Source organism: Microcella pacifica (assembly GCF_009371975.2).
Classification (GTDB): Bacteria; Actinomycetota; Actinomycetes; order Actinomycetales; family Microbacteriaceae; genus Microcella; species Microcella pacifica.
On sequence record NZ_VIKT02000021.1, the window covers coordinates 1 to 41,452 of the forward strand.

General features: G+C 69.8%; 32 protein-coding genes, 1 tRNA gene and 1 other RNA gene. 26 read left to right on the plus strand and 8 right to left on the minus strand.

The features are described 5' to 3' along the window. Positions 1 to 117 (plus strand): integrase core domain-containing protein (locus FK219_RS11110; protein WP_152582548.1); only part of this gene is annotated, 117 nt, incomplete at its 5' end. On the opposite strand, the gene FK219_RS11115 is transcribed toward FK219_RS11110, so the two are convergent. Next, complete coding sequence (locus FK219_RS11115; protein WP_152583996.1) at positions 114 to 1,130, minus strand: LacI family DNA-binding transcriptional regulator; 1,017 nt, start codon at positions 1,128 to 1,130, stop codon at positions 114 to 116. The genes FK219_RS11110 and FK219_RS11115 overlap by 4 nt on opposite strands. A 381-nt stretch (positions 1,131 to 1,511) precedes the next feature. Between FK219_RS11115 and FK219_RS11120 the strand changes: the two genes are divergently transcribed. The 4 genes from FK219_RS11120 (at position 1,512) to FK219_RS11135 (ending at position 6,886) form a co-directional block, all read left to right on the plus strand. Beyond that, positions 1,512 to 2,864 carry an ABC transporter substrate-binding protein gene (locus FK219_RS11120; protein WP_152583997.1) on the plus strand — a complete coding sequence of 451 codons (1,353 nt, stop codon included), beginning with the start codon at positions 1,512 to 1,514 and terminating at the stop codon, positions 2,862 to 2,864. 122 nt (positions 2,865 to 2,986) lie between these two features. After that, on the plus strand, positions 2,987 to 3,970 hold the full coding sequence (locus tag FK219_RS11125) for a carbohydrate ABC transporter permease (protein ID WP_152583998.1): 984 nt from the start codon (positions 2,987 to 2,989) through the stop codon (positions 3,968 to 3,970). After that, positions 3,967 to 4,944, plus strand: coding sequence for a carbohydrate ABC transporter permease (locus FK219_RS11130; protein WP_152583999.1), 978 nt, complete (start codon positions 3,967 to 3,969; stop codon positions 4,942 to 4,944). The genes FK219_RS11125 and FK219_RS11130 overlap by 4 nt, the downstream gene beginning before the upstream one ends. Before the next feature lie 55 nt (positions 4,945 to 4,999). Beyond that, the gene (locus tag FK219_RS11135; protein ID WP_210416818.1) at positions 5,000 to 6,886 is read left to right on the plus strand and encodes an ABC transporter ATP-binding protein; all 1,887 of its coding nucleotides are present in this window, start codon (positions 5,000 to 5,002) and stop codon (positions 6,884 to 6,886) included. Here the strand turns inward: FK219_RS11135 and FK219_RS11140 are convergent. After that, on the minus strand, positions 6,853 to 7,557 hold the full coding sequence (locus FK219_RS11140) for a DUF305 domain-containing protein (RefSeq protein ID WP_152584001.1): 705 nt from the start codon (positions 7,555 to 7,557) through the stop codon (positions 6,853 to 6,855). The two genes, FK219_RS11135 and FK219_RS11140, sit on opposite strands and share 34 nt — an antisense overlap. Beyond that, positions 7,557 to 8,213, minus strand: coding sequence for a DUF3105 domain-containing protein (locus FK219_RS14180; RefSeq protein WP_152584002.1), 657 nt, complete (start codon positions 8,211 to 8,213; stop codon positions 7,557 to 7,559). The genes FK219_RS11140 and FK219_RS14180 overlap by 1 nt, the downstream gene beginning before the upstream one ends. Before the next feature lie 122 nt (positions 8,214 to 8,335). Between FK219_RS14180 and FK219_RS11150 the strand changes: the two genes are divergently transcribed. The 16 genes from FK219_RS11150 to FK219_RS11225 all read left to right on the plus strand — a co-directional run bounded on the left by FK219_RS11150 (position 8,336) and on the right by FK219_RS11225 (position 29,488). Further along, positions 8,336 to 9,721 (plus strand): cystathionine beta-synthase, encoded by a 1,386-nt coding sequence (locus tag FK219_RS11150; RefSeq protein WP_152584003.1) that lies wholly within the window; start codon positions 8,336 to 8,338, stop codon positions 9,719 to 9,721. A 49-nt stretch (positions 9,722 to 9,770) separates the two neighbouring features. Next, positions 9,771 to 10,931 (plus strand): cystathionine gamma-synthase, encoded by a 1,161-nt coding sequence (locus FK219_RS11155; RefSeq protein WP_152584004.1) that lies wholly within the window; start codon positions 9,771 to 9,773, stop codon positions 10,929 to 10,931. Positions 10,932 to 11,035: 104 nt separating this feature from the next. Further along, a complete protein-coding gene (locus tag FK219_RS11160; protein WP_152584005.1) occupies positions 11,036 to 12,070 on the plus strand; it encodes a LacI family DNA-binding transcriptional regulator in 1,035 nt (344 codons plus the stop codon). A 418-nt stretch (positions 12,071 to 12,488) separates the two neighbouring features. Then, entirely contained in the window at positions 12,489 to 13,211 is a 723-nt protein-coding gene (locus FK219_RS11165; RefSeq protein WP_152584006.1) for an L-ribulose-5-phosphate 4-epimerase, read from the plus strand. Beyond that, on the plus strand, positions 13,208 to 14,791 hold the full coding sequence (locus FK219_RS11170) for a xylulokinase (protein ID WP_152584007.1): 1,584 nt from the start codon (positions 13,208 to 13,210) through the stop codon (positions 14,789 to 14,791). The genes FK219_RS11165 and FK219_RS11170 overlap by 4 nt, the downstream gene beginning before the upstream one ends. A gap of 18 nt (positions 14,792 to 14,809) precedes the next feature. After that, positions 14,810 to 16,330 (plus strand): L-arabinose isomerase, encoded by a 1,521-nt coding sequence (araA, locus tag FK219_RS11175; RefSeq protein ID WP_407941916.1) that lies wholly within the window; start codon positions 14,810 to 14,812, stop codon positions 16,328 to 16,330. Positions 16,331 to 16,430: 100 nt separating this feature from the next. After that, positions 16,431 to 17,570, plus strand: a complete 1,140-nt coding sequence (chvE, locus tag FK219_RS11180; RefSeq protein ID WP_168212672.1) for a multiple monosaccharide ABC transporter substrate-binding protein — start codon at positions 16,431 to 16,433, stop codon at positions 17,568 to 17,570. 142 nt (positions 17,571 to 17,712) lie between these two features. Continuing rightward, the gene (gene mmsA / locus FK219_RS11185; protein WP_152584010.1) at positions 17,713 to 19,242 is read left to right on the plus strand and encodes a multiple monosaccharide ABC transporter ATP-binding protein; all 1,530 of its coding nucleotides are present in this window, start codon (positions 17,713 to 17,715) and stop codon (positions 19,240 to 19,242) included. 47 nt (positions 19,243 to 19,289) lie between these two features. Further along, on the plus strand, positions 19,290 to 20,489 hold the full coding sequence (gene mmsB, locus FK219_RS11190; RefSeq protein ID WP_407941917.1) for a multiple monosaccharide ABC transporter permease: 1,200 nt from the start codon (positions 19,290 to 19,292) through the stop codon (positions 20,487 to 20,489). Between the two features lie 118 nt (positions 20,490 to 20,607). Continuing rightward, the gene (locus FK219_RS11195; RefSeq protein WP_152584012.1) at positions 20,608 to 22,044 is read left to right on the plus strand and encodes a GH1 family beta-glucosidase; all 1,437 of its coding nucleotides are present in this window, start codon (positions 20,608 to 20,610) and stop codon (positions 22,042 to 22,044) included. Then, positions 22,041 to 23,270, plus strand: a complete 1,230-nt coding sequence (locus FK219_RS11200) for a multidrug effflux MFS transporter (RefSeq protein ID WP_152584013.1) — start codon at positions 22,041 to 22,043, stop codon at positions 23,268 to 23,270. Before FK219_RS11195 ends, FK219_RS11200 begins: the two co-directional genes overlap by 4 nt. A 64-nt stretch (positions 23,271 to 23,334) precedes the next feature. Further along, positions 23,335 to 23,994 carry a phosphatase PAP2 family protein gene (locus tag FK219_RS11205; RefSeq protein WP_152584014.1) on the plus strand — a complete coding sequence of 220 codons (660 nt, stop codon included), beginning with the start codon at positions 23,335 to 23,337 and terminating at the stop codon, positions 23,992 to 23,994. Between the two features lie 52 nt (positions 23,995 to 24,046). Continuing rightward, positions 24,047 to 25,321, plus strand: coding sequence for a saccharopine dehydrogenase family protein (locus FK219_RS11210; protein WP_152584015.1), 1,275 nt, complete (start codon positions 24,047 to 24,049; stop codon positions 25,319 to 25,321). Positions 25,322 to 25,330: 9 nt separating this feature from the next. Further along, on the plus strand, positions 25,331 to 26,584 hold the full coding sequence (locus FK219_RS11215) for an FAD-binding protein (protein ID WP_152584016.1): 1,254 nt from the start codon (positions 25,331 to 25,333) through the stop codon (positions 26,582 to 26,584). After that, entirely contained in the window at positions 26,584 to 27,687 is a 1,104-nt protein-coding gene (locus FK219_RS11220) for a glycerate kinase (protein ID WP_152584017.1), read from the plus strand. Before FK219_RS11215 ends, FK219_RS11220 begins: the two co-directional genes overlap by 1 nt. A 28-nt stretch (positions 27,688 to 27,715) precedes the next feature. Next, positions 27,716 to 29,488 (plus strand): helicase HerA-like domain-containing protein, encoded by a 1,773-nt coding sequence (locus FK219_RS11225; RefSeq protein ID WP_152584018.1) that lies wholly within the window; start codon positions 27,716 to 27,718, stop codon positions 29,486 to 29,488. A gap of 24 nt (positions 29,489 to 29,512) precedes the next feature. On the opposite strand, the gene FK219_RS11230 is transcribed toward FK219_RS11225, so the two are convergent. From FK219_RS11230 to FK219_RS11245, 4 genes are all read right to left on the minus strand, one after another. Continuing rightward, complete coding sequence (locus FK219_RS11230) at positions 29,513 to 33,199, minus strand: SCO7613 C-terminal domain-containing membrane protein (protein WP_152584019.1); 3,687 nt, start codon at positions 33,197 to 33,199, stop codon at positions 29,513 to 29,515. After that, entirely contained in the window at positions 33,196 to 33,420 is a 225-nt protein-coding gene (locus FK219_RS11235; RefSeq protein WP_152584020.1) for a helix-turn-helix domain-containing protein, read from the minus strand. The genes FK219_RS11230 and FK219_RS11235 overlap by 4 nt, the downstream gene beginning before the upstream one ends. After that, complete coding sequence (locus FK219_RS11240; RefSeq protein WP_152584021.1) at positions 33,420 to 33,896, minus strand: DUF2975 domain-containing protein; 477 nt, start codon at positions 33,894 to 33,896, stop codon at positions 33,420 to 33,422. Before FK219_RS11240 ends, FK219_RS11235 begins: the two co-directional genes overlap by 1 nt. A 185-nt stretch (positions 33,897 to 34,081) precedes the next feature. Beyond that, positions 34,082 to 34,169: transfer RNA gene (locus tag FK219_RS11245), tRNA-Ser, on the minus strand. 54 nt (positions 34,170 to 34,223) lie between these two features. Between FK219_RS11245 and ffs the strand changes: the two genes are divergently transcribed. From ffs to FK219_RS11260, 3 genes are all read left to right on the plus strand, one after another. Continuing rightward, positions 34,224 to 34,320: signal recognition particle sRNA small type (gene ffs / locus FK219_RS11250), an RNA gene on the plus strand. 69 nt (positions 34,321 to 34,389) lie between these two features. Continuing rightward, positions 34,390 to 36,576, plus strand: coding sequence for a phosphate acetyltransferase (gene pta / locus FK219_RS11255; protein ID WP_152584022.1), 2,187 nt, complete (start codon positions 34,390 to 34,392; stop codon positions 36,574 to 36,576). Then, positions 36,573 to 37,700, plus strand: a complete 1,128-nt coding sequence (locus FK219_RS11260; RefSeq protein WP_152584023.1) for an acetate kinase — start codon at positions 36,573 to 36,575, stop codon at positions 37,698 to 37,700. Before pta ends, FK219_RS11260 begins: the two co-directional genes overlap by 4 nt. 106 nt (positions 37,701 to 37,806) lie before the next feature. Here FK219_RS11260 and FK219_RS11265 read toward each other — a convergent pair whose 3' ends face one another. Next, positions 37,807 to 38,448, minus strand: coding sequence for an SDR family oxidoreductase (locus FK219_RS11265; protein WP_152584024.1), 642 nt, complete (start codon positions 38,446 to 38,448; stop codon positions 37,807 to 37,809). Between the two features lie 79 nt (positions 38,449 to 38,527). Here FK219_RS11265 and FK219_RS11270 point away from each other — a divergent pair, with 79 nt between their 5' ends. Together FK219_RS11270 and recR are read left to right on the plus strand one after the other, a co-directional pair. After that, positions 38,528 to 40,717, plus strand: a complete 2,190-nt coding sequence (locus FK219_RS11270) for a DNA polymerase III subunit gamma and tau (RefSeq protein WP_328821686.1) — start codon at positions 38,528 to 38,530, stop codon at positions 40,715 to 40,717. 11 nt (positions 40,718 to 40,728) lie between these two features. Beyond that, entirely contained in the window at positions 40,729 to 41,328 is a 600-nt protein-coding gene (gene recR / locus FK219_RS11275; protein WP_152584025.1) for a recombination mediator RecR, read from the plus strand. The last annotated feature ends 124 nt before the right edge of the window (positions 41,329 to 41,452 follow it).

A 41,452-nucleotide genomic window follows, 5' to 3' on the forward strand; every position in this document is an offset into this window, starting at 1 on the left:
CGCGCAGCTGACTACCCGAGGTGGCTGCATCACTACAATCACCACCGACCCCACACCGGCATCGGCGGATCAACCCCAGCCTCCCGCGTTCACAACCTCACGGGGAAATACAGCTAGGCCGGGCGGGCGGGGCCCGTGCTCGATCGCACCGTGAGGCCCGTGGGCAGCAGCAGGTGCTCGTCGGGAGCGGGGGCGTCATGCTGGTCGATCTGCTCGAGCAGCAGCTCGACGGCCCGACCGCCCTGCGCGCCGGGGCGCTGAGCGAGTGTCGTGATGCCGAGCGTCTCCGCGAGGGGATGGTCGTCGATGCCGATGATCGAGAGGTCGTGCGGCACTCCGATGCCGAGCTGGCGCGCAGCCATCATGATGCCGACTGCGATCTCGTCGCACCCGGCGAAGATGGCGGTCGGCCGCGTGCGCGGGTCGCCGAGCACCGCGAGCCCCGCGGCGTAGCCGCCGGAGATGGAGAACTCGGCTTCGCGGAAGTCGTCTCCCTCGCCGAGGCCCGCCTCCGCCATGGCGCGCTGGAAGCCCGTATAGCGCTGGCTGTGCACGCGGAAGTCCATCTGCTCGTCCTGGTCGCCGCCGACGTGGATGATGCGCTCGTGGCCGAGGCTGATGAGGTGCTCCGTGGCGAGGCGCGAGGTCTCCACATCGTCGATGGACAGAGACGGGATGCCCGCCACGCGTCCCCCGATGGCCACGAGCGGCTTGCCGAGCGCCTGCAGCATCTCCACCTCGTGCGGGCTCAGGGCGATCGTGACGGCGATCACGGCGTCGACGCGCTTGCGCACGAGGAAGTAGTCAAACACTCGGCGCCGGAGGTCGCGATCGGTGCTGAGGCGGTAGAGGGTGAGGTCGTAGCCTGCCCGGATGAGCGCGGACTCGATGCCCTCGAGCACCTCCGCGAAGTACCACCGGTTGATGTACGGGATGACGACCCCGACGTTGCGGGTGCGGCCGGTGACGAGGCTCGCCGCCGTGCTCGAGACGACGTAGCCCAACTCGGACGCGGCCGCCTCGACCTTCCGGCGCGTATCGGTCGAGACGTAGCCGCGACCGCTGAGCGCGCGGGACGCGGTGGACTTGGAGACGCCCGCGATGCGGGCAACATCAGCCAGGATGCTCATGCCTCGTCGTCCTCCGTTGGACCGGTGCGGTGATGACCGCGAAGAAGGGGCGGCCTGCTCGGATCGCCCGCTGAGGGGTCAGTGTAGCCCGAATCCCGGATTTTATGGAACCGGTGCCAGGAATCGACGCGTCCGAGTCCGGTTGCGGCCGGTTCTCTCACCTGGGAGCAGGCATACAGTCGCGCAACAGATCGGTAACGAGCAGGAATCCCGCGCTTGCAGTGCGCGCGAACGTGACGTACCGTAGCGTCTGGAACCGGTTCCCGATGGAGTGCCTTCCGCGCCCCGATACGGGTATCGAGTTTCGCTCTTGCACCACCAACACCACACCCGGCGCCTCGGGTCTCGATGCGCCGACCGACCTCAATGAGGAGGAAACACATGAGTTCCACTCTCCGGCGCAGGGTTCTTGCGCCAGCCGCAGCAGTCGGCGCCCTCAGCCTCGTTCTCGCAGGCTGCGCCGCCGACACCGACGAGCCCGGAGCGGGCGGCGATCTCGACTGCTCCGCATACGAGGCCTATGGCACCTTCGAGGGCGAGAGCGTCGAGGTCTACGCGACGATCGTCGAAGTCGAAGCCGATGACCTCGTGACCAGCTGGTCCGACTTCGAGGACTGCACGGGCATCACGATCGACTACGTGGGCACGCAGGAGGCGGAGACGCAGATCAACGTGCGCGCCGCCGCCGGTGACGCTCCCGACCTCATGATCATCCCGCAGCCCGGTCTTCTGCAGCGCCTGATCGCCGACGGCTACGTCGAGCCCGCCGCCTCGAGCGTCGAGGACAACGTCGACGAGTTCTGGAGCGAGTCGTGGAAGGGCTACGGCACCGTCGATGGCACCTTCTACGCCGCACCGCTGCTCGCCAGCGTCAAGGGCTACATCTGGTACTCGCCGGCCGACTTCGAGGAGAACGGCTACGAGATTCCCACCACGTGGGACGAGATGATCGCTCTCACCGACCAGATGACCGAGCGCAACGAGGGCGCCTACCGCCCCTGGTGCGTCGGCTTCGGCTCGGGTGACGCGACCGGCTGGCCCGGCACCGACTGGGTCGAGGACTCCGTGCTGCGCTTCGCTGGCCCGGAGGCGTACGACGCATGGGTCGCGGGTGAGCTCGAGTTCAGCTCCCCCGAGATCACGGACGCCATCGAGCGGGTCGGCGAGATCCTCCTCGACCCCGAGTACGTCAACGGCGGCTACGGCGGCGTCGAGTCCATCGTGTCGACCACCTTCAACGACGGTGGCCTCCCGATCCTCGACGGCAACTGCTCCATGCACCACCAGGCCTCCTTCTACGAGGCTCAGTGGGGCGAGGGCGTGACGGTGGCTCCGGATGGCGACATCTGGGCGTTCATCACCCCGCCCGCGAGCGCCGATGACGGCCCCGCCGTCACCGGTGGTGGCGAGTTCGTCGCCGCGTTCAACGACCGCGAGGCGACAAGCGCTGTGCAGACCTACCTCGCGAGCGACACGTGGGCCAACAACCGCGTCGCGCTCGGTGGCGTCATCTCGGCGAACCAGGGCCTCGACCCGTCGCTCGCCAGCTCGCAGCTCGGCGTGCAGTCGATCGAGATCCTGCAGAACCCCGACACGGTGTTCCGCTTCGACGCCTCTGACCTCATGCCCGCCGAGGTCGGTACCAGCTCCTTCTGGACCGGCATGGTGGACTGGGTGAGCGGAACGGTCACGACTGATGAGCTCACGGAGTTCATCGACAGCACCTTCCCCTGAGCAGTTCTCTCTAGCGACTGAACTGCCGGAATGACAGCGGGCCCCCCCAACACTCCTGTTCGGCGGGCCCGACTGTCGGGTAGCGTGTCTCGAGTCAGATAAACCAATGGAGGTTTCATCGCATGGCGGATTTCCTGTCCGACTTCGCTGAGAAGTTCGGACTCATGTTCCTCGGCCTCGCCGCGTTCGCCGCTGTGGTCGGCATCCTTCTCTTCTTGGCAGATCGGGCCCCCAAGCGGGGTCGCGACGTTCTGCAGCTCCTCATCTTCCTTCTCCCGGCGGGCATCCTGCTCACCGTGGGCCTCATCTACCCCGCGGTCAACACGACAGTGCTGTCGTTCTTCAACCGCAACTCGCAGGAGTTCGTCGGCTTCGACAACTTCGTGTGGATGTTCACCCAGCCTCAGATTCAGATCACTCTGCTCAACACGCTCGTCTGGGTGGCGCTCGTACCGACGCTCTCGACGATCTTCGGTCTCGCGTACGCGGTCTTCATCGACAAGTCGAAGGGTGAGAAGGTTCTGAAGTCGCTCGTCTTCATGCCCATGGCGATCTCCTTCGTCGGCGCCGGCATCATCTGGCGCTTCATGTACGAGTACCGGGCGGAAGGCTTCAGCGAGCAGATCGGTGTGCTCAACCAGATCATCGTCTGGGTCGGCGGCGAGCCGCAGCAGTTCCTGCAGAACTCGCCCTGGAACACCTTCTTCCTCATCATCGTCATGGTCTGGATCCAGACCGGTTTCGCCATGGTGCTGCTCTCGGCGGCGATCAAGGGAGTTCCCGTCGAGATCGTCGAAGCGTCCCGGCTCGACGGGGCCAACCCGTGGCAGACGTTCTGGAACGTCACCGTGCCCGGCATTCGCAGCACGCTGGTGGTCGTTGTCACCACCATCTCCATCGCCACTCTGAAGGTCTTCGACATCGTGCGAGCCATGACCGGCGGCAACTTCGACACCTCGGTCGTCGCGAACGAGATGTACACGCAGGCGTTCAACCGCGGTGAGTTCGGGCAGGGCTCGGCTCTCGCCCTCGTGCTCTTCGTGATGGTTCTGCCCATCGTCGTCTACAACGTGCGCATCATGCGCAAGCAGAAGGAGATCCGATGAGCACGAGTAGCGGAACCAACACGGGCACGAGCACGGACAAGGTGCAGAAGGCCGAGACCAAGCTCGACCAGCCGCTCGGGCAGAGGAACAAGGCGACGGGTGGAGGAAAGGCCAAGCGGGTCAAGCAGCGCCTCACGTCCCGGTGGGCGACCTTCGCGGCCATCGTCATCGCGGTCATCTGGACGATCCCGACCTTCGGCCTCCTCGTCTCCTCGATCCGCACGCCGGACGAGATTCGCACGACCGGCTGGTGGAACATCTTCGTGAGCCCGAGCTTCACGCTCGAGAACTACGCCGAAGTGCTCACCGTCTCCGGTGCCTCCTCGGCGAACCTCGGGCAGTACTTCGTGAACTCGCTCGTCATCGCGATTCCCGCGGCGCTCTTCCCCATCGCCCTGGCGACGATGGCGGCATACGCCTTCGCGTGGATCAAGTTCAAGGGCTCCGGTGCGCTGTTCGTACTCGTGTTCGCGCTGCAGATCGTTCCGTTGCAGATGGCCCTCGTGCCGCTGCTGCAGATCTTCAGCGGTGTGCTCGGCATCAGCGGAACCTTCCCCGCGGTGTGGATCGCGCACACGATCTTCGGGCTCCCGCTGTGCATCTTCCTGCTGCACAACTTCATCTCGGAGATCCCGGGCGAAGTGGTCGAGGCGGCGCGCGTCGACGGTGCGAACCACACGCAGATCTTCTTCCGCATCATCATTCCGCTGTCGCTCCCGGCGCTCGCGTCGATCGGCATCTTCCAGTTCCTGTGGGTCTGGAACGATCTGCTCGTCGCGCTCGTGTTCTCGGGCGGCACGGCCGACGTCGCGCCACTGACGCAACGATTGGCGGAGCTCGTCGGCAACTTCGGGCGCAACACCGAGCGACTGCCCGCCGCGGCGTTCATCTCGCTCATCATTCCGCTCATCGTGTTCTTCAGCCTGCAGCGCTACTTCGTGCGCGGCCTGCTGGCGGGCTCGACGAAGGGGTAGCGGCACTCTCCACACGGGAATCCCCGGTGGCTGCGCCTAGGCTCGATGCATGAGCATGGGAGGCGGCCACCGGGGATCACGTGTCTCGGGCGGGGACGCCGAGGCTCAGCGGGCCGAGAACGCTGCTGCCCCGCGCATCCCGAATCTGCTCCCGCGCATCGCGCAGCTGTTCCGGCCTCATCGCGCCCGCCTCGCGCTCACGATCGCTCTCGTCCTCGTGTCGGCCGGTCTCAGCGTGCTGCCGCCGCTCCTCACGCAGCAGGCCTTCGACCGAGGGCTCTTCCCGCCCGAGGGCGGCCCGAACATCCCCGTGCTGATTCAGCTCGTGAGCCTCATGCTGCTGCTCTGGATGCTCAGCGCGGGTCTCGGCATCGCCCAGACCTTCCTCACCGCCACCGTGGGCAACGCCGTCATGGCGCAGTTGCGCGTGCGGCTCTTCGCGCACCTGCAGAGCATGGAGCTCGGCTTCTTCACCCGCACCAAGACCGGCGCCATCCAGTCGCGCCTGCAGAACGACGTCGGGGGCGTCGCGGGCGTGCTCAACAACACCGTCTCGAGCGTCATCGGCAACACGGTCACCGTCATCGCGGCCTTCATCGCCATGCTCATCCTCAGCTGGCAGCTCACGGTCGTCGCGGTGATCCTGCTGCCCCTCCTCGTGATCGCGCAGCGGCGCGTCGGCCAGGTGCGCGCGCGCATCGCCGGCAAGACCCAGGAGTCGCTGAGCGACATGTCGGCGATCACGCAGGAGTCGCTGAGCGTCTCGGGCATTCTGCTGGCGAAGAGCTTCTTCGGCCACGAGGGCGAGGTCGAGCGGTACCGCAGCGAGAACGAGGTGCAGCGCCGCCTGCAGGTGCAGCTGCAGATGAGCGGCCAGTGGTTCTTCGCCATCGTCAACGTCTTCCTCTCCGTCATCCCTGCCGTGATCTACCTCGTCGCGGCCTTTCTCATCGAGGCGGATGTCGCCGTCACGGCGGGCACGATCGTCGCGTTCACGACGGTGCAGGCACGCCTGACCTTCCCCCTGCTCGGCCTCATGCGCGTCACTCTCGACCTGCAGACCTCGGCCGCGCTGTTCGCGCGCATCTTCGAGTACCTCGACCTGAGGCCGACCATCACGGAGGCGCCCGACGCGCGCGATGTCGAGCCCTCGCGTGTGGGCTCGGTCGCCTTCCGCGACGTCGTCTTCCGCTATCCGGATGCCGGCGACGACACGTCGCCGACGCTCGACGGGGTCTCGTTCTCGATCGAGCCGGGGCAGTTCGTGGCCTTCGTCGGGCCGTCCGGTGCGGGCAAGACGACGATCTCCTACCTCGTGCCCCGCCTGCACGAGGCGTCGAGCGGCGTCGTCGAGTTCGCGGGCGTGGACGTGCGCGAGCTGCGCCAGGAGTCGCTCATCGGGTCGGTCGGAATTGTGAGTCAGGAGACTTACCTCTTTCACGCGTCGATCGCCGAGAACCTCCGGTATGCGAAGCCCGACGCGAGCGACGAGGAGCTCGAGGCAGCCTGCCGTGCCGCGAACATCCACGAGACCATCGACACGTTCCCCGACGGGTACGCGACGGTCGTCGGTGAGCGCGGGTACCGCCTCTCGGGGGGCGAGAAGCAGCGCGTCGCGATCGCGCGCGTGCTGCTCAAAGACCCCCCGGTGCTCATCCTCGACGAGGCGACGAGCGCGCTCGACTCGGTCTCGGAGCGCGTCGTGCAGCGGGCGCTCGACTCGGCGACGCGCGGGCGCACGACGATCGCGATCGCGCACCGGCTCTCGACCATCAGCGCGGCCGACGTCATCCACGTCGTCGACGGTGGCCGCATCGTCGAGAGCGGCGCGCACGCCGAGCTCGTCGCGCTCGGCGGGGTGTACGCGCGGCTCGTCGAGCAGCAGTCGGCCGACTACGACCGCACGGGTCAGCTGCGCGCGGCGAGCAGCTCTGACATGTAGTCGAGCTCTTTCGACTGCTGTTGGACCATGCCCTGGGCGAGCGTTCTCACCTGTGGATCGTTGCTACGCGCGAGCACAGATTCGGCCATTTCGACGCCGCCCTGGTGATGAGCCATCATGAGGCGGAGGTACAACCTTTCGGCCTCGACGCCGCTGAGGCTCGACAGCAGCTGCAGATCATCCGGAGTGGCCATGCCGGGCATTGCACCGCCGAGGGCGTCTGAACTTGAGCCATCTGTCATGTCCATCCCGGTGTGGTCGCCACCCTGCTCGTCGCTGTTGAGTGCGGGCATCGACATCCACTCCATCGCAGGACGGCTCGACGTTTGTGGGAGACCCCACATCGTCAACCACGCAAACATCTGACCCTGCTGTTGAGTCTGACCGGTCGCGATGTCGAGCGCGAGCAGACGGATCTCGGGGTCGTCAGTGCGCTCGCGAATGATGAGGGACATCTCAATAGCCTGGCCGTGGTGCACCTGCATGTCGCGCGCGAAACCCGCCTCGGCGCTCGACTCTTCAGGCGTTTGGGTCGCGGCTGGCGCCGTGGCCCGCCCGACCAGCACGCCGACAACGATTGCGACAAGCACGAGCAGCGTGCCGATGACCAGCAGACGCGTTCGGCTAAGTGGCGGAGACGCCTCTGCTGCGTCGGTTGCTCTACCGACCATTACGACACCTTCCCGGGCCCGTCCAGCGCTTGGCTGCAGAGCGCCCCAGGCTCAGGGGCCGACTCAGCGAGTCGATACTTGATGATGAAGTCAGCAAGCCTCGGGTCGTCGACGCCGTCGAGCGCGACCTGCACCCCCCAAGCGCTCGCGACGACGGGCGCCTCGAGGCCGGGGAACGGCGAGAGGATGATGTACGTGCTGGGCATCGCGCCGCGCAGCGCGTCGAGGTCGCCGCCCGAGACCCGCTCCGGGTCGTAGGTTACCCACACGGCGCTGTGCTCAAGCGAGTGAACGGCGTTCTCGTTTTGCTGAGGTTCCTCGTAAATGCCGCAGTTGAGCCAGGTCGGGTTGTGGGGACCGCCCGCAGGGGGAGTCTGCTCGTACTCGACCGCAGACTCCACATGGACCGCCTCGAGAGCCTCGATCTCCTGCACGCCCTCGACCTCGATCGTCGAGGGATCGACGGGAGGCGTCGCCGAGGTGATGACGACGGCGATGATGAGACTGAGCACGCCCGCGCCGGCGGCGATCGAGCCGAGGACGGTGACGCGGTTGCGCACCTTCTCCGCCCGCTGCTTCTTCTTGAGGGCCGCCACCTTCTCGGCACGGCGCTTCTCGCGCTGCTGCTTGATCGTGAGGTTCTCGTCGTCGGACACGGTTTCGCTCCCGGAGGCTTCGTGAGGGACTGTGGCGAGACGCGCACAGAGTCTTCATTCTCGCAGACGAATCGTATGCGTCCACTGAGAGGGCCCACCGGCGCTGATAGCGTGAACGCACCATGAAGTACGCGCAGACCGTGACCGATCTCATCGGCGATACGCCCCTCGTCAAGCTGAACCGCGTGACGGAGGGCATCAGCGCGACCGTGCTCGCCAAGGTCGAGTACCTCAACCCGGGGGGCTCGTCGAAGGACCGCATCGCGACGCGCATCATCGACGCGGCTGAGCGCGAGGGTCACCTGAAGCCGGGTGGCACGATCGTGGAGCCGACGAGCGGCAACACGGGCGTCGGCCTCGCGCTCGTCGCCCAGCAGCGCGGCTACCGGTGCGTCTTCGTGCTGCCCGACAAGGTCGGCGAAGACAAGCGCAACGTGCTCACGGCCTACGGTGCCGAGATCGTCGTGACGCCGACGGCCGTCGCACCCGACGACCCCGAGTCGTACTACTCGGTGAGTGATCGGCTCGCCGCCGAGATTCCGGGCGCCTTCAAGCCCAACCAGTATGCGAACCCCAACGGGCCGCTCTCGCACTACGAGACGACGGGCCCCGAGGTCTGGCGCGACACCGAGGGCCGCGTGACCCACTTCGTCGCGGGCGTCGGCACGGGCGGCACGATCACGGGTGCGGGCCGGTATTTGCGCGAGATCAGCGACGAGACGCCGCGGGGCCGTGTGCAGATCGTGGGCGCCGACCCGGTCGGCAGCGTCTACTCGGGCGGTGACGGCCGCCCGTACCTCGTCGAGGGCGTCGGCGAGGACTTCTGGCCGGGCGCCTACGACCCGAGCGTCGTCGACCGCGTCGTGGCCGTGAGCGACCAACAGTCGTTCGACATGACGCTGCGCCTCGCGCGCGAGGAAGGCCTGCTCGTCGGCGGCTCGTGCGGCATGGCCGTCGTCGCCGCCCTCGAGGTCGCGCGCGAGCTCGGCCCCGACGACGTCGTCGTCGTCCTCCTGCCCGACGGAGGCCGCGGCTACCTTGGCAAGATTTTCAACGAGGGCTGGATGCGCCGCCACGGCTTCGCGGCGGCCACGGGCTCCCCGACCGTCGCCGATCTGCTCGGCGAGCAGCGTCGCCCGCTCGCGCACGTGCGCCGCGAGCACACCGTCGGTGAGGCGATCGCCGCGCTCGAGTCGTCGGCGGGCGCGCTGCCCGTCGTCGCGGCGGAGCCGCCGCTCGTGCTCGGCGAGGTTCTCGGCTCGGTCTCCGCCTCCGGTCTGCTGCGGTCGCTCGCCGCGGGCGAGGTGACGGCGACCGATCCGGTGGCGGCGGCGATGTCCCCCGGTCTGCCGTTCGTCGGCGCGCACGAATCCCTCGACGCCGCCGCCGAGCGCTTCGCCGCGCGGGGCGCCGGCGGGCGCGTGCCCGACACCCTCCTCGTGCTCGAGGGCGGCAATCCCGTGGGCCTGCTGTCGCGCCACGATCTGCTCGCCGCCCTCGCAGGCTGAGCCGCGAGCATCCCGTTCATCCTCACTGCGCCACACCGTCTGGAGAACCATGACCGACCACACCGACCACGGCTTCGCCACGCGCGCCATCCACGCGGGGCAAGACTTCGACCCGACGACGGGCGCGATCATCCCGCCCGTCTACTTCACCTCGACCTTCGTGCAGGAGGGCATCGGCCGACTGCGCGGCGGCTACGAGTACGCGCGCGGCGGCAACCCCACGCGGGATGCCCTGCAGGAGCAGCTCGCCGCGCTCGAAGGCGCGACCCACGCCGTCAGCTTCGCCTCGGGCCTCGCGGCGGAGGACGCTCTGCTGCGCGCCGTGCTGCGCCCCGGTGATCACGTGCTCATGGGCAACGACGTGTACGGCGGCACGCACCGCCTCGTGCGGCGCATCTTCGGCGACTGGGGCATCGGCCTCACGACGATGGCGCTGTCGGATCCGCATGCCGTGCGCACGGCGCTCGCCGAGCTGAGCCCACGGGTGCTGTGGCTCGAGACCCCGAGCAACCCCATGATGACGGTCACCGATATCGCGCAGCTCGCCGAGCTCGGGCACGCCGCGGGAGCCCTCGTCGTCGTCGACAACACGTTCGCGACGCCGTACCTGCAGCAGCCGCTCGCGCTCGGCGCCGACGTCGTCGTGCACTCGACGACGAAGTACCTCGGCGGTCACTCCGACGTGCTCGGCGGCGCGATCGTGACCTCCGACGACGAGCTCGCGTCGACGGTGCAGTTTCAGCAGTTCGCGGCCGGCGCCGTCTCCGGCCCCATGGACGCGTGGCTGACCTCGCGCGGCATCAAGACCCTCGCCGTGCGCATGGAGCGGCACAGCGCGAACGCGCAGGCCATCGCCGAGGCGATCGAGGGTCACGCGGCGGTCGCGCGCGTGCACTACCCGGGCCTGCCCACGCACCCCGACCACGCCCTCGCCGCGCGACAGATGCGCCTCTTCGGCGGGATGCTCTCGCTCGAGCTCGTCGGTGGAGGAGCGGCCGCGCGCGCCTTCGCCGAGGGCACGCGCCTGTTCCAGCTGGCGGAGTCGCTCGGCGGCGTCGAGTCGCTCATGAACTACCCGAGCGAGATGACGCACGCCTCGGTGCGCGGCACCGAGCTCGAGGTGCCCGACTCGATCGTGCGCCTCTCGGTGGGCATCGAGGAGGCCGACGACCTCGTGGCCGACGTGCTGCAGGCCCTCGCGCGGGTCTAGCCGAGCATCCGGCACCTCGTCCCTGTCGGGTCGGCACGCGCCGAGCGGCATAATGGGGGCGGAACCCGTGTGACCGTACACATTCCCCGCCCGAACGGACGCTGATGACCACCGATACCGACCGGCCTGCGGAGCCGGAGCGCGTGCGCGCTCCGAACATCCGCGACGTGGCGCGGGTCGCCGGCGTCTCGTACCAGACCGTCTCGCGCGTGCTCAACGACAGCCCCAGCATTCGGCCCGAGACCCTGCAGCGGGTGCGCGACGCGATCGCCGAGCTCGGGTACCGGCCCAATCAGGCTGCCCGCGCGCTCGTCACGAGCCGCTCGCGCACGATCGGCGTGCTCGGCGCGCAGACAGTGCACTACGGGCCGGCGACGAGCCTCCACGCCATCGAGACGTCGGCGCGCGAAGCCGGCTACCGGCTGTCGATCACCAACATCTCGTCAAGCGACTACACGTCGATCAAGTCGGGGCTCGACTACCTGATGAGCCAGTCGGTGGAGGCGCTCATCGTCATCGCCCCGCAGGTGCGCGTGTTCGAGGCGATCAACGATCTGCAAGTCGGCGTGCCGTACGTCACCCTCGAGGCGACCGGCCTCGGCACCTCGCACTCTCTCTGGGTCGACCAGGTCACCGGTGCTCGGCGCGCGACCAAGCACCTCATCGACCTCGGGCACACCGAGATCATGCACATCTCCGGGCCGCAGGACTGGATCGAGGCAGAGGCGCGCATGCAGGGCTTTCTGCGCGAGCTCTCCGACGCCGACCTGCGCACGCGCGCGCCGATTCTGGGCGACTGGACGGCGTCGTTCGGCTACTACGCGGGGCTCGAACTGCTGAGGTTTCGCGACTTCTCCGCGGTCTTCGCGGGCAATGACCAGATGGCGCTCGGTCTCATCCATGCCTGCCGCGAACTGGGGCTCGATGTGCCGGGCGACATCTCGGTCGTCGGTTTCGACGACATCCCGGAGGCGTCGCACTTCTCACCGCCGCTGACGACCGTGCGCCAGAACTTCGCCGAGATCGGGCGGCGGGCGATCGAGCTGCTGCTCGGCGAGCTGCGCGGCGAGACTGGCCTGAGCCACGAGCCCGTGCAGCCCGAGCTCGTCATCCGAGAGTCCACGGCGCCGCACCGGTAACCCGCACCCGCACCCCCCACCCCCGCACCCCACCCCCCACCCACGATGTGGGCCAGATCTGGCGCGAAAGGGCGTTTGCCGAGGTGCGAGCACCCACTTTGCGGCAAATCTGGGGCGTGCGGGGCGTGCGGGGTGTGCGGGGGGTGTGCGGGGGTGCGGGGGTGCGGAGGGTGCATGGCGTGCGGGGGTGCGGGGGTGCGGAGGGTGCATGGCGTGCGGGGCGTGCGCCCCTCGTTATGAACTTGTGACCGTTTCGCAGAGGATCGACTTGACAAATGTGACCGTTTCGCCGTTAGAGTGCAGGGGCAACATGTGAACGGTCACACGCTGATCGTCACCGAGCGGGTTCTCCCCGCACCCTGTCACCCTGTTCCACCCCGGCGTCGGGCCCCCGTCGCCGCAGCGACGATGGAGTCCCATGAGTACCGACGCCCTGAGCCCCGAGGTGCAGGTCGCGATCGCGCGCGTGCGCGATGAGGTCGCTGCCCTCCACACCGAGCTCGTGCGGTACGGCCTCGTCGTCTGGACCGGGGGCAACGTGAGCGGGCGCGTTCCCGGCGCCGATCTCTTCGTCATCAAGCCGAGCGGCGTCTCCTACGACGACCTCGACCCCGCGAACATGATCCTGTGCACCCTCGACGGCGAGGTCGTGCCCGACACCCCCGGCAGCGAGCGCAGCCCCTCGAGCGACACCGCCGCTCACGCCTACGTCTACCGCTCCATGCCCGAGGTCGGCGGCGTGGTGCACACCCACTCGACCTACGCGACCGCGTGGGCCGCGCGCGGGGAGGCCATCCCCTGCGTCATCACGGCCATGGCCGACGAGTTCGGCGGTGAGATTCCGATCGGCCCGTTCGCCATCATCGGCGACGACTCGATCGGTCGCGGCATCGTCGAGACCCTGCAGGGGCACCGCTCGCGCGGCGTGCTCATGCAGAACCACGGTCCGTTCACGATTGGCAAGGACGCTCGCGACGCCGTCAAGGCGGCCGTCATGCTCGAGGATGTCGCTCGCACGGTGCACATCGCTCGCCAGCTCGGCGACCCTCTGCCGATCGAGTCCGCCGCGATCGACGGGCTCTTCGATCGCTACCAGAACGTCTACGGGCAGACCGGTGAGCCGAGAGGCACGAGCCGATGACCGCCGCCTCCGCGATCGCCGAGGGGCGCGCCGTGCTCGGCATCGAGCTCGGCTCGACCCGCATCAAGGCCTGCCTCGTCGGCGACGACCCGAATGCCGTGATCGCGACCGGATCGCACGAGTGGGAGAACCAGCTCGTCGACGGCGTGTGGACCTACTCGCTCGAGTCCGTCGAGTCCGGCCTGCAGAGCGCCTACGCCGCGCTCGTCGCCGATGCGCAGTCGCGTCACGGGGTCGCCCCGACCGCGTTCGCCGCCCTCGGCGTCTCGGCGATGATGCACGGCTACCTCGCCTTCGACGACGCCGGCGAGCTGCTCGTGCCCTTCCGCACCTGGCGCAACACGAGCACGGGCGCCGCGGCCGCCGAGCTCACCGACCTCTTCGGCGTGAACATTCCGCAGCGCTGGTCGATCGCCCACCTGCACCAGGCGGTGCTGGACGGCGAGGCGCACGTCGGGCGCGTCCACCACCTCACGACGCTGGCCGGCTACGTGCACGAGCGCCTCACGGGTGAGAGGGTTCTGGGCGTCGGCGACGCCTCGGGAATGTTCCCGCTCGATGCCGAGGGCTCCGGCTACGACCCCGAGCTCGTGGCGCGCTACGACGCTGCCGTCGCCGGGTCCGCTCTCACCGGTTCGATCATCGGGATGCTCCCCGCCGTGCTGCCCGCGGGCCACGAGGCCGGCCGCCTCACCGCGCAGGGGGCAGCCCTGCTCGACCCGTCCGGTGCCCTGCAGCCGGGCGCCGTGCTGTGCCCGCCCGAGGGAGATGCCGGTACCGGCATGGTCGCGACGAACGCGGTCGCACCGCGCACGGGCAACGTGAGCGCCGGCACGAGCATCTTCGCGATGGTCGTCCTCGACCGACCCCTCGCCCGTGTGCACCCCGAGCTCGACATCGTGGCGACGCCCGCCGGTGCGCCGGTCGCGATGGTGCACTGCAACAACGGCGCGAGCGAGCTCGCCGCATGGGTCGGCACCTACCGCCGCTTCGCCGAGATCGCCGGGGCCCCGATCGGCGCCGACGAGGCCTACAGCCTCCTGTTCGCGGAGGCGCTCGACGGCGAGACCGACGCCGGCGGCATCCTCGCCTACAACCAGGTCGCGGGCGAGCCGGTCGCGCACCTGAGCGAGGGCCGCCCGCTCATCGTGCGCACCCCCGACAGCCGTGTGACGCTCGCGAACGTCATGCGCGCGCACCTCTACGGCGTCTTCGCGACGCTGAGCCTCGGCATGCGCGTGCTGCGCGACGAGGGCGTCGAGATCGACCGCATGTACGCCCACGGCGGCATGTTCCGCACGGCCGGCGTTGCCCAGCGCTTCCTCGCCGCCGCGCTCGACGCACCCGTCGGCGTCGCCGAGAGCGCCTCCGAGGGCGGGGCCTGGGGCGTCGCCGTGCTCGCCGCCTTCACCGCGCGCGGCGGTGGCGACCTCGCCGCGTTCCTCGACGACGAGGTCTTCGCCGCAGCCGACTCCCAGCCCGTCGCCGCCGACCAGGCCGACGTCGCGGGCTTCGCCGCCTACCTGACGCACTACGAGGCCGGCCTCGACGTTCACCGCCGCGCCATCGAGGTGCTCTGACCCATGACAAGGACAACCGTGACTCGCAGCATCGTTCCCGACCTCAGCACGTACGAGGTCTGGTTCCTCACCGGCAGCCAGAACCTGTACGGCGACGAGACCCTGCGCCAGGTCGCCGAGCAGTCCCAGGCGGTCGTCGCCGGTCTGCAGTCGGCCACGAGCATCCCGGTGACCGTCGTCTGGAAGCCGACCCTCGTGGACTCCGCGAGCATCAAGAGCGTCATGCTCGAGGCGAACGCGGCCGACAACGTCATCGGCGTCATCGCCTGGATGCACACCTTCAGCCCGGCCAAGATGTGGATCGCCGGGCTCGACGCCCTGCGCAAGCCCCTCCTGCACCTGCACACTCAGGCCGACGCCGCGCTGCCCTACGCGACGATCGACATGGACTTCATGAACCTGAACCAGGCGGCGCACGGCGACCGCGAGTTCGGCTACATCCAGTCGCGTCTCGGTGTCGCGCGCACGACCGTCGTCGGCCACGTGTCGAACCCGGCCGTCACCGATCGCATCGGTGTGTGGGCGCGCGCGGCGGCAGGCTGGCACGCCACGCACGAGCTCAAGCTCGCTCGCTTCGGCGACAACATGCGCTTCGTCGCCGTGACGGAGGGCGACAAGACCGAGGCTGAGCTGCGCTTCGGCGTGCAGGTCAACACGTGGGGCGTGACCGAGCTCGCCGATGCAGTGCACGCCGGGAGCGACGCCGACATCGACGCGCTCGTCGCCGAGTACCTCGACCTCTACGATGTGGCTCCCGACCTGCGCCCGGGCGGCGACCGGCACGACTCGTTGCGCTACGGCGCGGCGATCGAGGTCGGCCTGCGCGGGTTCCTCGAAGACGGAGGCTTCAGCGCCTTCACCACCTCCTTCGAGGACCTCGCCGACCTGCGCCAGCTGCCCGGCCTCGCCGTGCAGCGGCTCATGGCCGACGGCTACGGGTTCGGCGCTGAGGGCGACTGGAAGACGGCCGTGCTCGTGCGGGCCGCCGCCGTGATGGGGGCGGGCCTCCCCGGCGGTGCGAGCCTCATGGAGGACTACACCTACGACCTCACTCCCGGCAATGAGCTCATCCTCGGCGCCCACATGCTCGAGGTGAGCCCCTCGCTCACCACCGAGCGCGCGCGACTCGAGGTGCACCCGCTCGGCATCGGAGGCAAGGAGGACCCGGTTCGCCTCGTCTTCACGGCCGACGCCGGGCCCGCGGTCGTCGTGGCGCTCAGCGACATGCGCGATCGGTTCCGGCTCGTCGCGAACGTCGTCGAGAACGTCGCGCTCCCGCAGCCGATGCCCCACCTGCCCGTCGGGCATGCCGTCTGGAAGCCGGCGCCCGACTTCGCCACCTCGGCAGCCTCCTGGCTGACGGCGGGGGCTGCCCACCACACGGTCATGACCACCCAGGTCGGCGTCGAGGTCTTCCGGGACTTCGCGCAGATGGCCGGCGTCGAGCTGCTCGTCATCGACGAGAGCACCACGCTCGAGGGGTTCCAGCGCGACGTGCGCTGGAACGCCGCTTACTACCGACTCGCGCAGGGACTCTGAGCCCCGTGCCCGTCACCCCCGAACATCCCGGGATCCGTTCCGGGAGACGATCCGGCCCTCGTCGCTGAGGCGCAGGATCACAGCACCACCACATCCCCTTATGAAAGGACACACAGTGAAGAAGAAAGCTCTTCTCTCCTTCGTGGCTGCAGGCGCCATGGTCGTCGGCCTCGCGGCATGCTCGGCTGACGCCGGCGACGGCGGAACCGGCGGCGACGGCGAAGGCGGCCTCATCGGCGTCGCGATGCCCACGCGCTCCTCGGAGCGCTGGATCGCGGACGGCGCGGCCGTTCAGGCCGAGCTCGAGGCGGCCGGCTACGAGGTCGACCTCCAGTTCGCGGAGGACGACATCCCCACCCAGGTCTCGCAGATCGAGAACATGATCACGCGTGGCGCCGAGGCGCTCATCATCGCGTCGATCGACGGCACCACGCTCACCTCGGTTCTGCAGTCGGCCGCTGACAATGACATCCCCGTCATCGCCTACGACCGACTCATCCGCGACTCGGAGAACGTCAACTACTACGCGACCTTCGACAACTTCCTCGTCGGTCAGCAGCAGGCGCGGACGGTGCTCAACGGTCTCGGTCTCACCGACCTCGAGGGCAACCCCCTCGACGACGCCCCCGAGGGTCCGTTCAACATCGAGCTGTTCGCCGGCTCGCTCGACGACAACAACGCGTTCTTCTTCTGGAACGGCGCGATGGATGTTCTGCAGCCCCTGATCGATGACGGCACGCTCGTCGTGCAGTCGGGTCAGACCGACATCGAGCAGGCCGCCACGCTGCGCTGGGACGGCGAAGTCGCCCAGAGCCGCATGGAGGACCTCCTGACGGCGAACTACTCCGACGGCACGCAGGTCGACGCGGTCCTGTCGCCCTACGACGGTCTGAGCCGTGGCATCATCTCGGCCCTCACCGACGCCGGCTACACCGTGGGCGTCGACTTCCCGATCATCTCGGGTCAGGACGCCGAGATCGACTCCGTGCGCGCGATCCTCTCGGGTGAGCAGTACGCGACGATCTTCAAGGACACGCGCGAGCTCGCGAAGGTGGCTGCCGGCATGGCGCAGGCCCTTCTCGAGGGCGGCGAGCCCGAGATCAACGACACGGAGACCTACGACAACGGCGTGTTCATCGTGCCGTCGTTCCTGCTCGGCCCGGTGCCGGTCGTTGCTGACAACGTCGAGTCGGCTCTGGTCGACACCGGCTACTGGACTGCTGAGGAAGTCGGCCTCTAAGGTCTGACCCCTCCGCGGCACCGCACCACCGCACGGCGCACCCTGGCCGTGTGCACCATTGGTCGGTGGTGGGGAGCTGAACTAGGCTCCCCATCACCGGCCTCCCCCTACAACGACGTAAGCGAAGGAGAGGGCACTTCCCGTGACCCAGAACATCCTGGAGATGCGCTCCATCACCAAGACATTCCCGGGCGTGAAGGCGCTCTCTGACGTGACCCTCGAGGTCGCGCCCGGTGAGGTCCATGCGATCTGCGGCGAGAACGGCGCCGGCAAGTCGACCCTCATGAAGGTGCTCTCGGGCGTCTATCCGCACGGCACTTACGACGGCGAGATCGTCTTCGAAGGCCGCTCCATGAAGTTCGCCGACATCCGCGGCAGCGAGGACGAGGGCATCGTCATCATCCATCAGGAGCTCGCGCTGAGCCGCTACCTCTCGATCGCCGAGAACATCTTCCTCGGCAACGAGATCAAGAACCGCTTCGGTCTCATCGACTGGAACAAGACGACCGCCGAGGCGAAGAAGCTTCTCGCCCGCGTCGGCCTCAACGACGACCCGGCCCAGAAGATCATGAACATCGGCGTCGGCAAGCAGCAGCTCGTTGAGATCGCCAAGGCCCTCTCGAAGAGAGTCAAGATCCTCATCCTCGACGAGCCGACGGCGGCACTCAACGATGCGGACAGCGACCACCTGCTCGACCTCATCCTGCACCTCAAGGGGCAGGGCATCACGTCGATCATCATCAGCCACAAGCTCAACGAGATCAAGAAGATCGCCGACTCGGTGACCGTTATCCGCGACGGCAAGACGATCGAGACGATCCGACGCGACGATGTGTCGGAAGACCGCATCATCAAGGGCATGGTCGGCCGCGACCTCGAGCACCGCTACCCGGATCACACGCCCCACATCGGCGAGGAGATCTTGCGCGTCGAGGACTGGACCGCCCACCACCCGCAGGACTCGAGCCGCGTCATCGTCGACAAGGTGAGCATCACGGCGCGCGCCGGCGAGATCGTCGGGATCGCGGGTCTCATGGGTGCGGGTCGCACGGAGTTCGCGATGAGCCTCTTCGGTCACAGCTACGGCAGCCGCATCAGCGGCAAGGTCTTCAAGCGCGGTCAGGAGATCAAGACCCGCACCGTCTCGGAGGCGATCAAGAACGGAATCGCCTACGCGACGGAGGACCGAAAGACCTTCGGGCTCAACCTCATCGAGGACATCAAGCGCAACATCTCGATGGCCTCGCTCGACAAGCTCGTCTCCCTCGGGCTCGTCAACGACAACGAGGAATACAAGGTCGCCAACGAGTACAAGGACTCGATGAACATCAAGGCCCCGAGTGTGCTCAACGCTACGGGCCAGCTGTCGGGCGGCAACCAGCAGAAGGTCGTTCTCTCCAAGTGGATCTATTCCGACCCCGATGTGCTCATCCTCGACGAGCCGACGCGCGGCATCGACGTCGGGGCGAAGTATGAGATCTACACGATCATCAACCGACTCGCCGCCGAAGGGAAGGCGATCGTCGTCATCTCTTCCGAGCTGCCCGAGCTCCTGGGCATCTGCGACCGCATCTACGCACTGTCCGAAGGTCGAATCACGGGTGAGATGCCCGTGGCCGACGCCACCCCCGAAGCCCTCCTCAAGCTCATGACCCTGGAGAAGCAGCGATAATGACTGACACGACCACGCAGAAGCCCAGCGCCCCTCAGGGCAGAGGCATCGGCAAGCTGAGCAGCAACGCGAAGCACATCGTCGCCGACCTCGGCAAGAATGGCATCTTCCTCGCGCTCATCGCAGTGATCGTGCTGTTCTCGATCACGACGGACGGCATCCTGTTGCGCCCGCAGAACATCTCGAACCTCATCGTGCAGAACGGGTACATCCTGATCTTGGCGATCGGCATGGTTCTCGTGATCGTCGCCGGCCACATCGACCTCTCGGTGGGATCGATCGCCGCCTTCATCGGTGCTATATCCGGAGTCTTCGTAAGCGCCGACTTCCTCGGTCTGCCGTGGTGGCTCGCCGTGATCCTGTCGCTCGTCGTGGGTGCGATCGTGGGCGCGTGGCAGGGCTTCTGGATCGCGTTCGTCGGCATACCCGCGTTCATCGTGACGCTCGCCGGCATGCTCATCTTCCGCGGCCTCGCGCTCATCACGCTCGGCAACTCGAACATCGGATCTTTCCCCGAGGAGTACCGGGCTCTCGGCAACGGGTTCGTAAACTTCCCCGTCCAGATCGGTGGTCAGACCGTCGACCCGCTGACGCTCACGGTCGGTCTCATCGCCGTCATCGCTCTCATCGTGCAGCAGTTCCGTACCCGCAGCGGTCGCGTCAAGTACGGGCAGGATGTCGAGCCGATGCCGTGGTTCATCGGCAAGATCGCGCTCTCCGCGGTCGGCATCGGGGCCTTCGCCTACGCGCTCAGCGTGTTCAAGGGCATCCCGGTCACCCTCATCATCCTCGCCCTCCTCGTGCTCGCCTACGGCGTCGTCGCGAACCGCACGACGTTCGGCCGTCACATCTACGCGATCGGCGGCAACCGTCGCGCGGCCGAGCTCTCGGGCATCAAGACGCGCTCGGTCGACTTCTGGCTGTTCGTGAACATGGGCCTGCTCGCGGCACTCGCCGGCCTCGTCTTCACGGCGCGCCTCAACCTCGCCGGGCCGAAGGCGGGTGACGGCTTCGAGCTCGAAGCCATCTCGGCGGCGTTCATCGGCGGCGCGGCCGTGCAGGGCGGCATCGGCACGGTCGGCGGCGCGATCATCGGTGGCTTCATCATCGGCGTGCTCAACAACGGCATGTCAATCATGGGCATCGGCATCGAGTGGCAGCAGGCCGTCAAGGGCCTCGTGCTGCTGCTCGCCGTTGCCTTCGACGTGTACAACAAGCGCCGCGCGGGCACCGCCGCCGCCCGCTGAGCACCTCGCATCACGCGCGGCCTCACGTCGGCCCCCGCCCCCGTCAGGGGTCGGGGGCCGACGTCATCCCCTCGGATGCTCCGCCGAGGCGCGCTGCCCCCGCCGGTAGGCTTGCACCATGACTGACGGTTCTCCTGACTACCGCGACTCCGGCCTCGAGTTCCCCTCCGACTTCGTCTTCGGCTCGGCCACGGCGAGCTATCAGATCGAGGGCGCGGCGCACGAGGACGGCCGCGGGCCGTCGATCTGGGACACCTTCAGCCACACGCCCGGCAAGATCGTCCACGGCGATACCGGCGACTCTGCCTGCGACCACTATCACCGCCTCGAGAGCGACCTCGACCTCATGGCAGGCCTGGGCCTCGAGTCGTACCGCTTCTCGATCGCGTGGCCGCGCATCCAGGCTGAGGGCACGGGCGTGCCGAACGAGAAGGGGCTCGCGTTCTACGGCCGCCTCGTCGACGGGTTGCTCGAGCGGGGCATCCGCCCCATCGCGACCCTCTACCACTGGGATCTCCCGCAGGCGCTCGAGGATCGGGGCGGCTGGACGAACCGCGACACGGCCCACCGCTTCGCCGACTACGCCCACCACGTGGGCGAGGCACTCGGCGACCGCGTCTCGATGTGGACCACCCTCAACGAGCCGTGGTGCAGCGCCTACCTTGGCTACGGCTCGGGTGCGCACGCCCCCGGCCGCATGAACGGCGCCGACGCCCTGACCGCCGTGCACTACCTCAACCTCGCACATGGCCTGGGCCTCGTCGCGCTGCGCGATGTCGCGCGCAACGACCCGCAGTACTCGGCGACGCTCAACCTCCACGTCATCCGCGGCGAGGAGGAGCCCCGCTCGGCGGAGGCGAAGACCGAGGCCATCCGCCGCATCGACGCCCTCGCGAACCGCGCCTTCACCGGGCCCATGCTGCGCGGCGAGTACCCCGCCGATCTCATCGAGGACACCGCGGGCGTGACCGACTGGGGCTTCGTCAAGCCGGGTGACACCGCGCTCATCCAGCAGCCCATCGATGTGCTCGGCGTCAACTACTATTCGACCGTCACCGTGCGCATGTGGGACGGCTCCTCGCCGCGCGTGAACGCGGACGGGCACAAAGACATGGGCGGGTCGCCGTGGCCCGGCAGTGAGCATGTCGAGTTCCTGCCGCAGGAGGGCCCGTACACCGACATGGGCTGGAACATCGCGCCCGACGGCCTCGAGGACCTCCTCGTCGACCTCCACGAGCAGTTCCCGGGGCTGCCGCTCATGGTGACCGAGAACGGCGCTGCCTTCCCCGACGAGGTCGTCGACGGCCGCGTGCGGGACGTCGAGCGCGTCGACTACCTGCGCCGCCACTTCACGGCCGCCCACCGCGCGATGCAGCGCGGCGTCGACCTGCGCGGCTACCAGGTCTGGTCGCTGCTCGACAACTTCGAGTGGGGCTACGGCTACACGAAGCGATTCGGCATCGTGCATGTGAACTACGAGACGCAGGAGCGCACCCTCAAGGACAGCGCGCACTGGTACCGCGAGCTCATCAGCTCGCGGCGCATCCCGCAGTGACGACGGTCGTCCACCCGGGCGACTCGCTCAGCGGTCGCCAGCGGGCCGTCTACGTGCTCATCCTCGGAGCGTTGACCGCGCTCGGGCCCTTCACGATCGACCTGTACCTGCCGGCGTTCCCGCAGATCGAGGGCGACCTGGACGTGTCGACGGCCGCGGTGCAGCTCACCCTCACCGCCACGACGCTGGGCTTCGCGCTCGGTCAGTTGCTCGTGGGCCCGTGGAGCGACAAGGTGGGGCGCCGCCTGCCGCTCGTCCTGGCGACCTCGGTGCACGTGCTCGCGAGCATCGGGGTCGCCTTCTCGCCCGACATCTCGTGGCTGCTCGCGTTCCGCGTGCTGCAGGGCTTCGGGGCCGCCGCGGGCGGCGTCGTCGCGATGGCGACCGTGCGCGACCTCTTCGGGGGCTACCCGCTCGTGCGGATGCTCTCGCGCCTGGCGCTCGTCACGGGCATCGCGCCCATCGCCGCGCCGGTGATCGGGTCGCAAATGCTGCTCATCATGCCGTGGCGCGGCATGTTCGGGGTGCTCGCCGCCTACGGTGTCATCATCATGGTGCTCGCGGCGCTCTTCATCGTCGAGACCCTCCCGCCCGCGCGGCGCGTCGAGAAGGGCCACTCCACTCTCGGGGAGCGCTACCGCTCACTCTTCACCGACCGCATCTTCGTGGGCGTCGCCATCATCGGCGGCATGACCTTCGCCGGTCTGTTCGCCTACCTCTCGGCGTCGTCGTTCCTGTTCCAAGACGTCTACGGGCTCGACCCACAGGCCTACGGCCTTCTCTTCGCCGCCAACTCCATCGGCGTCGTCATCGGGGTGCAAGTGAGCTCGCGCCTCGCGAAGTACTTCGGGCCGGCGTGGATTCTCGCCGGATCGACCGCGGTGCTGCTGGGCAGCGCCATCGCGATCGTCGTGCTCGAGCTCGCGGGGGCGGGACTGCTCGGCACGGTCATCCCGCTCTGGCTGTTCATCACCGCGTGCGGCTTCGGATTCCCGTGCGTGCAGGTGCTCGCGCTCACCAACCACGGCAAGGAGGCGGGCACGGCGGCCTCGGTGCTCGGTGCGATGAACTTCGGGCTCGCGGGGCTCATCTCGCCCATCGTCGGGCTCTTCGGCATCGCTGACGCCGTGCCGATGGGCACCGTCATGGCGATCACCGCGGCCGTCGCCATCGCGAGCCTGTGGTTCATCGTGCGGCCGCGCACGGTGCCCGCGCTCAGCCGCTGACGAACCACTGAGTCGCTGACGAGTCTCTGAGCTGAGGTCAGCGGGTCTCGGTAACCTGCCCCCTATGTCTCTCGAGAATCGGCGCACGATAACCGGCCGCTGGCCGCTCATCAGTGGCGGCGTCGCGGTCGGCATCGCGGGGCTCCTGGGCGTGCTCGTCGCCCTGCGCGAGAGCCCCATCGAGGTCGATGAGGAGTGGATGAGCGAGCTGCTCGAGGAGCGCGGCCCCTGGTGGGACGTGCCCGCTCTCTTCATGGACTGGCTCGGCGGCGGCCTCGTCGCCGTCGTCGTCGTCCCTCTCGTCATCGCGGGTGCGCTCGTGCTGGTGCGCAGGCCGCTCGGCGCCGCCGTGTTTCTGCTCGCGTCGGTGCTCAGCGCGGGGCTCGTGCAGGTGCTCAAGGCGGCGTTCGGCCGGGCGAGGCCCGAGCTCATGCTCGTGGTGAGCGACGAAGGATCTTTCCCGTCCGGCCACGTCGCGAACGCGGCGACGATCGCGATCGCGCTCGGCCTCATCCTCGCGCTCGATCGCGGTCGGCGATGGGTCTGGATGCTCGGGGCCCTGTACATCGTCGCGATGGCGCTCAGCCGCACCTACCTGGGGGTGCACTGGCTCACCGACACCATCGGCGGCGCGCTCCTCGGCGCGGGCGTCGCCGTCATCGTGTGGGTGCCGTTCGCCCGCGCTCTCGCGCGGGAGCCGCGACCACGCCGCGTGCGCTCGTGATGAGCAGGGCATCCCTCTAGCACTGAATTGTCCACATGGATAACATGAGGCCATGAGAATCCTCCTTGTCGGCGCCGGTGGCGTCGGAGACGCCATCGCGAAGATCGCCGCCCGCCGCTCGTTCTTCGAGACCATGATCGTGAGCGACTACGACGTGACCCGCGCCGAGCGCACGATCGCCTGGATCGAAGCGAAGCACGGCCCCCAGGGTGACCGCTTCGTCGCCGCGCAGATCGACGCATCCGACCCGGCCGTCGTCGAGAAGGTCGCGCGCGAGCACGGCGCGACCCACGTCATGAACGCTGTCGAGCCGAAGTTCGTCATGCCGATCTTCGAGGGCGCGAAGGCCGCGGGCGCGGATTACATGGACATGGCGATGAGCCTGTCGCAGCCGCACGCCGACGAGCCCTATGCGAAGACGGGCGTGAAGCTCGGTGACGAGCAGTTCGCCGTCACCGACGAGTGGGAGGGCGCCGGCCGCCTCGCCCTCGTCGGCATGGGCGTCGAGCCCGGACTGAGCGACGTGTTCGCCCGCTACGCCGTCGACCACCTGTTCAGCGAGGTCGACGAGCTCGGCACGCGCGACGGCGCCAACCTCGTGGTGCGCGACGACGAGGGCAACGAAATCTTCGCCCCCTCGTTCTCGATCTGGACCACGATCGAGGAATGCCTCAACCCGCCGGTCATCTGGGAGAAGGGCACCGGCTGGTTCACGACGCCGCCGTTCAGCGAGCCCGAGGTCTTCGAGTTCCCCGAGGGCATCGGCCCGGTCGAGTGCGTCAACGTCGAGCACGAAGAGGTGCTGCTCATGCCGCGCTGGCTCGACGCGAAGCGCGTGACCTTCAAGTACGGGCTCGGTGACGAGTTCATCGGCATTCTCAAGACCCTCAACCAGCTGGGGCTCGACAAGACCGCGCCGATTCGCGTGCGTTCGGCCGATGGGCCCGTCATGGTGTCGCCGCGCGACGTCGTCGCGGCCGGTCTGCCCGACCCGGCCACGCTCGGCCCCCGCATGACCGGCAAGACCTGCGCCGGCATGTGGGTCACGGGCACGGGCAAGGACGGCCAGCCGCGCGAGGTGTACCTCTACCACGTGAGCGACAACGAGTGGACGATGGCCGAGTACGAGGCTCAGTGCGTCGTGTGGCAGACCGCTCTCAACCCCGTCATCGCGCTCGAGCTGCTCGCGACCGGGGCGTGGAACGGCGCCGGCGTGCTCGGCCCTGAAGCCTTCGACGCCCAGCCCTTCCTCGACCTCATGGCCGCGCCCGAGAGCGAGGGCGGCTACGGCCAGCCCTGGGGTCTCGAGGAGCGCGAGCCCGCGTAGGGTCGTGGAGTGACCTCCTCCACTCCCGCCGGCCGCAACTGGGCGGGCAACGTCGAGTTGCGCGCGCCGCGCTTCGCCGAGCCGACGACTGTCGAAGAGCTCGCCGAGCTCGTGCAGTCGGCGTCGCGCGTGCGCGCCGTCGGTTCGCGCCACACGTTCTCGGCGCTCGCCGACAGCGACGACCTCATGGTCTCCGTCGAGGCGTTGCCCGGGTCGGTGACCGTGCACGCGGAGCGGGGCACGGCATCCGTTCCCGCCGGCATGCGGTATGCCGAGGCCGCGCGCGAACTCGACGCGGCGGGATGGGCACTCGGGGCTATGGCATCGCTGCCGCACATCACCGTCGCCGGCGCCATCGCGACGGGCACGCACGGCTCGGGCGACGCCGCGGGCTCGCTCTCCGATGCCGTCGTGGCCCTCGACATCCTCCGCGCCGACGGCGACCTCGTCACCGTTCGACGCGGCGACCCCGACTTCGCGGGAGCCGTCGTCGCGCTCGGGTCCCTCGGCATCGTGACGCGCGTCGAGTTCGCGGTCGAGCCGAGCTATTGCATGACCCAGGTCGTCGACCGCGGGCTGCCGTGGGACACCGCGCTCGACGATCTCGACGCGGTCATGGGCTCTGCCGACAGCGTGAGCCTGTTCACCCGGTGGGCGGATGCCGAGCGCATCGATCAGGTGTGGCGCAAGACGCGGGGGGAGAGCGTCCCGGCCGCCCTGCCGGGAGCGCACCGGGCCGGCGAGGCCGGGCATCCCCTCCCCGGCGGTCCCGCCGAGAACTGCACCGACCAGACCGGGGTGCCAGGCCCGTGGTTCGAGCGCCTGCCGCACTTCCGTGCCGAGTTCACGCCCTCGCACGGGGAAGAGCTGCAGTCGGAGTTCTTCGTACCTCGCGATCGCGCCGCCGACGCGCTCCACGCCGTGCGCGCCCTCGGGTCGCGGCTGCAGGCGCTGCTGTACGTGAGCGAGATCCGCAGTATTCGCGCCGACGAGCTGTGGCTCTCAGGGGCCTACGGGCGCGACACCATCGGCATCCACTTCACGTGGCGTCGTGACGAGCCCGCTGTGCGCGCACTCGTGCTCACGATCGAGGCCGCGCTCGCGCCGTTCGACGCGCGGACGCACTGGGGCAAGGTGTTCACCGCCGACCCGGAGCTGCTTGGGCGTGCGTACCCGCGCTGGGCTGACTTCACGGCCTTGCGCGAGCGGTGGGACCCGCGCGGAGTCTTCCATAACGCCCAGCTCGCTGCCTGGGGCATGTAGTGCGGGTCATCGTCGCCCCCGACTCCTTCAAGGGCTCCGCCTCCGCGGCCGCTGTCGCCGCGGCGCTCGCAGAGGGCTGGCGGGAGGCCCGCCCCGACGACGAGGTCGTGCTCGCACCCATGGCCGACGGCGGCGAGGGCACGCTCGATGCCGTCGCCGCGGCCACCGCTGGCTCCACCCGCATGCCGGTCGCGGTCACGGGCCCGCACGGCCACCCGGTGTCGGCCGAGTGGCTCCTGCTCGAGCAGCCCGATGGCACGCGCACCGGCCTCGTCGAGCTGGCCCTGTGCTCGGGCCTCGAACTGCTCGATGAGCTCGAGCCGCAGACCGCCCACACGCTCGGCTTCGGTCAGGCGATCCGCGCTACGCTCGACCATGGAGTCGACCGCCTGCTGCTGGCGCTCGGCGGCAGCTCGTCGAGCGACGGCGGCGCGGGGGCCCTCACGGCACTCGGTGTGCGCCTGCTCGATGAGCGCGGTGCGGCCGTGCCGCTCGGCAACGCGGGGCTCGCGCGCATCGCGGCAGTGGACTGGGCATCCCTCGCCCCTCTCCCCGCCGGCGGCGCCGTGCTGCTGAGCGATGTCGACAACCCCCTCCTCGGCGACCGTGGAGCGATCGCGGTCTTCGGCCCGCAGAAGGGCGTGACGGCCGGCCGCGCCGGCGCGGCCGAATCTGCTCTCGCGCGCTTAGCCGACGCCCTGGTCGAGAACCCCGGCGGGGCGCTTCCCGAGACGCCGGGAGCGGGCGCTGCAGGCGGCACCGGCTTCGGGATGCTCGCCTGGGGCGCCACGATGAGCTCCGGTGCGCGGGCCATCGCCGAGACGATCGGCCTTCCCGCGTCGATCGTGGGCGCCGACCTCGTCATCACGGGCGAGGGCCGCTTCGACGGCCAGTCGGCGGGCGGCAAGGCTCCCGTCGAGGTGGCGAGGCTCGCGCGATCGAGCGGGGTGCGGTGCGCGCTCGTCGCCGGTCTCGTTGACGCGCCGCCGGTCGGTTTCGACGGCGTCGTCTCGCTCTCCGAGCTCGCCGGGTCGGTCGCCGCCTCGCTCGCCGACCCCCTGCACTGGGCCCGCGAGGCGGGCAGGCGTCTCGCGCTCGAGTGACGGGCCGCAGCCGGTTTAGGCTGATCCCATGACGGATGCGCACGATGCGGTCGCGGCCGCGAAGAAGGCTCTCGCCGAGGCCGAAGCGGCCCTCGCTGCGGCGACTGCCCAGGCGGAGGAGTCCGCCTCGGCATCGGCTGAGGAGGCCCCTGTGCCCTCACCGACACTCGGCCCGCTCGACGAGAGCGAGGTCGACGCGGTCCGCGCTGGCTACGTCACGGAGGGAGCGGTGCTCGAGATGGGGGCGCTCGTGAACGGCGACGCGCGCGCGGACGTTCCCGTGCGCATCCCGATCGCCATGACGAACCGGCACGGTCTCGTCGCCGGCGCGACGGGCACTGGCAAGACGAAGACGCTGCAGGTGCTCGCCGAGCAGCTGAGCGCCGCCGGGGTGCCGGTCTTCGCGGCCGACATCAAGGGCGACCTGAGCGGCATCGCGGCCCCCGGCGAGCCGAGCGAGAAGCTCCTCGCGCGCACCGAGGGCATCGGGCAGCGCTGGCAGCCCACCGGCCACCCCACCGAGTTCTACTGCCTCGGCGGCATCGGCCACGGCGTGCCGATTCGTGCGACCGTCTCGAGCTTCGGGCATCTCATGCTGGCCAAGGTGCTCGGCCTCAACGAGACGCAGGAGTCGAGCCTCGCCCTCGTCTTCCACTTCGCCGACCAGGAGGGGCTGCCGCTCGTCGACCTCGCCGACCTGCGCGCCGTCATCCAACACCTCACGAGTGACGAGGGCAAGGCCGAGCTCGCCGAGCTGGGCGGGCTCAACAAGGCGACCGCCGGCGTGATCCTGCGCGAGCTCATCACCTTCGCCGCCGATGGCGCCGACGTGTTCTTCGGCGAGCCCGAGTTCGACACCGCGCACTTCCTGCGCACGACGGCCGAGGGGCAGGGCATCGTCAGCCTGCTCGAGGTGCCGGGCGTGCACGACAAGCCCGCGCTGTTCTCGACGTTCCTCATGTGGCTGCTCGCCGACCTGTTCAATGACCTCCCCGAGGTCGGCGACCTGGAGAAGCCGAAGCTCGTGTTCTTCTTCGACGAAGCGCACCTGCTGTTCAAGGATGCGTCGAAGGACTTCCTCGCGGCCATCACCCAGACCGTCCGGCTCATCCGTTCGAAGGGCGTCGGCATCTTCTTCGTCACGCAGACGCCGAAGGATGTGCCGAGCGATGTGCTCGCGCAGCTCGGCTCGCGAGTGCAGCACCAGCTGCGCGCTCACACGCCCGACGCGGCCAAGGCCCTCAAGGCCACGATCTCGACCTATCCGACCTCCGGGTACGACCTCGGTGAGGTGCTCACGACCTTGGGAATCGGTGAGGCCATCGTGACCGTCATGAATGAGAAGGGCGCCCCGTCACCCGTGGCGTGGACTCGCCTGCGGGCACCGCAGGGATCCATGGATCCTGCGCCGGAGGCCCTCATCGAGTCGACGATCGCCGCATCGCCCCTACTTGCGCAGTACGGCACGGCGGTCGACAACGAGTCGGCGCGCGAGCTGCTCGCCGCGCGCATGAATGCGGCCGCCGAGGCGGAGGCCGCTCGCGAGGCGGAGCGGCAGCGGCTCGAGCAGCAAGCCGAGGCGGCGACAGTCAAGGATCGTGCGCAGGAGGAGTACGAGCGCGCCCTGCGAGACCTGCAGAAGAAGGACCGCACGACGACGCGCACGACCACGCGGCGCTCGTCCTCCCGGCGCAGCGGCGGTAGCGCGGGCGGGATCGGCGACATCCTCGGCTCGCGTGCGGGTCAGACGATCGTGCGCGAGGTCGTGCGCGGCATCTTCGGCACTCTCGGACGCCGCTGAGTCGGGGCGCGCTCGCCGATATCCTCACGCCAGATCGCGCAGCCGCGCGAGCGGCGCGCCCCCTCCGCTACCGCGTCGCTCCGAGCCGACGGCGATGACGAGCAGCACGAGGCCGACAACGGCGAGGGTGATCCACCACGGCATCGCCTCGATGCCGCGCCCGATCTGCACCGAGAAGGCGAGCACGTTCTCGAGCGGCAGCACGAGTATGCCGAGCACGAACGGCGCCGCGAGCCGCCACCGCACCCCCACGAGGATCATCATGAGCGCGATCGCCATGACGAGCACTGCGCGCCAGGTCTGCGGGTCGGTCGCCGTCGCCAGAATCGACGCGAGCACGAGCACGACGAGCCCCGGCGCGAGGAGCGGCCAGGAGCCCGTGCGCCCCCTCGGCCAGTGACGCAGGGGAGCGGGGTCGTGCGCCGTCGCACTCCGCAGCGCGATCACCCCGGCCGCGAGCAGCATGATGCCGAGGGGCAACGAGAACGCCTCGACCCGGAGGAACTCTCGCGGGCTCCACGCGACGATCGAGGTCGCGAGAGCGAGCGCGAAGAGCACCCCGGCATGCGGCAGCACCGTCGCACCGCGAGTGCTGCGGTCGACGGCGACGACCATCAGCACGAGGAGCGCCATCATGAGCGACCAGAGAACCACGACGGTCAGGTCGAACCACGGAGATGAGACGTCGTACTCGACGGCCGTTCCCATCGCCGCGGTCGCGACCGTGAGGGCCGGCACGAGCGACCAGCGGCGCATGGCGGCGTCGCGACTCTGCGTGATCACGAGCCCCGCGATGCCCATCGTGACCGAACCGGCAAGCGCCACGATCGCGACGACGGCGATGAGCGGCAGGGCGGTCTCGACCACGTCTACGCGCAGCCCGAGCCGTGCCGCCTGAAGACCTCCGGCGGATCCGGCGACGATCGCGGCGATGAGCGTGGGGGCGGAGAGCACGCGCAGACGGCCGCTCCCGAGCGCACTGGCGCGGATGCCCGCCCCGAGCCCGGTGAGCGCGACGGCGGCGGCGAGGAGCCCGAGGGCCCGCGCGGGCTGCGCCTCCGCGGAGGCGCCGAGGGCGACGAGCAGGGGCACGATCGCGGCGAGCAGCGCGCCCGCGAGCAGGGCAGGCTGCGGGGCGCCGCGCGCGGTGAGCACGACGGCGACCACCGCGGCCACGAGCGCGGGGGGCAGCACGTGCGCTTCGAGCGACGTGACTCCGAGCGCGAGCCAGAGCGACCACAGCGATGCCGTCGCGGCCGCGCCGAACATCCACCAGTAGGCGGGGAGGCGACGCACCGAGGCCGCACCAGCGGCACCCATCGCGACGATGGCCAGCACGATCGCGGCGGTGGGTGCGCCGGCCGCCTCTCGCGCGAAGCACAGCAGCACGGCGATCGCCGCCGTGAGCAGTGTCGTCGCCTCGATGGCCAGGCCGACGGCTCGACCGTGGGCGTCGGGCAGACCTCGGTGCCGCAGCGCCGCCGTGATGCGGGGCAGCAGCGGCAGGGTGACGGCGACGACGAGGGCGATCGCCGGCAGGACGACCGGTGAGCCGCTCAAGACCAGGAGCGCCGCACCGGCATTGACGAGCACGACAGCGATCGACGGCACGATGAGGGCGGCGGCGAGAACCCTGATCACGATGCCGAGGCCGGGTCGGCGGGTGATGAGCAGACTCACCGCGAGCACGAGCATCGTCGCCGTGGAGAGGGCGACCCATCCGTTGCGCTCCACGACCACGAGCCCCACCGCGATCGCGAAGGGAACGGAGGCGACGACGAGCACTGTGATCCAGCGCGCGGCATCGACGCGGCGGAGGAAGGTCGCGGCGATGGCGCCGAGCAGTCCGACGGTCGCGGTGAGACTGAGTCGCGCGGGCCCCTCGACCGACGCGAGCGACAGAGCGGAGGAGACGAGCACGAGCGCGTAGCTGTAGCCGACGGCAAGATGCGCTGAGCGCGCGACCAGGGGAACCGTGCGCGTGAGGGTGGCGAGGCTGATGAGTGCGGCGACGCCGAGGGCGACGGCCAGGGCGGTCGACTGCCACGACAGCGACACGGCCAGGAGCACCGCGAGGTGCGCGGCGATCACGATGGGAAGTCGCTGCGCGATCGGCGCGCGTCGCACTCGTTCGGGGCCCGTGAGCACGACGGCGCTGAGCGTGGCGAGCACGAGGGCCCAGGCCGCGCGAGCACCCGGGTCGACGATCGTGAGCCCGAGCGCGCCGAGGCCGGCGAGGGCGAGCGCCCACCAGGCGAGGGCACGCAGCACTCCCACGGCGCGTGGCGCCCGACTCGCCCGGCGGCTCAGAATCCCCGAGTGGGTGGCGAGACCCGCGCTCAGCATGACGAGCGCCGCGACGGCCGCGACACTCGCTTGCGCACCGACCGCATCGTCACTCATCCGATCCGCGGCGAGGAGCGTGGAGAGCGCCCCGCTCGCGGCGAGCAGCGCCGCGGGGGCGATCGCGAGCGAGACGACGCTCGTCGCGCCCGTCAGCGCCGCGGGGCGACGCACGCGGCCCCGCGCCGAGAGCGTCACGGTCAGCGACAGCAGGCCGATGACGGTCGCCAGGGGTACGAGCGCGACGCGCGCGGGCTCGCCGCCGACCGCGCTGAGGTCGAGAGCGAAGGATGCTGTGGCGAACCCGAGGGGCACGCTCGCCCCGGCAGCGAAGCTCCACAGGCGACGGAGGGTGTGCGGGGCGCTACGGCCGGTAACCGCGCCGGCGCCCAGGACGGCTGCGGCGGCGGCGAGCCACGCCGATGGCGGGTCGACGATCGCGACGAACGCGGCCGCGGCGAGCGCGACGAACCCGACCGCCTGCAGGCCCACGAGCACGACGCGCTCGACGAGCAGCACCGTCGAGCGTCGACGCTCGAGAACCGCGCCGGCCTCCAGCAGCGCGAGGGCTGCGGCACTCGTGCCGAGCGGCCCCCACAGGGTGGCGAGCGTGCCGCCGATCGCCGCGCTCGCGAGCAGGGGAACGAGGGTGAGCGACGTGCTGCCGGCGAGCATCCAGACCCTCATGCGCGTGCGCACGCCGAGGGCGAGGGCGAGGGATCCGCCGACGAGCGCGACGAGCGTGAGCACCGCCTCGGTGTCGGCACGGGCGGCCACGACCGGCAGCAGAACGGAGGCCGCGAGGCCTGCGAAGACGAGGGCGAGAGCCGCCACGGATTCGGCCGACACGCGCAGTGCGCGCCGCATGAGGAGCGGCGCGCCGCCCCAGAACAGCAGGCTCGCGACGACGAGCACGCTGCCGCGGGCCACCGGATCGGTGAGGTCGGGGTTCAGCAGGGTGAAGATCACGGCGGCGAGCCCGACGAGTGCGGCGCCGGCGATCGCGAGCACCGACTGCACCGTCGTGCTCGCGCGCGCTGGCTGCTGCCGTGAGACCGCGGGTGTGGGGGATGCGCCCACCCTGTCGACGGCGGCGGTCACCCGCGCGGGCGGGCTCGCGACCGGCGTCGGGCGGCGCGGCACGCGCCCGACCGAGGCCTGCAGGGCGGTGAGGGCATCCGCCGCGGCCGACGCGTGCCGCCAGACCTCGACGCCGTCGTCGCCTCGCAGATCTGCGCCGCAGGTCGAGCAGACTCCCGCGGTCAGTCGACGCGTGCACACGGGGCACAGCGCCGTATCGCGCAGCCGAGAGACCGTGCTCGATGTCCAGTGGACGGTGCGGGCCCGCTGCGCGGTCACGTCGCTCACGAGGGGTCCTCCTCGCCGTCCGGCGTCCAGACGAGGATGTCCCCCGGCTGGCACTCGAGCACGCGGCAGATCGCGTCGAGGGTCGAGAATCGGACGGCCTTCGCCCGGCCGTTCTTGAGCACTGCGACGTTCGCGGGGGTGATGTCGATCGCGGCGGCGAAGTCGCCGACCGACATCTTCTTCTTCGCCAGCTGAACGTCGAGGTTGATGATGATCGGCATCAGACCACCTCGGCCAGGTCGCTCTCGAGCTGCGAGGCCTGCCTCAGGAGACCGCGCAGCACGACGACGAGGAGCGCGAGCATGCTGCCGACGATGATGCCGAGCACGCCGAGCAGGGCGATCGAGGGTGAGCCGGCCTGCGCGTTCGAGATGGTGATGAGCGAACCGAGCACGATAATCGTCGCGAGGATGATCGAACCCAGGATCACGTCCACGTAGCGGAACGCGCGCGGGTTGAAGATGATGCCCTCGCGCACGAGTGAGAGCATGCGCCACACGCACACGAGCGTCACCTGCAGGCACAGCACGAAGACGGCGGCGGCGATGACGCCGGGCCACTGCAGGTAGGCGAGCGGGGGCAGCATCGCGGCCATGTTCGCGGCGATGGTCGGCACGACCACGGTCTGGCAGATCAGCAGGAGCGCGAGCAGCACGGCGATGAGCGCCTTGAGAGAAACGATCGTGAGACGGTGCATCGTGGTCCTATCGATAGTCAGTGGATAACTATCGAAAAACGATACATCATGCGGCGCTCATGTCACGCACGGGCAGTGCTGGCTACCCGGCTGGCGACTCGCGGGGAGCACCGATCGACGATCCCGCGATGAGCGGCGAGGGCCGGCTACGGCCCCTCGACGGTCGCGAGGGGAGACGCGAGAAATGGCGGAGGATAGGGGATTCGAACCCCTGAGAGCTTGCACTCAACACGCTTTCCAAGCGTGCGCCATAGGCCACTAGGCGAATCCTCCAGGCGCATTCCGCCGAGACGGAACAACGTCAGCGATCCTACCGGTAAACTCGACGACGGCTCCCCGCGTGGCGCCATCCAGGCCAACTCCCCCAGGGCGGAAACGCAGCAAGGGTAACCGGGCTCTGGCGGGTGCGCGGGGGGTCCTTCGCGTTAACGCCGCCCGCTTCGGGGCCGAAAGGCCCAGGCGCCGCGGAGTCCTCGCGCCTAGGCTGGGGGCAATGTCGCGCAGCATCTACGTCACGTCCGTCGAGGGCAACTCGGGCAAGTCGACCGTCGCCCTCGGCCTCGTCGACACGCTCAGTCACCGGGTGCAACGGGTCGGCGTGTTCCGCCCGGTCGCCCGCTCGCGCGAGGAGCGCGACTACGTGCTCGAGGTGCTGCTCGGCCACGACGGCGTGAACCTCGACTACGACGACTGCATCGGCGTCGGCTACGACGAGGTGCACGCCGACCAGGAGGCGGCGCTCGCCGTCATCGTCGAGCGGTTCAAGGCCATCGAGCGGCGTAGCGACGCCGTCGTCATCGTCGGCAGCGACTACACCGACGTCGCGAGCCCCACCGAACTCTCGTTCAACGCCCGCGTCGCCGCGAACCTGGGCGCGCCCGTCGTGCTCGTTCTCGGCGGTCGGCTCTCCGGCGCGTCCGGCGGCCGCGGCCTCGCCGAGAGCGGCCCGCGCTCGGCCGACGACGTGCGCCGCGTCGCCGAGGTCGCCGTCGCCGAGCTCGAGCACGAGCACGCGCAACTGCTCTCGGTCATCATCAATCGGGCGGATGCTGCGCTCACCGACCCGATCACCGCGGCAGTGCAGGCGGTCGCCCCCGAGGCCCTCGTGAGTGTGATCCCCGAAGACCCGTACCTCATCGCCCCGACGGTCGCGAGCGTCATCGCGGCCTGCGACGGCGAGTTCCTCCGCGGTGACGAGGCGCTCCTCGGCCGGGAGGTGCTCGGCGTTGTCGTCGCGGGCATGTCCATGGAGAACGTGCTGCCGCGACTCACCGAGGGGGCGGTCGTGCTCGTTCCGGGCGACCGGTCGGAGGTGCTGCTGGCCGTGCTCATGGCGCACGAGAGTGAAACCTTTCCGAGCGTGGCGGCGGTCATCCTGTACGGCGGTTTCGAGACACCCGCCTCCGTGCAGTCGCTCGTCGACGGGCTCGACCCTGCCCTGCCAATCATTCGCAGCGGCGCGGGAACCTACGACCTCGTGCTGCGCGTCATGGAGGCGCGCGGGCGCCTCGCCGCCGACTCGCAGCGCAAGTACGACACGGCGCTCGCGCTGTGGGAGGCGCACGTCGACCACGACGCCTTGCTCGCGCGGCTCGACGTCACACGCTCGGAGGTCGTGACGCCGCTCATGTTCGAGTTCGAGCTGCTGGAGCGGGCGCGAGGCGACCGCAAGCACATCGTGCTGCCCGAGGGCGACGATGACCGTGTGCTGCGCGCCGCGAGCACGCTGCTGCGCCGTGGCGTCGTCGACCTGACCATCCTCGGGGAAGAGTCTGAGGTGCGAGCCCGCGCGGCCGAGCTGGGGCTCGACCTGTCGAGCGCGACGGTCACGAGCACGCGCGAGGAGGAGTTGCGGCACCGCTTCGCCGAGGAGTACGTGCGGGTGCGCGCCCACAAGGGCGTCAGCTACGAGACCGCGCGGGACGTGGTCACCGACGTGAGCTACTTCGGCACGATGATGGTGCACCTGGGGCTCGCCGACGGCATGGTCAGCGGGGCCGCCCACACGACGGCGCACACCATCCGCCCGAGCTTCGAGATCATCAAGACTGACCCGGGCGTGAGCGTCGTCTCGAGCGTCTTCCTCATGTGCCTCGCCGATCGCGTGCTCGTCTACGGCGACTGTGCGGTCATCCCTGACCCGACGAGCGAGCAGCTCGCCGACATCGCCATCTCCTCCGCCGCGACCGCGCAGCAGTTCGCGATCGAGCCGCGCATCGCGATGCTCTCCTACTCGACGGGGGAGTCGGGCTCGGGCGATGACGTGGAGAAGGTGCGCGCGGCGACGAAGCTCGTGCGCGAGCGCCGCCCCGACCTGCTCATCGAGGGGCCGATTCAGTACGACGCGGCTGCAGAGCCGAGCGTCGCCGCGACGAAGATGCCCGACTCGGAGGTCGCGGGTCGAGCAACAGTGTTCGTCTTCCCCGACCTCAACACGGGCAACAACACCTACAAGGCCGTGCAGCGCTCGGCGGGCGCCGTCGCGATCGGGCCCGTGCTGCAGGGGCTGCGCAAGCCCGTCAACGACCTCTCGCGCGGCGCCCTGGTGAGCGACATCGTCAACACGGTCGCGATCACGGCGATCCAGGCGCAGCGCACTCCGCCCCCGCCGACGACGCCGATCTCGACGCTCGGCGGCACGGGAGACGCCGTTCCTGCTGGGGAGAGCGAGGAGGCCTGATGCGCGTCTTCGTCGTCAACTCCGGCTCGAGCTCGATCAAGTACCAGCTCATCGACGTCGACAGCGCCGAGGTCGTGCTCGCCGGTCTGCTCGAGCGCCTCGGCGAGGACGGCGGCGACGCCGCCGACCACGAGCACGGGATGCGCGTGGTTCTCGACCGGCTCGGCGACGAGGCGGCCTCCATCGACGCGGTGGGTCACCGCGTTGTGCACGGCGGCAGCGCGTTCACCGAGCCCGTGCTCGTGAGCGACGACGTCGTGGCGGGCATCGAGGCGGTGAGCGAGCTCGCCCCCCTGCACAATCCGGCCAACCTGGCCGGCATCCGCGCCGCCCGCACGGTTCTGCACGCGGTGCCGCACGTCGCCGTGTTTGACACGGCCTTCCACCAGTCGATGCCCGCCGAGGCCTACACCTACGCGATCGATCGCGCGGTGGCCGAGCGGCACGGCGTGCGCAAGTACGGGTTCCACGGTACGAGTCACGAGTTCGTGGCGCGCGGGGCCGCCGACCTGCTCGGGCGCCCGCTCGACGAGCTGACGCTCATCGTGCTGCATCTCGGCAACGGCGCCTCCGTCGCCGCGATCGACAGCGGGCGCTCGATCGACACCTCGATGGGGCTCACGCCGCTCCAGGGTCTCGTCATGGGCACGCGGTCGGGCGACCTCGACCCGGCGGTGCTCGTGCACCTGCACCGCGTGGCCGGCCTGAGCGTCGACGAGCTCGACACGCTGCTCAACACGCGCTCGGGCATCCTCGGTCTCACCGGTCACGGCGACATGCGCGACGTGACCGATGCGGCCGCCGGCGGTGACGCGCTCGCCGAGGCCGGTCTCGCCGTCTGGGCCCACCGCATCCGGCACTACATCGGCGCATACCTCGCCCAGCTGGGCGGCCTCGACGCGGTCGTCTTCACGGCGGGGGTCGGCGAGAACAGCCCCGCCCTGCGCGCGCGTGTGATCGACCGGCTCGGGCACCTGGGGCTGCATGTCGACCCGTTCCTCAATGAGCGCGCGGCGCGTGGCCCGCGCATCATCTCGCCCGCGGGCGAGGGGCCGGCCGTGCTGGTGGTGCCGACGAACGAGGAGCTCGCGATCGCGCGCGCGACGGCCGCCCTCGTCGGCTGACCCGCGTCGCCCTGGACCCCGCACCTCAGTCACGCCAAAAGTGACACATCACGCGAAACCTTCGGCGTGACTCGTCACAAACGGCGTGAGTGACTACCGCGGAACGCTACAGGGGCAGCTCGGCGATGGGCGTCGGCCCCGAGACGACCTCGAACTGCTGGTGCACCCCGCGGCCGCTCATGATCAGCTCGGCGACGAGGTGGGCGACATCCGCACGCGGGATGCTCCCCTCCACGTTCTCGCCGATCTCGACCTGGCCGGTGCCGGCGTCGTCGGTGAGCCCGCCGGGCCGCACGATCGTCCAGTCGAGGTCGTCGTGGGCGCGCACCGCGGCGTCGGCCTCGGCCTTCGCCTTGAGGTAGATCTGGAAGATGTCGTCGGAGTCCGGGTCGAAGGTGTCGGCGCGGCGCGACGAGATGACGACCATGCGCGTCACGCCCGCCTGGACGGCGGCATCGGCGAGCAGGATGGCGCCGTCGCGGTCGACGGTGAGCTTGCGCTCGGGCGTGCTGCCCGGCCCGGAGCCCGCGGCGAACACGACCGCATCGCAGCCCGTGAGCACTTCGGCGAGGCCGGCATCGTCAGTCTTCTCGAGGTCGATCACGACGGGTGTCGCGCCGTCGGCCTCGATGTCGGCGGCCTGCTCGGGCTTCCTGATGAGGGCGAGCGGCTCGTGGCCGGCCTCCACGAGTCGGCGGGCGAGCAGTCGGGCGATCTGGCCGTGTCCTCCGGCGATGGCAATACGCATGTGCTCCACTCGACCAGGTGAGCCTCCGTGCGGCCTGAGTGCGAGCATCCGCGACGGGGGTCGCGACTACGCTGGGGGCGTGGTCACCGCCCTCTACCGTCGCTATCGCCCCGAGACGTTCGCCGAGCTCATCGGGCAGTCGCACGTGACGGATCCGCTGCGGTCGGCGCTGCGGCACGATCGGGTCAACCACGCCTACCTGTTCAGCGGCCCGCGCGGCTGCGGCAAGACGACGTCGGCGCGCATCCTCGCCCGCTGCCTCAACTGCGCCGAAGGCCCCACCGACACCCCGTGCGGCACGTGCCCGAGCTGCGTCGAGCTCTCGCGGCAGGGCGGCGGCTCGCTCGACGTCGTCGAGATCGATGCGGCGAGCCACAACGGCGTCGACGACGCCCGCGACCTGCGCGAGCGCGCCGTGTTCGCCCCCGCGCGCGACCGCTACAAGATCTTCATCCTCGACGAGGCGCACATGGTGACGCCCCAGGGGTTCAACGCGCTCCTGAAGATCGTGGAGGAGCCGCCCGAGCACGTGAAGTTCATCTTCGCGACGACGGAGCCCGAGAAGGTCATCGGCACGATCCGCTCGCGCACGCACCACTACCCGTTCCGTCTCGTGCCGCCCGCGCAATTGCTCGACTACGTGGACGAGCTCGCGCGCAGCGAGAAGGTCGAGATCGAGCCGGGCGTGCTGCCGCTCGTCGTGCGCGCCGGCGGCGGCTCGGTGCGCGACACGCTCTCGCTGCTCGACCAGCTCATCGCGGGCGCCGACGAGAGCACGGTCACCTACGAGCGCGCGGTCGCCCTCCTCGGCTACACGCACGGCGCGCTTCTCGACGAAGTGGTCGACGCTCTCGCCGACCGGGATGCCGCCGCCGCCTTCGGCGCCGTCGACCGGGTCATCCAGACCGGCCAAGACCCTCGCCGCTTCGTCGACGACCTGCTCGAGCGGCTGCGCGACCTCATCGTCGTGCAGGCCACGCCCGACCACGGCGCGGCCGTTCTGCGCGGCATCCCCCAGGACGACCTCGAGCGCATGGGCGCTCAGGCCCGGCACTTCGGCCCCGCCGAGCTGTCCCGCGCCGCCGACGTCGTCAACCGTGCCCTCACCGAGATGACGGGCGCGACGTCGCCGCGCCTGCACCTCGAGCTCATGACGGCGCGCCTGCTCGTGCCCGCCGCTGACGAGTCGACGCGAGGCGCCCTCGCGCGGGTCGAGCAGCTCGAGCGGCAGATCGCCGGCGGGGTTGCCGCTGCCCCCGCGTCGCGCGCCGCGACCGAACCCCCCGCAGCGCCGGGGCCTGCAGCGCCGGCACCTGCGGTCTCGCGCACCGCACCGCAGTCTGTCGCTCCCGAGCCCGTAGCGTCTGAGCTTGCGGCACCTGAGCGTGCGGCACCCGAGCCAGCGGCACCCGAGCCAGCGGCGCCAGCACCCGCGCCCGCCGCGCCGGTCGACGCGGGGCCGATGACGCTCGAGCGCGTCGTCGCCGCCTGGCCGGGCATCCTCGGTCAGGTCGAGAAGATTCGCCGCAGCTCCTGGACCGTCGTCTACACGGCCACGCCCGTCGCCCTCGAGGGCGACGTGCTGACGCTCGCGTTCACGGCGGAGAGCGATGTCGCGAGCTTCAAGGAGCGCACGTCCCCGGCCGACAGCGTGAGCGAGCACCTGCGCTCCGCGATTCAGCGCGAGCTCGGCGTGCGGGTCAAGTTCCTCGTGCGGATGGATGCCCCCGCCCGCGCCTCCCGGCCCGAGCCTGCCGCACCGACCGACGCCCCGGCAGAACCCCCTGCCGACCCCGATCCAGCGCCCGAGCCCCAGCCCGATCCAGCGCCCGAGCCAGCACCGGCACCAGCAGCGAGCTCGGCGCCGGTGACCGGCTGGTCGGTGGCACCGATCCCCGGCGCGAGCGAGAAGCCTGCGACCCCTGAGCCGGCGATCGAGAGCGAACCCGAGCCTGCGCGCGCTGAAGAGCAGCCCATCGCGCCCACTCCGCGGCCCGCGCCGGTCTCCGAGATCGGCGGCAAGCAGCGCTACGGCGAGTCGGTCGTGCGTGAGGTGCTCGGCGCGACGTTCCTCTCCGAGGAGGTGCTCGAGCCGGCAGTGTCGCTCGTCGGTGCTCCCGAGACAGGCGGCGCTTCCGACGCAGGCGGGGTATCCGACTCGGCCGCGCCCTCCGCAGCACCGGCCGCGCCGTACGACCCCGACGCGCCCTCCGATGAGGATGCACCGCCCGAGTACTATCCCGGCGACCCGGGCCCCGACGAACCCTGAGACGAGCAACCGTGTACGACGGCATCATCCAAGACTTGATCGACGAGTTCGGGCGCCTGCCCGGCATCGGCCCGAAGTCGGCGCAGCGCATCGCGTTCCACATCCTGCAGACCGAGTCGTTCGACGTCGCGAAGCTCGCGCAGCTGCTCGTCGACGTGCGCGAGAAGGTGCGGTTCTGCGAGATCTGCGGCAACGTCGCGGAGGAGGCGCAGTGCTCCATCTGCCGCGACGTGCGGCGCAACCCCGCCTCGATCTGCGTCGTCGAGGAGGCCAAGGACGTCGTCGCGATCGAGCGCACGCGCGAATTCCGCGGCCTCTACCACGTGCTCGGCGGCGCGATCAGCCCCATCGACGGCATCGGCCCCGACGACCTGCGCATCGGCTCGCTGCTCACCCGGTTGCAGGACGGCACGGTGACGGAGGTCATCATCGCGACCGACCCGAACCTCGAGGGCGAGGCGACCGCGACCTACCTCACGCGACTGCTCGTGCAGCCGGGCCTGAAGGTCTCCCGCCTCGCAAGTGGCCTGCCGGTCGGTGGCGACCTCGAGTACGCCGACGAGGTCACGCTCGGCCGCGCCTTCGAGGGGCGCCGCACGGTCGAGCGCTGAGCTCACCGCCTAGGTGTACTCGGTCATGACGTTGGTGACACTCGGGTGATCGGGGGTTTGCCTCCGCAGGCGGTGTGGGCTCGAGTGTAGTTGTAGTGCTCCAGCCAGGGCTCCAGGGCGTCGT

Coding starts and splice junctions, on each gene's coding strand:
- FK219_RS11115 (WP_152583996.1), bottom strand. CDS start 1,130: ATGAGCATCCTGGCTGATGTTGCCCGCATCGCGGGCGTCTCCAAGTCC.
- FK219_RS11120 (WP_152583997.1), top strand. CDS start 1,512: ATGAGTTCCACTCTCCGGCGCAGGGTTCTTGCGCCAGCCGCAGCAGTC.
- FK219_RS11125 (WP_152583998.1), top strand. CDS start 2,987: ATGGCGGATTTCCTGTCCGACTTCGCTGAGAAGTTCGGACTCATGTTC.
- FK219_RS11130 (WP_152583999.1), top strand. CDS start 3,967: ATGAGCACGAGTAGCGGAACCAACACGGGCACGAGCACGGACAAGGTG.
- FK219_RS11135 (WP_210416818.1), top strand. CDS start 5,000: ATGGGAGGCGGCCACCGGGGATCACGTGTCTCGGGCGGGGACGCCGAG.
- FK219_RS11140 (WP_152584001.1), bottom strand. CDS start 7,557: ATGGTCGGTAGAGCAACCGACGCAGCAGAGGCGTCTCCGCCACTTAGC.
- FK219_RS11150 (WP_152584003.1), top strand. CDS start 8,336: ATGAAGTACGCGCAGACCGTGACCGATCTCATCGGCGATACGCCCCTC.
- FK219_RS11155 (WP_152584004.1), top strand. CDS start 9,771: ATGACCGACCACACCGACCACGGCTTCGCCACGCGCGCCATCCACGCG.
- FK219_RS11160 (WP_152584005.1), top strand. CDS start 11,036: ATGACCACCGATACCGACCGGCCTGCGGAGCCGGAGCGCGTGCGCGCT.
- FK219_RS11165 (WP_152584006.1), top strand. CDS start 12,489: ATGAGTACCGACGCCCTGAGCCCCGAGGTGCAGGTCGCGATCGCGCGC.
- FK219_RS11170 (WP_152584007.1), top strand. CDS start 13,208: ATGACCGCCGCCTCCGCGATCGCCGAGGGGCGCGCCGTGCTCGGCATC.
- chvE (WP_168212672.1), top strand. CDS start 16,431: ATGAAAGGACACACAGTGAAGAAGAAAGCTCTTCTCTCCTTCGTGGCT.
- FK219_RS11195 (WP_152584012.1), top strand. CDS start 20,608: ATGACTGACGGTTCTCCTGACTACCGCGACTCCGGCCTCGAGTTCCCC.
- FK219_RS11205 (WP_152584014.1), top strand. CDS start 23,335: ATGTCTCTCGAGAATCGGCGCACGATAACCGGCCGCTGGCCGCTCATC.
- FK219_RS11210 (WP_152584015.1), top strand. CDS start 24,047: ATGAGAATCCTCCTTGTCGGCGCCGGTGGCGTCGGAGACGCCATCGCG.
- FK219_RS11225 (WP_152584018.1), top strand. CDS start 27,716: ATGACGGATGCGCACGATGCGGTCGCGGCCGCGAAGAAGGCTCTCGCC.
- FK219_RS11235 (WP_152584020.1), bottom strand. CDS start 33,420: ATGCCGATCATCATCAACCTCGACGTTCAGCTGGCGAAGAAGAAGATG.
- FK219_RS11240 (WP_152584021.1), bottom strand. CDS start 33,896: ATGCACCGTCTCACGATCGTTTCTCTCAAGGCGCTCATCGCCGTGCTG.
- pta (WP_152584022.1), top strand. CDS start 34,390: ATGTCGCGCAGCATCTACGTCACGTCCGTCGAGGGCAACTCGGGCAAG.
- FK219_RS11265 (WP_152584024.1), bottom strand. CDS start 38,448: ATGCGTATTGCCATCGCCGGAGGACACGGCCAGATCGCCCGACTGCTC.